The sequence below is a fragment of the Bifidobacterium sp. genome, from assembly GCF_022640935.1.
Taxonomy (GTDB): domain Bacteria; phylum Actinomycetota; class Actinomycetes; order Actinomycetales; family Bifidobacteriaceae; genus Bifidobacterium.
This window is the reverse complement of the sequence record NZ_JALCCV010000001.1, coordinates 57,672-115,342: the sequence shown is the minus strand read 5'-3', so window position 1 is coordinate 115,342 and position 57,671 is coordinate 57,672. Positions and strand designations below refer to the sequence as shown.

At 61.3% G+C, this 57,671-nt stretch carries 45 protein-coding genes and 1 other RNA gene (2 of these 46 cut by a window edge); 34 read left to right on the top strand and 12 right to left on the bottom strand.

The window, feature by feature from the left end:
* Together glnA and LKG04_RS00450 are read left to right on the top strand one after the other, a co-directional pair.
* On the top strand, positions 1 to 1,249 hold the 3' portion of the coding sequence (glnA, locus tag LKG04_RS00455; RefSeq protein WP_291760677.1) for a type I glutamate--ammonia ligase. It extends 89 nt beyond the left edge of the window; 1,249 of the gene's 1,338 nt are visible here — the last part of the coding sequence; its start codon lies beyond the left edge, outside the window; the stop codon is at positions 1,247 to 1,249.
* A 56-nt stretch (positions 1,250 to 1,305) separates the two neighbouring features.
* Entirely contained in the window at positions 1,306 to 2,556 is a 1,251-nt protein-coding gene (locus LKG04_RS00450) for an MFS transporter (protein ID WP_291760674.1), read from the top strand.
* Positions 2,557 to 2,572: 16 nt separating this feature from the next.
* Here the strand turns inward: LKG04_RS00450 and LKG04_RS00445 are convergent, their stop codons facing one another.
* From LKG04_RS00445 to LKG04_RS00435, 3 genes are read right to left on the bottom strand one after another with little or no spacing between them, the layout of a single operon-like run.
* Positions 2,573 to 3,526: a hemagglutinin gene (locus LKG04_RS00445; RefSeq protein WP_291760671.1), complete on the bottom strand. Its 954-nt coding sequence runs from the start codon at positions 3,524 to 3,526 to the stop codon at positions 2,573 to 2,575.
* Between the two features lie 5 nt (positions 3,527 to 3,531).
* Positions 3,532 to 7,623, bottom strand: coding sequence for an ATP-dependent RNA helicase HrpA (gene hrpA / locus LKG04_RS00440; RefSeq protein ID WP_291760669.1), 4,092 nt, complete (start codon positions 7,621 to 7,623; stop codon positions 3,532 to 3,534).
* The gene (locus LKG04_RS00435; RefSeq protein WP_291760666.1) at positions 7,620 to 8,297 is read right to left on the bottom strand and encodes a class I SAM-dependent methyltransferase; all 678 of its coding nucleotides are present in this window, start codon (positions 8,295 to 8,297) and stop codon (positions 7,620 to 7,622) included. Before LKG04_RS00435 ends, hrpA begins: the two co-directional genes overlap by 4 nt.
* Before the next feature lie 111 nt (positions 8,298 to 8,408).
* Between LKG04_RS00435 and hflX the strand changes: the two genes are divergently transcribed.
* From hflX to LKG04_RS00420, 3 genes are all read left to right on the top strand, one after another.
* Complete coding sequence (gene hflX, locus LKG04_RS00430) at positions 8,409 to 9,902, top strand: GTPase HflX (RefSeq protein WP_291760860.1); 1,494 nt, start codon at positions 8,409 to 8,411, stop codon at positions 9,900 to 9,902.
* A 174-nt stretch (positions 9,903 to 10,076) separates the two neighbouring features.
* Entirely contained in the window at positions 10,077 to 11,039 is a 963-nt protein-coding gene (locus LKG04_RS00425; protein ID WP_291760665.1) for an L-lactate dehydrogenase, read from the top strand.
* A gap of 15 nt (positions 11,040 to 11,054) precedes the next feature.
* Entirely contained in the window at positions 11,055 to 12,008 is a 954-nt protein-coding gene (locus tag LKG04_RS00420) for a cation diffusion facilitator family transporter (protein WP_291760663.1), read from the top strand.
* Between the two features lie 91 nt (positions 12,009 to 12,099).
* On the opposite strand, the gene lexA is transcribed toward LKG04_RS00420, so the two are convergent.
* Complete coding sequence (gene lexA, locus LKG04_RS00415) at positions 12,100 to 12,852, bottom strand: transcriptional repressor LexA (protein WP_291760661.1); 753 nt, start codon at positions 12,850 to 12,852, stop codon at positions 12,100 to 12,102.
* 264 nt (positions 12,853 to 13,116) lie between these two features.
* Between lexA and LKG04_RS00410 the strand changes: the two genes are divergently transcribed.
* Positions 13,117 to 13,506, top strand: coding sequence for a LysM peptidoglycan-binding domain-containing protein (locus tag LKG04_RS00410; RefSeq protein ID WP_291760658.1), 390 nt, complete (start codon positions 13,117 to 13,119; stop codon positions 13,504 to 13,506).
* 155 nt (positions 13,507 to 13,661) lie between these two features.
* Positions 13,662 to 14,117, top strand: a complete 456-nt coding sequence (nrdR, locus tag LKG04_RS00405) for a transcriptional regulator NrdR (RefSeq protein ID WP_291760655.1) — start codon at positions 13,662 to 13,664, stop codon at positions 14,115 to 14,117.
* Positions 14,118 to 14,135: 18 nt separating this feature from the next.
* Here the strand turns inward: nrdR and serA are convergent, their stop codons facing one another.
* Both serA and LKG04_RS00395 read right to left on the bottom strand, forming a co-directional pair.
* Entirely contained in the window at positions 14,136 to 15,335 is a 1,200-nt protein-coding gene (gene serA / locus LKG04_RS00400; RefSeq protein WP_291760652.1) for a phosphoglycerate dehydrogenase, read from the bottom strand.
* A gap of 10 nt (positions 15,336 to 15,345) precedes the next feature.
* Complete coding sequence (locus LKG04_RS00395) at positions 15,346 to 17,625, bottom strand: HelD family protein (RefSeq protein ID WP_291760649.1); 2,280 nt, start codon at positions 17,623 to 17,625, stop codon at positions 15,346 to 15,348.
* Positions 17,626 to 17,882: 257 nt separating this feature from the next.
* Between LKG04_RS00395 and mraZ the strand changes: the two genes are divergently transcribed.
* From mraZ to LKG04_RS00335, 12 genes are all read left to right on the top strand, one after another.
* Positions 17,883 to 18,410, top strand: coding sequence for a division/cell wall cluster transcriptional repressor MraZ (mraZ, locus tag LKG04_RS00390; protein ID WP_291760646.1), 528 nt, complete (start codon positions 17,883 to 17,885; stop codon positions 18,408 to 18,410).
* Positions 18,410 to 19,519, top strand: a complete 1,110-nt coding sequence (gene rsmH / locus LKG04_RS00385; RefSeq protein ID WP_291760643.1) for a 16S rRNA (cytosine(1402)-N(4))-methyltransferase RsmH — start codon at positions 18,410 to 18,412, stop codon at positions 19,517 to 19,519. Before mraZ ends, rsmH begins: the two co-directional genes overlap by 1 nt.
* Before the next feature lie 2 nt (positions 19,520 to 19,521).
* Positions 19,522 to 19,980 (top strand): hypothetical protein, encoded by a 459-nt coding sequence (locus LKG04_RS00380; RefSeq protein ID WP_291760641.1) that lies wholly within the window; start codon positions 19,522 to 19,524, stop codon positions 19,978 to 19,980.
* Entirely contained in the window at positions 19,973 to 21,766 is a 1,794-nt protein-coding gene (locus LKG04_RS00375; RefSeq protein WP_291760638.1) for a peptidoglycan D,D-transpeptidase FtsI family protein, read from the top strand. The genes LKG04_RS00380 and LKG04_RS00375 overlap by 8 nt, the downstream gene beginning before the upstream one ends.
* A 26-nt stretch (positions 21,767 to 21,792) precedes the next feature.
* Positions 21,793 to 22,686: a UDP-N-acetylmuramyl peptide synthase gene (locus LKG04_RS00370; RefSeq protein ID WP_291760635.1), complete on the top strand. Its 894-nt coding sequence runs from the start codon at positions 21,793 to 21,795 to the stop codon at positions 22,684 to 22,686.
* 108 nt (positions 22,687 to 22,794) lie between these two features.
* On the top strand, positions 22,795 to 24,396 hold the full coding sequence (locus LKG04_RS00365) for a UDP-N-acetylmuramoyl-tripeptide--D-alanyl-D-alanine ligase (protein WP_291760633.1): 1,602 nt from the start codon (positions 22,795 to 22,797) through the stop codon (positions 24,394 to 24,396).
* 52 nt (positions 24,397 to 24,448) lie between these two features.
* Positions 24,449 to 25,552: a phospho-N-acetylmuramoyl-pentapeptide-transferase gene (mraY, locus tag LKG04_RS00360; RefSeq protein WP_291760631.1), complete on the top strand. Its 1,104-nt coding sequence runs from the start codon at positions 24,449 to 24,451 to the stop codon at positions 25,550 to 25,552.
* A gap of 56 nt (positions 25,553 to 25,608) precedes the next feature.
* Positions 25,609 to 27,042 carry a UDP-N-acetylmuramoyl-L-alanine--D-glutamate ligase gene (gene murD, locus LKG04_RS00355; RefSeq protein ID WP_291760629.1) on the top strand — a complete coding sequence of 478 codons (1,434 nt, stop codon included), beginning with the start codon at positions 25,609 to 25,611 and terminating at the stop codon, positions 27,040 to 27,042.
* Positions 27,029 to 28,303 carry a peptidoglycan glycosyltransferase FtsW gene (locus tag LKG04_RS00350; RefSeq protein ID WP_291760626.1) on the top strand — a complete coding sequence of 425 codons (1,275 nt, stop codon included), beginning with the start codon at positions 27,029 to 27,031 and terminating at the stop codon, positions 28,301 to 28,303. Before murD ends, LKG04_RS00350 begins: the two co-directional genes overlap by 14 nt.
* Positions 28,304 to 28,306: 3 nt before the next feature.
* On the top strand, positions 28,307 to 29,494 hold the full coding sequence (locus LKG04_RS00345; RefSeq protein ID WP_291760623.1) for a UDP-N-acetylglucosamine--N-acetylmuramyl-(pentapeptide) pyrophosphoryl-undecaprenol N-acetylglucosamine transferase: 1,188 nt from the start codon (positions 28,307 to 28,309) through the stop codon (positions 29,492 to 29,494).
* Positions 29,495 to 29,735: 241 nt separating this feature from the next.
* The gene (gene murC / locus LKG04_RS00340) at positions 29,736 to 31,301 is read left to right on the top strand and encodes a UDP-N-acetylmuramate--L-alanine ligase (protein ID WP_291760620.1); all 1,566 of its coding nucleotides are present in this window, start codon (positions 29,736 to 29,738) and stop codon (positions 31,299 to 31,301) included.
* Complete coding sequence (locus tag LKG04_RS00335) at positions 31,301 to 32,368, top strand: cell division protein FtsQ/DivIB (RefSeq protein WP_434734885.1); 1,068 nt, start codon at positions 31,301 to 31,303, stop codon at positions 32,366 to 32,368. Before murC ends, LKG04_RS00335 begins: the two co-directional genes overlap by 1 nt.
* 396 nt (positions 32,369 to 32,764) lie before the next feature.
* On the opposite strand, the gene LKG04_RS00330 is transcribed toward LKG04_RS00335, so the two are convergent.
* Complete coding sequence (locus tag LKG04_RS00330; RefSeq protein WP_291760613.1) at positions 32,765 to 33,145, bottom strand: hypothetical protein; 381 nt, start codon at positions 33,143 to 33,145, stop codon at positions 32,765 to 32,767.
* Positions 33,146 to 33,477: 332 nt separating this feature from the next.
* On the opposite strand from LKG04_RS00330, the gene mutM reads away from it, so the two are divergent.
* The 5 genes from mutM to LKG04_RS00305 all read left to right on the top strand — a co-directional run bounded on the left by mutM (position 33,478) and on the right by LKG04_RS00305 (position 36,743).
* The gene (mutM, locus tag LKG04_RS00325; protein WP_291760610.1) at positions 33,478 to 34,581 is read left to right on the top strand and encodes a bifunctional DNA-formamidopyrimidine glycosylase/DNA-(apurinic or apyrimidinic site) lyase; all 1,104 of its coding nucleotides are present in this window, start codon (positions 33,478 to 33,480) and stop codon (positions 34,579 to 34,581) included.
* A gap of 570 nt (positions 34,582 to 35,151) precedes the next feature.
* Positions 35,152 to 35,328, top strand: a complete 177-nt coding sequence (locus tag LKG04_RS00320) for a DUF1541 domain-containing protein (RefSeq protein ID WP_291760608.1) — start codon at positions 35,152 to 35,154, stop codon at positions 35,326 to 35,328.
* A 273-nt stretch (positions 35,329 to 35,601) separates the two neighbouring features.
* Entirely contained in the window at positions 35,602 to 35,811 is a 210-nt protein-coding gene (locus tag LKG04_RS00315; RefSeq protein WP_291760605.1) for a hypothetical protein, read from the top strand.
* A gap of 74 nt (positions 35,812 to 35,885) precedes the next feature.
* On the top strand, positions 35,886 to 36,206 hold the full coding sequence (locus LKG04_RS00310) for a hypothetical protein (protein ID WP_434734845.1): 321 nt from the start codon (positions 35,886 to 35,888) through the stop codon (positions 36,204 to 36,206).
* Between the two features lie 171 nt (positions 36,207 to 36,377).
* Positions 36,378 to 36,743 carry a roadblock/LC7 domain-containing protein gene (locus tag LKG04_RS00305; protein ID WP_291760603.1) on the top strand — a complete coding sequence of 122 codons (366 nt, stop codon included), beginning with the start codon at positions 36,378 to 36,380 and terminating at the stop codon, positions 36,741 to 36,743.
* Between the two features lie 130 nt (positions 36,744 to 36,873).
* Here LKG04_RS00305 and LKG04_RS00300 read toward each other — a convergent pair whose 3' ends face one another.
* The 3 genes from LKG04_RS00300 to ssrA form a co-directional block, all read right to left on the bottom strand.
* Positions 36,874 to 37,905, bottom strand: coding sequence for a DnaJ C-terminal domain-containing protein (locus tag LKG04_RS00300; protein ID WP_291760856.1), 1,032 nt, complete (start codon positions 37,903 to 37,905; stop codon positions 36,874 to 36,876).
* A 237-nt stretch (positions 37,906 to 38,142) separates the two neighbouring features.
* Entirely contained in the window at positions 38,143 to 38,859 is a 717-nt protein-coding gene (locus LKG04_RS00295; RefSeq protein ID WP_291760600.1) for a cold shock and DUF1294 domain-containing protein, read from the bottom strand.
* Positions 38,860 to 39,118: 259 nt separating this feature from the next.
* Positions 39,119 to 39,513: a transfer-messenger RNA gene (ssrA, locus tag LKG04_RS00290) on the bottom strand.
* 94 nt (positions 39,514 to 39,607) lie between these two features.
* On the opposite strand from ssrA, the gene dtd reads away from it, so the two are divergent.
* Both dtd and LKG04_RS00280 read left to right on the top strand, forming a co-directional pair.
* Entirely contained in the window at positions 39,608 to 40,117 is a 510-nt protein-coding gene (gene dtd, locus LKG04_RS00285) for a D-aminoacyl-tRNA deacylase (RefSeq protein WP_291760598.1), read from the top strand.
* A gap of 89 nt (positions 40,118 to 40,206) precedes the next feature.
* Positions 40,207 to 40,752 (top strand): GNAT family N-acetyltransferase, encoded by a 546-nt coding sequence (locus LKG04_RS00280; RefSeq protein ID WP_291760596.1) that lies wholly within the window; start codon positions 40,207 to 40,209, stop codon positions 40,750 to 40,752.
* A gap of 238 nt (positions 40,753 to 40,990) precedes the next feature.
* Here LKG04_RS00280 and LKG04_RS00275 read toward each other — a convergent pair whose 3' ends face one another.
* Positions 40,991 to 41,932, bottom strand: a complete 942-nt coding sequence (locus tag LKG04_RS00275; protein WP_291763135.1) for an ROK family protein — start codon at positions 41,930 to 41,932, stop codon at positions 40,991 to 40,993.
* Between the two features lie 430 nt (positions 41,933 to 42,362).
* Here LKG04_RS00275 and LKG04_RS00270 point away from each other — a divergent pair, with 430 nt between their 5' ends.
* The 8 genes from LKG04_RS00270 to LKG04_RS00235 all read left to right on the top strand — a co-directional run bounded on the left by LKG04_RS00270 (position 42,363) and on the right by LKG04_RS00235 (position 57,154).
* Positions 42,363 to 45,572: an alpha-mannosidase gene (locus LKG04_RS00270; RefSeq protein WP_291760854.1), complete on the top strand. Its 3,210-nt coding sequence runs from the start codon at positions 42,363 to 42,365 to the stop codon at positions 45,570 to 45,572.
* 118 nt (positions 45,573 to 45,690) lie between these two features.
* A complete protein-coding gene (locus LKG04_RS00265) occupies positions 45,691 to 48,957 on the top strand; it encodes an alpha-mannosidase (RefSeq protein WP_291763132.1) in 3,267 nt (1,088 codons plus the stop codon).
* Between the two features lie 114 nt (positions 48,958 to 49,071).
* Positions 49,072 to 50,361 (top strand): ABC transporter substrate-binding protein, encoded by a 1,290-nt coding sequence (locus LKG04_RS00260; RefSeq protein ID WP_291759306.1) that lies wholly within the window; start codon positions 49,072 to 49,074, stop codon positions 50,359 to 50,361.
* A complete protein-coding gene (locus LKG04_RS00255) occupies positions 50,361 to 51,371 on the top strand; it encodes a carbohydrate ABC transporter permease (RefSeq protein WP_291759303.1) in 1,011 nt (336 codons plus the stop codon). The genes LKG04_RS00260 and LKG04_RS00255 overlap by 1 nt, the downstream gene beginning before the upstream one ends.
* Positions 51,371 to 52,216, top strand: coding sequence for a carbohydrate ABC transporter permease (locus tag LKG04_RS00250; protein ID WP_291759300.1), 846 nt, complete (start codon positions 51,371 to 51,373; stop codon positions 52,214 to 52,216). The genes LKG04_RS00255 and LKG04_RS00250 overlap by 1 nt, the downstream gene beginning before the upstream one ends.
* 8 nt (positions 52,217 to 52,224) lie before the next feature.
* Entirely contained in the window at positions 52,225 to 53,526 is a 1,302-nt protein-coding gene (locus LKG04_RS00245; protein ID WP_291759298.1) for a glycoside hydrolase 5 family protein, read from the top strand.
* Between the two features lie 32 nt (positions 53,527 to 53,558).
* Positions 53,559 to 55,901: a glycoside hydrolase family 3 protein gene (locus tag LKG04_RS00240; protein ID WP_291759295.1), complete on the top strand. Its 2,343-nt coding sequence runs from the start codon at positions 53,559 to 53,561 to the stop codon at positions 55,899 to 55,901.
* 107 nt (positions 55,902 to 56,008) lie between these two features.
* Entirely contained in the window at positions 56,009 to 57,154 is a 1,146-nt protein-coding gene (locus tag LKG04_RS00235; protein ID WP_291759292.1) for a LacI family DNA-binding transcriptional regulator, read from the top strand.
* A 201-nt stretch (positions 57,155 to 57,355) separates the two neighbouring features.
* On the opposite strand, the gene LKG04_RS00230 is transcribed toward LKG04_RS00235, so the two are convergent.
* Positions 57,356 to 57,671 carry the end of an AGE family epimerase/isomerase gene (locus LKG04_RS00230; protein ID WP_291759290.1) on the bottom strand. Its footprint extends 926 nt past the window's final position, so only the last 316 of its 1,242 coding nucleotides appear in the window; its start codon lies off the right edge, out of view; the stop codon is at positions 57,356 to 57,358.

Sequence of the window (57,671 nt, the reverse complement as noted above, 5' to 3'; positions counted from 1 at the left end):
GTTGAAGTCCGTGGCCATCGCGCCCGCCGAGTTGGAAGCGGCCTTCGAAGAAGGCTTGGGATTCGACGGTTCGGCGATCGAAGGCATGACGCGAGTGTCGGAGGACGACATGATCGTGAGCCCTGACCCATCGACCTTCCAGGTGTTGCCGTGGCGGGATGGTCCGCAAGGCACCGCGCGCATGTTCTGCGACATCCTCACCCCGGATGGCGAGCCGTCGCTGGGAGACCCGCGCCACGTGCTCAAAACGACGCTGGCCAAGGCCAAGGAGAAGGGCTTCACCTTCTACGTGCATCCGGAGATCGAGTTCTACCTCTTCGAACAGCAGGAGGACTGGTCGAAGGCGCCCACGCCGATCGACGAAGGCGGGTACTTCGACCATGTGCCGCGCAGCCCGGGGATGGACTTTCGACGAGCCGCCGTCAACATGCTCGAGCAGATGGGCATTTCGGTTGAATACTCGCATCATGAGAGCGGTCCCGGCCAGAACGAGATCGATTTGCGATACGCCGATGCCCTGACCACGGCTGACAACATCATGACCTTCCGCACGGTGATCAAGGAGATTGGCTTGGAGCGCGGCATCCATGCCAGCTTCATGCCCAAGCCGCTCACCGATCAGCCGGGCTCGGGCATGCACACGCATCTGAGTCTGTTCGAAGGTGACGCGAACGCCTTCTACGAGGCGGGCCAAGAATTCAACATGTCGCTGATCGCGCGGCAATTCGCCGCTGGCATCCTGTATCATGCCTCCGAGATCTGCGCGGTGACAGACCAGTACGTCAACTCCTACAAGCGCCTGTGGGGCGGCAACGAGGCTCCGAGCTACGTGTGCTGGGGCCACAACAACCGTTCCGCGCTGCTGCGCGTGCCGCAATACAAGCCGGGCAAAGGCAATTCCTCTCGCATGGAGTTCCGTGCGCTCGACCCGGTCGCCAACCCGTATCTGGCGTATTCCGTGCTGCTTGCGGCAGGGCTTGACGGCATCGAGCAGCAGATGCAGCTTGGCGAGCCGACCAGCGACGCCGTCTGGGAGCTCACCGATGCCGAACGCAAGGCGATGGGCATTCAGCCGCTGCCGGAATCGCTTGACGAAGCCCTGAGAATCATGGAGAAATCCGATTTCGTGGCGGGCGTCTTGGGCGAGCACGCCTTCGAATACTTCCTGCGCAACAAGCGCAGCGAATGGGAAGATTACCGCCGTCAGGTCACCGCCTACGAGCTCAAGAAGTTCCTGCCGAAGCTGTAGCCACGGCGTTGGCAAGCATGCAGCCGAGAGGGAGAAAGCGCAGTGGGACAGACGGTATGAGTGCTAGCGCTGGGTCGCTCGCGCCTGGAAGCGGCCGACGCGAACGCTTCTTCACGCTTCCGGTGCTGACGCTCGTGGCGCTGAGCTTCATCCTAGGCATGAGCGAATTCATCATCGTGGGCATCCTGCCCGACATCGCGCACGGCTTGTCGGTCAGCGAAGTGTCAGTGGGCAATCTCGTCTCGCTGTTCGCCTTTGTCTATGCTCCCGCCACGCCGCTGGGATCGGCCCTGAGCTGCCGTTTCCCGCGCTTCGCCACGCATCTGGCATTGGCGCTCGTGTTCTTGGCGGGCAATATCATGTGCGCGTTCGCCGTGTCTTTTGCCATGCTGGTTGCGTCACGCGTCGTCATCGCGCTGGTTTCAGGCACGCTTGTGGCGCTGTCGATGACCTACGCTCCCGATGTGACCAGCGAACGCTACCGCACAATGTTCATCTCCTGGGTGTTCTCCGGCTTTTCTATCGCCTCCGTTCTCGGCGTGCCCGTCGGCACGTGGGTGGCGAACACGTTCGGCTGGCGTTGGTCGTTTCATCTCATCGACCTGCTGACTGTGGCCGTCATCGTGCTGATGCTCGTGGCGCTGCCACGCAACAGCCACACGATGCGCATTGGTTTCCTCGCCCAATTCCGGCTGTTTTTTGATCGGCGCATCCAGCTGGGCGTGCTTGATGTCGTGTTCGGCGCGGCGGCGAGCTACGTGTTCTACACCTATCTCACGCCGATCATGCGTGATGAGATCCACATGCCGGAACATTTGCTGAGTTTCGGCCTTGTCGTGTTCGGCGTTGCGTGCCTATGGAGCAACCTCTATAGCGGCCGCCTTGCGAGCCGGGGACGTGGCATCGAGCCGCTGACGCATATCCGGCCGGTTTATGCGCTTCAGACCATGGTGCTGTGTTCGCTTGCTTTGACTGGCATCGCGCCTTGGTATGGGGCGGTCGCCTTGGTGGTGTTGGGTATGCTCATGTATTTGCAGAACGCCTCTTCTCAGGTGCTCTATATGGATGTGGCATCATCCGCGCATCCCGGTTCCCTCAATCTTGCATCCTCGCTCAACTCGATGTCGTTCAACACCGGCATCGCCCTCGGATCGGCCGCTGGAGGACTGGTCAATGATCGTGCCGGGCTGCTGTGGCTGGGCCCTGCCGGGGCCGTTTTCGCATTGTTGGCTGTCGGGACCGCCACGATGCTCAAACGGCAACTGGACGCTGGCAACGACCGTCGCGCCGCGGCAGAGCCGTTGTAGACTCTGGCCCAGTGGTTCAACGGCCGGGGTCGCCGAACCAGTTGCGGTAGATGAGGGAGAAATTCCGGTTGCCGTAGCTCGAACAAGAATCGCCCGTATTGGCGCGCAGCGCAGCCGAATTCGGCTGGTAGGGCGTGTAAACGTATAGTAGCGCGGTGGCCTCGTTCTCAATGTAGACCGTGCTGCCTCCGCAGGCCTTATCGGGATGGTAGGCCACATAGTTCAAGGTTCCGGCATGGTATCGATAGTTTTTGGCGTGCGCGCGATAATACTGGTAGCGCCGTGCCGCGCCATAGACTTGGTTGAAGAATCCCGCATATGCCGGGTCGCAGTCCGCGGAGTCCGGGCAGCTCAGGCCCATCGCCGCCTTGTACTGGAAATCGGTGGGAGCGGCCGCGGTCACGAGGTGCTGCTCTTTTTGCACCATGGTAAGCAGCACTTTCTGGCTGATATCGCATGCCCGAGCCGCTTTGTCGATGATTGCGGCGGCCGACTCGCCGTTGGCCCCTGTGTAGGCGTCGCACAGATTGTCGGCAGGCCGATCCACGGTGTCGAAGGTCTTGGATTTAAGGCAGCGGCCGCCCGAGCACGATGCCCCGTGGACGTTGAGAAAGGACTGGATCTCTGCTCGGCTCATCGCATTGCCGTTGAAGAACTGGCCGTCGGAGATGATATTGCCTGGATTGAAGCCGTATCGTCGGGCCACCGCATCCTGTTCACCTTGGACCGCGCTGATTTCATATTCCCATTGCATGAATCGTGCCAGCCCTAAACCCACAGCCAGCACGCACGCCACCGCCATAATGCCGCCGATTATGCGCGCGATCCTCGAGTGCCTGCGGCGGTGCAGCTTGCCCCCGAGCCTGCGGCGCCGCCGCCAACCGTGCCGTTGGCGGCGGCCCTGATGTGAATCGTGTGAGCGCCGCGCCGATCCGGCCGAACGCCGCCACCAGAGGGAATCGCGTGCCATGGCGCCTATCCCTCGAGCGCTTTCCCAATCCGTCGCAAGCTGACAGGCTTCGCGGTGCCGAGCTCCTGCGCCCAGAGGGAGACATAGAATTCCTCGAGCAGCCAGCGCGCAGCGGTGTAACGTTTGCCCATTGTCTCATGGCGTGGGCCGGCAGGCTCGGCCTTCGCCTTGCCGTGGAAGCGTTCGACGAGCTGACGGGCCTCGTCTGCCTCCCAAGCCCAGCGCACATCGCGGTTCTTGTCGGTTTTCGCCTTGTTCAGGCGCAGCAGGTCGGCATGGAGATAACGCTCGAAGGAGCCCAGCGCATCCGGGGGAGCGGCGCCAATGAAGCCTGTGCGTACCAGCGACGCGATATGCTCGCGCACCGATTGCAGCACGGAGAGCATCGGCAGGTCGGCCGGGCCGGATACCGCCTTGTCGACTTCGGCATATCGCTTCAGGATCGTGGTCACATCGCGTGCCACCGCATAGACCGTGTCCTCGTACACCTGCCCAACGCCGGCCACGGCCTGCGCCAGAGCATCGTCGTCGTCCAGCTGATCGATGTCGGGCAGCAGCCGCTTGACGGCAGCCAATTGCAGGTCCTCGCTCAGTGCCTTGGTCGAATCGTATGGCGCCGAGGCGAGCATCAGCGCCTCGGTCCCCAGCCAGCGTGAGGAAATGCGTTCGCTGGGAAGACGCAGCCTGTCCAATGCTCCCTGCCAGAGCATCGTCGCGCGTGATTGCGTGGTGGCGCCGGCCTTGTGCAGCAGATTCGCCTGTTCGACCAGCCTGCCCTGCGCACCGGCCGACTGGGCCTGGCCACGCACGACCAGCCGGGCCGAGGCCTCGGCCTGCGCCGCGAAATGCCGCTGCAGTTCGACCAGCGAGCGCCCCGAGCCCAGCACGGTTACCGGGTTCGCGGAACGGGGGAGATGCGCGCCATGACGGCCAGGCGAACTGGCATGATGTGGCTTCTCAATGACGAAATTCATGCGCAGGTATGCCGGCAGCTTCGACCACTGGTCCCCTTCGAACACCTGCGGATGGATCTGCGCGCCGACCACATGGATCGCCGCCTCGGTGAATACATGCGTGAAATCAGGCCAACTGGCTATGCCGGTCTGCGCCTTCGCTGGCGGAATATTCGGCTGGCCATCCGCGCCCGAGCCGGGCAGCTCGGGGTAATGGTCGTCGATATACGCGCGAATCGCCCGCGCCGTGTCAGGAGCCGGCACGAACTGCACGCGCAGTGCCTTGGGCAGCGATTTGATCATCGCCACGATCAGCTCGTCCAACAGGCCGGGAACATTCCAAGTGAACTGCTCGGGGCGCAGGCGCGACAATGCGGTGATAGGAACATGTATGCTCACTCCGTCGGCCGGGTCATGCGGATCGTATACATAGCTCAGCCTCAAGTCCAACGCCGTGCCGTCCGTGCCCAGCGCATGCCAACGGTCGGGATAGTCGGCCAAACTCACGCTGCCGCCGGTCTGCAGCCGTTCGACGGCCTCCGGGTCGAAGTCCAGCAGCTGCGGATGCCTGTCATGCTCGAGTCTCCACCATTTCGCCAGATCGGCAAGCGAGGTGACGTCGGTGGGGATCACCGCGCTATAGAAGTCGTAGAGGTCCTCGTCGCTCACGCTGGCGGCTGCCTGGCGCGTGCGGCTGGTGTCTTCGGCGGCGTCGTGCAGCACATCGAGATTGTGCGTCACGAAATCGTCGTAGGAGAACCGTTGCTGGATGTCGCCCTCGACCAGGCCTTGGCGGATCAGGAAATCCCGCGCCTCAACTGGATTGATGCGCCCCCACTGCACGGTGCGGTCCTGCACAATAGGCAGCCCGTAGAGCAGGATCTTGGCCTTGGCTACCGCGGCACCGCGCGAAGCCGACCAGTGCGGCTCCGCATATGTGGTCCGGGTCAGGCTTCCGGCCAGCGGCTCGGCCCAAGCTGGATCGATGGCGGCGGAATAGCGCGCCCATAGGCGCGAGGTCTCAACCAGCTCGGTGCTCATGACCCACGGCGGCGTTGTTTTGGCGACGGCGGAGGCGGGAAAGAGTGCGAACCGTGTGCCTCGTGCGCCCTGATAGTCGTTATGCGACCGCTTTGCAGCGCGTTTCATCGCGCGTGCCTTTGCCGCACCCTTGAGCCCTGTAAATTCCGATGCCTTGGGCTCGCGCACCACCTGCATCCCGATCATCGAGAGCAGCCCGGCGAGCATGGCGGTGTGGATGCCTTGCGCGTCCCATGAGCAGCATAGGCTGTGCGCGCCCTGCTGATTGAGCGGTAGCTGGCGGATGTCCAGCGTGGGCCGCGACGCGGGCTGCGGCTCGCCGAGCGTGAATTTCAGTTCATGGCACATATCGCCCAGCTGCGTGACGAGATCATGCCACTGCCGAAGCCGCAGGAAGCTCAAGTACTCGGTTTTGCACAGGCGCCGCAGCGCGCCATTGCTCGGGTTGCCGTCCGCCTGGAACACCCGGTCCCAGAGATTCAAGGCGGTCAGAAAATCGCTGGATGGGTCGGCGTAGCGATTGTGGATCCGGTCGGCCTCTTCGTGCGCCTCATCGGGGCGTTCGCGCGGGTCCTGCAGACTGAGAAACGCTACAATGACCAATACAGCCGCCAGCGTGTTCGGCGTGGTGGCGTGCGCGGCCTCGATGAGCATGCGCCCTAGACGGATGTCGATGGGGATGCGGGCCAGCTGACGACCGGTGCGCGTCAGCGTCATCTCGCCATGCCTGCGGGCGACGGCCCTGAGCTCGGTGAGCTCGGTGAAACCGTCGGACACCGCCTTGACGTCGGGCGGGTCGATGAAGCCGAAATGCGTCACATCGCCGGCGTTTTTCGCCACGCCGACCGAGAGCATATGCAGCACAACCGCGCCGAGCGAAGTGCGCAGTATCTCCGGCTCGGTGAAGCGAGGCCGGGTTTCGTAGTCGTCCTTGGCATACAGACGGATGGCGATGCCGTCGGCCACGCGCCCGCATCGGCCTGAGCGCTGGTCGGCGCTGGCCTGCGAAATCGGTTCGATCGGGAGTCGCTGCACCTTCGCGGATTTGGAATAGCGCGATATCCTGGCGGTCCCAGGATCGACGACGTAGCGGATGCCGGGCACGGTAAGCGAGGTTTCGGCAACATTCGTGGCGATGACGATGCGCTGGTGCGCGTGAGGTTCGAAAACCTTATGCTGCTCTTTCGACGACAGTCGCGCGAATAGTGGCATGATCTCGATAGCGTCGCCGCGGCGCATGTCATCGGATCGAGGGCCGAAATGACGGCGCAATGCGGTTTCGAACTCGCGGATATCGTGTTCGCCCGAGGCAAAGACCAAGATGTCACGCGCCCCGCGCTCATGGCTTGCATGGATGACCAGCTCGGCGCAGGCCCGGGCCACTGCCATGGCCATATCCGCGTCTGCTGCGTGTCCTGGACGGGACGTGCCACCGCCCATATCGTCGGAGGCTTGATGTTCGAATCCGGGGACGTGGCGCATCAGCGCAGGCGCAGAGCCCAACGGCTCGTAGACGATCTGCACAGGGTAGGTGCGTCCCGACACTTCGATGACCGGAACCGGCCGGTGCAACGCCTGCTCGAAATGATGCTGGAATTTGACCGAATCAATGGTCGCCGAGGTGATGACGAGTTTCAGATCGCGCCGCTGTGGCAGCAGGGAGGTCAGATAGCCGAGCAGAAAATCGATGTTCAGGCTGCGCTCATGCGCCTCGTCGATGATGATCGTGTCGTACTGGCTCAGGCGTGGATCGCGTTGGATCTGCGCGAGCAGGATGCCGTCGGTAACGATGCGCAGCCGGGTTTTGGGCGAACTGGCGTCCGTGAAGCGCACCTGATAGCCGATTTCGTCGCCCAGCCGCACCTCCATCTCCGAGGCGATGCGTTCGGCGACCGTGCGCGCGGCGATGCGGCGCGGCTGCGTATGCACGATCTGATGGCCATGCGTGCCGCGACCCATCTCCAGCAGGATCTTCGGGATCTGCGTGGTCTTGCCCGACCCGGTCTGGCCCGAGACGATCACGACCTGCGAAGCGGAAACGGCTGCGGCGATCTCGTCGTGCGCGGCGCTGACCGGCAGTTCTTGGGGATACTCGTATTTCATGCCTGGCGCACAACCTCGATCACGCGATAGCCTTTTGCGCTGGCGTATTTCGACACAGCATATCCTCCGCCCAGCGCTTGGGCGAGCCAAGGAATCAGCGAATCCGCGCCGAGGTTGCGCTGGACCACCAAATAAGCGGCGCCGTGGCCCGACAAGCGCGGCAACCAGCGCATGAGCAGCTCATGCAATGCCTCCTTGCCGACGCGGATCGGGGGATTGGACCAGATCGCGTCGAATAGCGTTTCGTCGGGGACTTCATCGGGTTCAACGGCATGGATATTGATCAGCTGTTGGCTGCCTGCATTGTCGCGTGTCAATTCCAGTGCGCGCCGATTGACGTCCACGGCCCAGACCGTCGCCGCGGGCGAGAGCAGGCCCAGCGTCAGCGCGATCGGCCCCCAGCCGCAGCCCAGATCGAGCAGGTCGCCGTGCGTGGGCGGCTTGGGCGCGCGGCGCAGCAGCACGGAGGTGCCCAGATCGAGTCGATTGCCGGAGAACACGCCGTGCGAGACCTCCGCAGCCACTTCGCGCCCGGCCAGCTGAACGCGGATGGTGCGCCGGACGTCGGGCGAATTCGGCGATGTGGAGAAATACTGTTCCTGACGTGCTTCCAGGCCTACGAATTGAGAGCCTTGCCCTAGTGAAACAGTGCCCTGCGGGTCCTTAACGCTCATAGCTTCCTTCGTCTCCCTGGTTCGCCCACGGCTCAGTCGCGCCGTCTGCCGCAGTATTGTCTTCCAGAATGATGATAATAGAAGACCATACTTCCAAAGTGAGAGGTGTCATTGACCCAACAGTCTGAAATCGACAGCAACAACGACGTGAGAACGGCCACCGGCGTGCTCGCCGGCCGCTCCGAGGTTCTGCTTGACAAATCCTATGATATTACAGATGCCGACCAAGGCGGCGAAGAGTGGGCTGAGCGCGAATCGCACAATGCGTTGAAGCATGTGGCCGGCTTGGGCGAACTCGAAGACGTCACCGAGGTCGAATATCGCAAAGTCCGGCTCGAACGCGTCGTGCTTGTCGGCATCTGGTCGAGCACGACCAGCACGCAGGCGCAAGCCGAAGAGTCGCTCAGAGAGCTCGCCGCGTTGGCGAAGACCGCTGGCGCGGAAGTGTGCGACGGCATGCTGCAGCACCGGCTCAAACCTGATCCGGCGACCTACATCGGCTCAGGCAAGGCCAAAGAGCTCGCAGGCATCGTGGCGCAGCACGAGGCCGACACGATCATCGTCGACGATGATCTGGCGCCCAGCCAGCGTCGCGCGCTGGAAGATACCGCCAAGGTCAAGGTGGTCGACAGGACGGCTGTGATTCTCGACATCTTCGCGCAGCACGCTACGAGTCGCGAAGGCAAGGCGCAGGTGGAGCTGGCACAGCTGCAATACATGCTGCCCAGGCTTCGTGGCTGGGGCGCTGCCCTGTCCCGGCAGGCGGGCGGCCAAGCGGCAGGAGCCGACGGAGGCATCGGCTCGCGCGGCCCGGGCGAAACGCAGATCGAGCTGGATCGGCGCGTGATCCGCACCAGAATCTCGCGGCTGCGCCGTCAGATCGTGAGGATGGCTCCGGCGCGCGAGATCAAGCGAGGTTCGCGGCAGCGCCATGGATTGCCGACGATCGCCGTGGTCGGCTACACGAATGCCGGCAAATCCTCGCTGACCAACCGGCTGACCGGATCGAGCGAACTGGTGGAAAATGCGCTGTTCGCCACGCTCGATACCGCGGTGCGTTCCACTCGGTCCAAGGATGGGCGCGTGTACGCCTATGTCGACACGGTCGGCTTCGTGCGGCGGCTGCCGACCCAACTGGTCGAGGCTTTCAAATCGACCTTGGAAGAGGTGGCGCAGTCCGATCTCATCGTCCATGTGGTCGACGCTTCGTACGGCGATCCGCTGGCGCAGATAGACGCGGTGAACGAGGTGCTGGCCGACATCGATGGCGCGCAGGACATCCCGCGCATCCTAGTATTCAACAAGTCCGACCACATCGACGAGGCGACGCGTCTGCGCCTTTCCTCGCTCTACCCGAAGGCGCATATCGTTTCGTCATTGAACGGCGCAGGCATTGCCGCGCTGCGCGAAGAGATCGAATCGTTGCTGCCTGTGCCCGATGTGCGCGTCGAGGCTGTGCTGCCCTATGCACAAGGCTCGCTGCTGTCTCGAATCCGGGAATATGGCAGGCTTGACGAGAGCCAATACCGAGATGACGGCGTCCGCATCGTGGCGCGGGTCGATAGCCGGCTGGCTTCGAAGATCATTGACGCCGCCATCGCATAGATCCTGTCAAAACGTTGATATCGTCTTATTTTTCGCAGATTGAAACTGCCGTTCGCGTAGCGTGCGCCCGCCGTCGCGGCGAGCTGAAACGTCATAGAGTGCAGATAAAGTGAAATGTTGTAGGACGCGGCGCGACGCCCATGGTCGTACCGGGGAAAGAGAGGTTTTAAGCACATGGCTCAATTTACCAACAAACCCACGAAGCTTGCCATTATCGGAGCAGGCGCCGTCGGATCAACCTTGGCGTTTGCCGCCGCGCAGCGCGGAGTCGCCCGCGAAATCGTGCTCGAGGATATTTCCAAGGATCGCGTCGAGGCCGAAGTGCTCGACATGCAGCACGGTTCGAGCTTTTACCCTTCCGTCACCATCGAGGGATCGGATGACGTCGAGATCTGCCGCGATGCCGACATGGTCGTGATCACTGCTGGCGCACGCCAGAAGCCAGGTCAGTCCAGGCTCGACCTCGCCGAAGCGACGATCGGCATCATGAAGTCGATTATCCCCAATGTCATCAAGGTGGCGCCCAACGCCATCTACATGCTCATCACCAACCCGGTAGACATCGTCACCCGGGTGTCGATGGAGCTTTCCGGCATGCCGGCCAACCAGATGTTCGGCTCGGGTACCAACCTCGATTCCGCCCGGCTGCGCTATCTCATCGCCGACCAGACCGGAGTGAACGTCAAGAACGTGCACGCCTACATCGCCGGCGAGCATGGTGATTCCGAGGTCCCGCTGTGGGCTTCGGCAACGATCGGCGGCGTGCCGATGTGCGATTGGAAGGCGTTGCCGGGCCATGAGCCGCTCGATGCTGGCAAGCGCGAGGAGATCCACCAGGAAGTCAAGAACGCGGCTTACCGAATCATCAACGGCAAAGGCTCTACGAATTACGCGATCGCCATGTCCGGCGTCGACATCGTCGAGGCGATCATGAATGACACGAACCGCATTCTGCCGGTGTCGTCCTATCTTGATGACTTCCATGGCATCTCCGGTGTATGCATGTCCGTGCCCACGCTGCTCAATCGCTCCGGTATCAACTCCCGAATCAACACACCGGTATCCGACAAGGAATTGGCGGCGCTCAAGCGTTCCGCCGATACGTTGCGCGAGACCTCCGCGCGGTTCGGCTTCTGATCCTGCGCAACTCATATGGCGCATTTCGCTGAGGCGCCGCACGACAGCCTTGCTGAGGCCCATGCGGCGCAAAGCCACAGTCATCAGCGCTCGCTGATGCTGACATTGTCACTGACGGGGACGATGTTTGCTGCCGAAGTAGCCGGTGCCATCATCACGGGTTCGCTCGTGCTGCTTGTCGACGCCGGGCATATGCTCACCGACATCGCGGTGCTCGCCGCATCCACGATCACCGCCGCGCTGATGCGGCGAAGGCCCAGCAATCGGCGGACGTGGGGATGGGCGCGGCTCGAGGTGGTCACCGCTGCCGCAGGGGCTCTCGCCCTGCTAACAGTGGGGTTCTACGCGCTGGTGGAATCAGGCATGCGGCTGTTCGGCAGTGTAAACGACGAGGTGCATGATGTCGGCCTGCTGCTTGCCTTCGGCATATGGGGACTTGCTGTCAATATCGGATCAATCGCGATTCTGTCCGCGCAATCCCACGACAATATGAATATGCGCGCCGCATTCCTCGAAGTCATGAACGACGCTATGGGCTCAGTGGCCGTCGTCGTCTCCGCGATCGTCATGATGGGCACAGGATGGAACGGTTTCGACGCCGTCGCCGGCGGCTTTATTGCAATCGTCATGATTCCGCGCGCTGTCGGGCTGCTGCGCAAGGCGGTTGCCGTGCTGCTCGAGGAGACTCCGAAGGGCTTGGATCTCGATCTGGTCCGCGAGCATATGGAGCATGTGCCGCACGTGGTAGCCGTGCATGATGTGCATGCAAGCACCGTTTCGACGGGCATGCCGATACTCATGGCCCACGTCGTGGTGGATCGCGGTCTGACGATGGAGCAGGCCGGGGTCATACTTGATCAGCTTCAGCTCTGTTTGCGCGAGCACTTCGAGGTGTCTGTTCCACATACGACCTTCCAGCTCGAACCAAAAGGATATTCTTCCGATTCGGCCCAAGAGCTGCATAGCTGAAGGCATGGGCGTATGGGCGGGTTTCATGGCCTGAGCCCGTGCTTGTCAAGGCAGGACCTGTCCAGGGCGACGCCGGCCCAACCTTGGTCTGTCAGAGCTTGCGCAATACGGTGACCACCTTGCCCATGATCGTGGCGTGTGTGCCGTCGATGGGGGAGTAAGCGGGATTATGGGGCATCAGCCACAGGTGCCCATTGTCGGTGCGGTATGTTTTCACGGTCGCCTCATCGTCGAGTAAAGCCGCCACGATATCGCCGTTGACCGCGGACTGCTGCTCGCGCACCACGACGAAATCGCCATCGCAGATCGCGGCATCGATCATCGAATCGCCATGAACTTCCAGCATGAAAAGGGTGCCGGTGCCGGTGAGCCGCTCGGGCAGCCTCATCACATCGTCGACATGCTGCTCGGCTGTGATCGGGGCGCCGGCGGCAATGCGCCCGACCAGCGGCACGTCGCGCGATTCGATAATCGATTCGCGCTCTTGTGGGGAGGGTCCAGTGAAGGGCAGGATCGTCGCAGCCGCACCGAGATCCTCCGACTCCTCTACCAGCTCTATGGCGCGGCCTTTGTTGGCGCTCATGCGGATGAAGCCCTTGTCGGCAAGGACCTGCAGTTGATGCTTGACCGAAGAAGGGCTTTTCAGTCCGGCGGATTCGCCTATCTCGCGGAATGAGGGGGCAAAGCCTCGGCTGGCGACATGCGAGCGTATGGCATCGAGGACCTTGCGCTGCCGTTCGGTCAGAGAAACGGTGTCGGCGGTCTCAGCGGTGCCTTCTTCAATTGTGCCGCCGGTCGCAGCCCGTTGACGTCCGCGCCGGGGATCGAAGGGGATCGTGCTCATGGAGTGGCTCCTTTTCGGGTCGTATATCCCCAGCATAACGTGGATATCATGTGAAATCAAACAGATGTTCGAAAACCGGCTTGCATGAGTCGAACATCTGTGCGAGAATCAAACATACGTTCGATAGAACAGATGTTCGAAACGAAGATCTGCAGGGAGTCGGGCGGGATGAAGCGGCATGAAACATACGCGGCAGGATACGGCAATCGAAACAGTCGTAACGATCGATCGCAATGGTAAGGACGATAAGGAGCACTGGGAACTATGACTACGGCAACAGCATATGCCCCCGTGGCACGCGGCGATGGCGATTGGGGAAAAGGTATTCGAAAGAACGCTGCGAGCGGAAGCGGCATCCGCCCGACTGCGAAGGCGAATGTGCTGCGCACAATAGCCGCAGCTGTCATGGCGCTGTCGATAGTGTGGATGGGCTGGGGCATTCTCGCCCCCCCGCAGCAGGCGCAATCTGCTACTGGCCCGGTGGAGGTCGTGAATTATACGGTCCGTCCTGGTGACACGCTCTGGTCCTATGCCAGAAACATCACTCCTGAAGGCGGCAATGTCGCGAACACGGTGCAGGAGCTCAAGAAACTGAATAACATGGACTCCTCCGCGTTGCAACCGGGTCAGAGCCTGCTCGTTCCCGCTCGATGAGGTGCGGCATGATGAAACGAAACATTGCGCCGCAAGATATTGGGTGAGCGTTGCGCGGTGAATCATCGCGCAACGAACGGCTCCGTGTTGTAGCGAGTTCATGAGAAACCCCGATGGCTGACCGTTATCGCAGAGTTCCGGCTATTCTTGTTGACATGCACTGCCCGTTTTGCCAGAATCCCGACACTAAGGTCGTCGACACTCGTCTCAATGAGGATGGCCACTCCATTCGTCGCCGGCGCGAATGTCCGAAATGCGGGCGTCGTTTCACCACGGTGGAGACCACGATGCTGCTCGTGCTCAAGCGTTCGGGCAATGTTGAGCCCTTCGAACGAGAGAAGGTCATAGCAGGCGTACGCAAAGCCTGCCAAGGCCGTCCTATCAAGGAAGACGACCTCAAGCTGCTGGGGCAGAAAGTCGAAGAAGACTTACGTTCACGCGGCCTCGCCCAGACTAAATCGGACGAAGTCGGCAGGGCGATACTTGGCCCTCTGCGTGAACTCGACGAAGTGGCCTACTTGCGATTCGCAAGCGTCTATCAGAATTTTGAAGGCCTCGACGACTTTGAAAGCGCCATAGCCGAGCTCAAACACGACAGGCATATCGGCTGACAGCCGGTCGACCGGCTGTCAGCCGATGACGCGCATCCGAATCGTGCCGGTGATCCGGCGCAGCTCCTCAAGCGATGCCGCGTCAGGCCGCGTCGACACGTCGGTTACGACGTAACCCAGTTCGTCTTGGGTGCCAAGCGATTGCGCGGTGACATTGATGCCGGCCTTGCGCAGCACTTGATTGACGTCTGCCAGCTTGCCGGGAAGATTAGCGTGCAGGTGGGTGATCCGTGCGCCTGAGACACAGGATTTCAGCGTTATTTGCGGCAAATTGACCGAAAGCATCGTCGAACCCTGGTCCCAATATTCCAAGAGGCGCTGGGTGACGAAATGACCGATGGCCTCTTGGGCCTCGAGGGTCGAGCCACCGATATGCGGGGTGAGAATCATATTGTCTTCATCGGCCAGCGCCGTGATGAAGGGATCGCCGCTCTTCTTCGGCTCCACCGGGAAGACATCGACGGCGGCGCCGGAAAGATGCCCTGAGTCCAAATGTTCCTTGAGCGCACCGAGGTCCGCTACGAAGCCACGGGAGATATTAATGAAGATCGCGCCCTGCTTCATCTGCGAAAACTGGTCCTCGCCGAAGAAGCCGGTATTGGACCTGCGCCCGTCGACATGGATGGTCACCGCGTCGGATATCTCGAGCAGCGACTGCAGGTTGGGCATGCGCTGCGCGTTGCCCATGGCGAGTTTTTCCTCCACGTCGTAGAAGACTACATGCATGCCCAGGGCCTCGGCCACGACGGACAGTTGAGAGCCGATATTGCCGTATCCGACGATGCCTAGGGTCTTGCCGCGCACTTCGTGCGAGCCGGTGGCCGACTTGTCCCACAACCCGTGGCGCATGTGATGCGTGTGCGCGGGAATGCGGCGCATGAGGCAGATGATGTCGCAGACCACCAATTCGACGACCGAGCGTGTGTTGGAATAGGGGGCGTTGAACACGGCGATGCCGTGCGACCCGGCATGTGCGAGATCGATTTGATTGGTGCCGATGCAGAAGCAGCCGACCGCGGTCAGTGTTGGCCGCGCGTCTATGACTTTGGCGCTGACGGTCGTTTTCGATCGGATGCCAAGCAGATCGACGCCATCAAGCGCCTCGATCAGCTCGTCCTCGCCCAACGCGCCAGGCAGCGTTTCGACCTGGAAGCCGTGCTCGCGCAGCGATTGCGCGGCGAAGGGATGGATATTCTCCAATAGCAGTGCTTTAGGCATGTGCCTCATATTAGAGCGGGAGCTGGTCTTCGTCCTCTCGCGTCCGCACAATGAACAGCTGCTGAGTCGGCCGGGTCATCGCCACATACAGATCCGAAGCGGCTATGATCCGTGCGGGCGCAGCCGCCTCGATCTCGCCGGGTTGCACGAGGACTACGGCATCGTATTCCAAGCCCTTCACCATTTCGGTGTCGCATATCGTGACCTGCTCATCCCAGGAATGCTGAGCGGCGAGCTTGGCGTATCGGTCGAGATCCAGCTGCTGGCGCAAAGACTCGTAGATCGCGGCGCGCAGCACGGCGATCCGATCGCTAGGCGCGATAATGGCGACGCGGCCTGTGCCATCGTCGCCGACGAAGTCTGAAACCAGTTTGAGCGTTTGATGCATCACGGTTTCGTTAAGCAGGCTGGGATCGGCGATGCTGACGCGTGCAACTGAGTCCGGCATGGCGCGCACCGCGTTCACTGTGGAGATGTACAAGCCTTCCCGATGGGCGAAGGCGCTGGCGATGGCCGAAACCTCTTGAGGATTGCGGTAGTTGATGGTCAGCTCGTCAAGGTCCCAGCGTCCGGCGCCGAATAATGGATCCATGGTGTCGCGCCAGCGCCGCGTGCCCCCCATGGCCGCCGTCTGCGCCACATCCCCCACAATCGTGAAGGAGCGCGAAGGGCAGCGGCGCAGGAGCATGCGCCAATCCATGGCGGTGAGCTCTTGTGCCTCGTCCACGACGATATGCCCATATGTCCATTCGCGATCCGATCCGGCGCGCTGGGCGACTGCTTCGCCGTCCGACGCATTCATTTCGTCGAGCAGCATGCGCGAGCTGACAATGCCGTTGCCGACGCCCGACTGTGCAAGCGAATCCGTGGCGAATTGCTCGTCCCGGCTCCGTTGGGCGTCCAATGCAGCCTTCCGGGCCATCGCCTTGGGATCGGGGCCAAGCAGCTCCAAAGCCTCGTCGAGCAGCGGAATATCGGAGCGGGTCAGTGGCGAGCCCTGCGGGCGAATCAACGAAGCCGCATCGTCGTCGCGCAGCCATGGCGCGAAGCGCCGCAGCTGTCTAGGCTTGCTGAAGAGCTGGTCGATGAGCCAACGGCCGGTCATCGGCAGCCAGGCGAGGTTGAGCGTGCGGCGCACATCGTCGTTCAGGCGCAGCTGCATCAGCACATCCGAGAGCTCCGCCTGCTCGGGCGTGTAGTCGAGCTGCTCGACGTAGCGACTCCGCATGGCGTTCAAAGCATTGCGTACGAAGGTCTCGCGCGCCTTGTTGTGCGGCTGGCGCGTGCGATGCGCATCGAGTTGCGCCTGCTCGATGTCGGCGCGGCGCATAGGAACGTCGATGCCATTGACCCGTGCGGTCGGCAGCTTCGCGGGCACGCGCTCGCGGGATGCCACCGCGTTTTCGATGACCGAGCGCATGCGGCGGTCGCCTTTGAGCATGGCGCCCCGCGGAGCGTCCAAGGCTTCGCCGCGCACTCCGGGGATCAGATCGGCGATCGTGCGGCTGACTACGCCTGTTTCGCCGAGCGAAGGAAGCACCTGATCGATGTAATGCAGAAAAGCCATGCTCGGGCCGACGACGAGGACGCCGGAGTTCCCCAGCATGCGCCGGTGCGTGTAGAGCAGATACGCCGCACGGTGCAAGGCAACCGCCGTCTTGCCGGTTCCCGGTCCGCCTTGGACTACGACAGGGCGGTCGAGAGGCGCCCGGATGATCCGATCCTGTTCGGACTGGATCGTGGCGACGATGTCGGTCATCTTGCCGGTGCGGCGCGAGCTGAGCGAGGCGAGCAGCGCGCCTTCGCCTGTGAGCGTGCCGGCCGAGGAAGCCTGATCGACCTGCGTGGAGTGCACGTCGAGCACCTCGTCCTCGATGCCCACCACATCGCGGAAATTCAAGGTGATGTGCCGGCGCATCACGATGTCGCCATGATTCGACGGCGTCGCCTCATAGAACGGCCGGGCTGCCTCGGCGCGCCAGTCCGTCAGAATCGGCTCGTGGCGCTCGCTCGACAGGCCGATGCGGCCGATATAGCGCCGTTCACCCTGCGCGTCGTCGAGCCGGCCGAAGACCAGGCGGTCCTCCACAGCGCGCAGCTGGGCGAGCCGGTCCTCATACATCGTGGCGAAGGAGTCGCGTTCGGTGCGTTGGGTGGGCGAGCCGTGCGAGCCGGCGGAGCGCACGGCGTCCAACCGTTCCCGCGCCTGGTCTCGCAAAGCGTCCAAACGGTGATATGCGCGGCTTACCGCCGCCTGTTCCTCATGCAGCTGTGAGGAGTAACTCGACATGCTTGACGTCCTTTTCTTCAAAACTTGAGGCAATCAAATTTACCGCATGCTCCCTACGACTCCGCCCTGTGTGAACTGCGCTGTGCGAGGTTGCGCCAGCTGCGGTCGTTTCGACGGTCGCGGCGTGCGGACTGTGGGAATTGTGGAGCCGCATATCGGTATTTTTGCCATTTTGTGGAGGAAAATGGGGAAAAGTGGGGTAGAGTGGTGAATCAACTGACATGTCGCATTGTCAAAGAGCGCGAAGGAGGTGGGGAATGCCTGATGATCCGATGCCGCAGAGCCAAACCTCTGCACCCGCTGACCCTGCGCGCAACAGTGCGCAAGAAGCTTCTGCGCAGGCACTGCCCTTCCTGCTCGGCACCTACACGCCAAAGATCGACGCCAAGGGGCGTATGGCTCTGCCCGCGAAACTGCGCGGCCAGCTCGGGCCGGGTATGGTCATGGCCCGCGGACAGGAGCGCTGCGTGTATCTGCTTCCGCAAAGCGAATTCCGCCGCATCGCGATGCAGATCCAGCGCACATCGATGGGCAACAAGGCCGCGCGGGATTATCTGCGCGTGTTTCTTTCGGGCGCAGTCGACCAGGATCCGGACAAGCAAGGACGGGTGCTGGTGCCTTCGATGCTGCGCGACTACGCGAGCTTGGGATCGGACATCGTGGTGATCGGCGTAGGCACACGCGCCGAGATCTGGAATCGGGAGGCTTGGGAGCGGTACCTGGGCGAGCAGGAGCAGGGATATTCCGATATCACCGATGACGTGCTGCCGGCGGTGGAATTCTGATGACTGATTTCTCTGCGATCCACAATCCGGTCCTCCTCGAGCAATGCGTGCAGCTCGTGGCTCCGGCCCTGAATGAACCCGGCAGCATCGTCGTCGACTGCACCCTTGGTTTGGCTGGGCATGCGTGTGCTTTCCTTGCCGCCGCGCCGGCCGCGCGCCTCATCGGCATCGACCGTGACGCAGAGGCGCTGGCCATGGCCACGCAGCGTATGTACGAAGCCGGATTTGCCGCACGGTTCACGCCGGTTCACGCCGCTTTCGACGAGCTTTCCAGTGTCCTCGCCCAACGCGATATCGCCATGGTGAATGCCGTGTTCATGGATCTGGGGCTTTCGAGCCTGCAGATCGACGAGAATGAACGCGGCTTCTCCTATTCGCACGACGCTCCGCTTGACATGCGCATGGACACCTCGCAGAGCTTGACCGCGCAACACGTGCTGGCCAGTTACGACGAACGCGACCTCGAGCGCATCTTCAGAGCATATGGGGAGGAACGATTCTCTCGGCAGATCGCCCGCGAAATCGTCAGGCGCCGTGAGCGCGAACCGCTGAGCAAATCAAGCCAGCTCAATGCCTTGGTCGACGCAGTAGTGCCGTTGTCTCACCGTCCCGCGGGCAATCCGGCCAAACGCGTGTTCCAGGCCTTACGCATCGAGGTCAACGGCGAATTGGACAAATTGGCCTCGACGCTGCCGCAGGCGGCGCTCCATTTGGCGCCCGGCGGGCGGATTGTGGTCGAGTCCTACCACTCCTTGGAAGACAAGGAGGTCAAGTCCTTCATGAATCTTGGGCTGCACGCGGATGTGCCTGCCGGTCTGCCGGTGATACCCCCGGACGCGCAACCGTTCTTCCGGCCGCTCACCCGCGGCGCCATCAAGGCGGACGACAAGCAGATCGAAGGCAACCCGAGATCCGCATCCGTGCGATTGCGCGGCGTGGAGTTGACCAGGCCCCTGCCTGATCGCTTCGCAAGCCGTTTCGAGCTCATGTCGCGGGGAAGACTGGACGAGGACGGCCCCGGATCACGGAGCAGATTCGCACAGAGCAGATTCGCACAGAGCAGATCCATGCGCAGCAATAGCGCGCGCACCGGCACAAGAAAGGGATGACCATGGCAACATCGGCACGAACCGTACGCTCGAATGCGGTGCCCGCAGGGCGTGGCCGCACGACACCCGCATCCCCGAGCCGCCCCGAGCTCACAGTCGTCAAGGGCTTGAGAGGCCAGCGCGGAGCCATGGGCGACGGCCTCGCGCGGGTCCTGATCTGGACGCGGGCGCGCAGCATGTCGCTGCTGCATGTGGTGGTCGCTGTGTCCTTTCTCGTGGCTTCGCTGCTGGGCTCCCTGGCGCTGCGCACCCAGATGGCGCAGAACTCCTTCGAGCAGACGCAGATTCAGAACCGCATCTCCACGCTGACCCAGGACGTCGAAGACGATCAGGCCGAGCTCGATGAGCTGCAGGCTTCCCTGCCCGACAAGGCTCAGCAGATGGGCATGGTGCCTCAGCAGGGATCGATCTCAATTGATCTGCGCGGATACCGACCAAACCAAGGAGCCGGACATGAGTAAAGGACGAATCTCGTCGGCGCCCAACGCGTTCGCATCGCGATGCCTGTCGATCAGCATCATCTTGGCCCTTATCTCGACACTGTGCATCGGCCAGCTCGCCTCTATCCAATTGCTGCACGGCAGATCCACGGCGCAGGCGGCGACCGCAAGCCGCACCCTGCCCGTGACCATTAGGGCGCAGCGTGGCAGGATCCTCGACGACAACGGCTCGGTGCTGGCCCAAAGCGTGGAACGTTATACCATCGTCGCCGATCCGCAGGTCGCGCAGACCTTCAAACCCACCACATGCACTGCGGATACCCAGGGCCATTGCCAGGAGATCGACGGCAAACCGGTCGGTACAACGGGTGCCGCCGCGGTGGCGCGGCTCGTGGCTCCAGCGCTCGGCATGGACGCGCTGGAGCTGGGCGCCAAGCTCAGTGCGTCCAGCCGCTACGCCGTGCTTAAAAGGGATGTGACGCCGGAAGTCAAGCGCACCATCGACAAGCTCGGCCTGGGCGGCATCGTCTACGGCGAACTGAGCAGTGAGCGGCTCTACGCCAACGGCACGATGATCGGCGCCCTCTTGGGCGGAGTGGACGCGGATGGCAAAGGCGTCGCCGGCATTGAGCAGATGGAGAACTCCACGCTGACCGGCGAGAACGGATACAAGGTCTTCCAACAGGGCAACGGAGGCGAGGAGATTCCCGGCACCGTCACCAAATCCAAGGATGCGGTCGACGGCGGCGACGTGACGCTGAGCATCAATGCAGACGTGGACTGGTATGTCAAGAAAGTCCTGGTCGAAGCCAAACAGCATTATCAGGCCGATTGGGCCCTCGCCGTTGTGCAGGAGGTGGGCAGCGGGAACATCTTGGCGATCGATGACAGCGACGAGATCACGGCCGGGACGGATGCGGCCAAGCTCAACGTTTCGAAGGCGGTGAGCCAGACCTTCGAGCCCGGGTCGGTCGGCAAGGTCGTTTCGGCCGCAGGCATGCTGCAGACAGGGGAGCGCAAACTGGGCGATAAGTTCACCGTACCTGATCAGATCAGCAAGAACGGCCAGGTTTTCCACGATTCCACGTCGCATGCTACTTCGCAGTGGACGCTGGCGGGCATCCTCGAGCAGTCGTCCAACGTCGGCATGGTGATGGCGGCCGACAAATACACCAATCAGCAGCGCTATGAATTCATGACCAAATTCGGTTTCGGCCAAAGCAGCGGCCTTGGCCTCTCCGGCGAGTCCAGAGGCACCCTCCTGGCCCCGCAGCAGTGGGACAGACGCACGCAGAATACAGTGCTGTTTGGCCAAGGGTATGCCGTCAACGCCTTGCAGCTGACCAATGCCATCGCCACGATCGCAAACAAGGGCGTGCGCCAGCAGCAATCGATCGTCAAATCGGTGACCGACGCGAACGGCCATGTCTCGACCCCGACGAAGTCGCAACCCACGCGGGTGGTCGATGAAGACGTGGCTGCGCAAATGATGGACGCCATGGAGTCATCAGCCGAGCACTATCAGAAATTCACCGGCATAGACGGCTACCGGATAGCAGGCAAGAGCGGCACCGCCGAAGTAGCGGGCCCAGGCGGGCACCTCTCTTCGATTATTGGCGACTGGTCGGGCATCATCCCGGCGGATAACCCGCGCTTCGTGATCACGGTAGTGATGAAGAACCCGCACGGCATCTATGGCGGTCTCACCTCCGGCCCGGTCTTCAAGCAAATCGGTGAATTCCTTATGCAGAAGTACGAGGTGCCGACGTCCACTCCGCGTAAAAGTGCTATTCCAGTGGATTGGTGAGATCTCGACAGGAGGGGCTTGGCCTTATGAGTGCAGTGAGCGAATCCGTCGGCAGACGGATGACCTTGGGGTATTTCGTGGAGCATTACGGATTCGATCTCGAGCCACGTTTCGCCACCGATGTGACGATCACCGCCTTGGCGGACGATGTGGACTCGGTACGTCCTGGCTGCCTCTATATCCCTTCGGAAAGCGTTGACCTCAAGCGCCTTGAACAGGCCCGATCGCGCGGGGCCTATGCTGCGCTCGTGCCCCACGCCATGCGTCAGAGCGCGGCGCAGGCGCAGTTCCCTATGCTGTTCGCCGAGCCGGATGCCGCACAGATCGGCGCGTTGGCCAGCGACATAGCCGGAAGTCCTTCGAATATGCTGGCCGTATTCGCTATCTGCGGTTCCGATGCGGACGAGGTGCAGGCCAGCGTGGTGCGGCTAGCCGATTTTCTCCATATGCTCGGCAATCCCGTCGGCGTCATCAGCGCGGCCGGTTCGACCTCGTTGGAACGCCAGCTTGAACTGGCCCACCCAATCGGCATCTTCGATGTGCAGCATACGCTTTCGGTATGCGGCGAGGACGGAGCGGCGGCGGTCATCATCGCGCTGGATGAGCAGACGCTGCGGCCGCATGCGCTCGAATCGGTCGGCATCGATGTGCTCGGCACCATCGATGCCGCGCCGCCTGCCGGAACGCCATCCTCGGCGGTTGTCGCCGAACAGGCTCAGGATTACGGCTTCGCCGCTGACAGGCAGCTGCGGCTGACTATGCGTACGGAGGAATCCGATGCGCTCTCCCGTCAGAGCGCGCTTGTACAGGATGACGCCAGCACGCGCCGGCTTTCGCTGGCGATCGCGATGGTGCTGGCCGCGGGCGTGCGTCGGGGCAATATCCGCAGCGCCTTGCGTGTCTCGCGGGAGTTGGGCTAGAGTCGCGCCTCGTGCGGCGCGCGGCCGCTTCGCGCACATGGACAGGCGGCACACGAAAACGTGAACGGAACATGGTCGCAGGCGAAGACCAAGGTAGGAGGATCAACGATGATAACGATGAGCGTGCAAGAGGCGGCGCAGGCCGTATCCGGCCGTATCGTGCCGGTGTCGGATGGAATGCGACAGGAGCTGCCTGCCGATCTTGCGGTGACTGGTGTGGCGACCGATTCGCGCCAAGTGCGGCCCGGTTCGGTATTCGTGGCCATCGCTGGCGAACGAGTCGACGGGCATGATTTTCTCGCCTCGGCGGCGAGCGCTGGAGCACTCGCCGCGATCGTCGATCATGAGGTTTCCGGTGCCACGCTTGTGCAGATCGTCGTGGATGACACGGTGAGGGCTCTGGGCGCGCTGGCCAAGCACAATCTTGAACTGCGGCGGGCATTGCCCGGCGATTTCTCCATCGTGGGCATCACCGGATCGGTCGGCAAGACGACGACAAAGGATTTGCTGCATGCCCTGCTGGGCGAACTGGGCCCGACAGTGGCGCCGGTCGGCTCGTTCAACAACAACATCGGCATGCCATTGACTGCGTTGCAGGTGGATCCTGCGACGAGATTCCTCATTGCGGAAATGGGTGCCAATCATGTCGGTGAAATCTCCCGGTTGACTGCGATCGCGCCGCCGGACGTCAGCGTGGTACTCAAGGTCGGCACCGCTCACTTGGGCGAATTCGGCTCCGTGGAACGCATCGCCCGGGCCAAAAGCGAAATCGTGCGCGGGCTCGTGCCCCATGGCGTGAGCGTGCTCAACGCCGACGATCCGCGGGTGGCGGCCATGGCCAGCCTCGCCCCCGGCGAGGTGCTTTGGTTCGCTCCACGGCTGGACGGGCAAAAGGGTCCGCAAAAGAACGTTGGCAACGCCGGTCCGCGCGCCGCCGGAACGCTCGTCGCCAGGAACATCGAAATCGATGGCCTTGACCATCCGCGCTTTACGATGCAGGCGGCCGCTGGCAACTCGGCAGGAGACCATGGTGGCGGCAGCGGCAACAACGCTGATGCCGCCGGGGCCGTCACCGTATGGCTGGGCTTGACCGGGCGGCACAATGTGGCCAACGCCTTGGCGGCTGCCGCCGTCGCCCGTCATTTCGGCATGTCCTTGGAGCAGATCGCCCGAGGCTTGGGCCGAGTGGAACGCATTAGCCCGCATCGCATGGCCATCTCGCAGGTCGAAGAGGAGCCGGGAGTCTGCTTCACCCTCATCGACGATTCTTTCAACGCCAACCCTGACTCGATGAAGGCCGGGCTTGACGGCCTCGCCGCATGGCAGCCGGGCGAGGGCGAGCCGGTGTACCGCATCGCTGTGCTTGGCGCGATGCTCGAGCTGGGCGATTCGGAAGGGTCAATGCACGAACAGATCGGAGCGTACGCCGTGCATACGGGCATTGACGCGCTGATCGCCGTGGGCAGCGATGCCGATGCGCATCTCGACGCGCTGGCGGCTGGCTTGGCACGAGGCGCATCACGGGAGAGCGAGCAGCGCGGCGGTTCAAACGTCTCGATAGACTTGGTGCATGGCATCGAACAGGCTCGCGGAGCGGTGCGCGACAAGGTGCATGCCCACTCCGGCGTGATCGTGCTGCTCAAAGGCTCGCACGCCTGCGAACTGGACGAGCTGGCGGAGCAGTGGACCGCGAGCTCAGGCAAGGCCTGACGGCAATGGCAACGGCAGAGAGAACAGAGGGAAGAGAAGTGGGGTTGCAACATTGATTTCGCTCATCTTGGGGATTCTAGTGTCGCTGATCGTGGTGATCATCGGCACGCCGCTGCTGATCCGGCTGGTGCACAAGCTCCACTACGGCCAGTACATTCGCCAGGACGGGCCGCAGTCCCACCTCATCAAGCGCGGGACGGCGACCATGGGAGGCCTGGCGATCATCGCCGCGATCGTGCTCGGCTGGGGCAGCTCGGCGCTTTACCGTTATCTGCATTCCGGCACCGCGCCCTCGTGGTCGGCGCTGCTCGTGATCTTCGCCATGGTCTCCATGGGCTCGCTGGGCTTCATTGACGACTTCGCCAAGGTGAGCAAGCGACAGAACCTCGGGCTGTCCGTAGGCGCGAAATTCACTGGGCAATTCATCTTCGCTACCATCTACGCGGTGTTGGCGCTGATCGTGCCTACGAAATCCGGCTTCGCCAGCGCGCAGGCGGGCATGAGCTTCATTGAACGGCCATTCTTTGATTTCGCATTTGCCGGCAGTGTGCTGGCGATCATCATCTTCGTCGTCTGGGTCAACTTCCTGATGACCGCGTGGACCAACGCGGTCAACCTCGCCGACGGGCTGGACGGCTTGGCCTCAGGCTCTTCGATGATCGCCTTCGCCGGCTACGCCTTCATCGCCTTCTGGGAGAACTACCATCTCAAGGGCTCCGGGCATGAAGGCTACGCCTATGCGGTCTCCGATCCGTTGGACCTGTCGATTATCGCGGCGTGCGCGGCGGTGGCCTGTTTTGGCTTCCTGTGGTTCAACTCGAACCCGGCCACGATCTTTATGGGCGACACCGGCTCGCTGGCATTGGGCGGATTGTTCGCCGCGCTCTCGATTGCCACGCATACGGAGTTCCTTGCGGTGATCATCGGTGGGCTGTTCGTCATCGAAACCTGCTCCGACATCATCCAGGTCGGATGTTTCAAACTCACCCACAAACGCGTATTCAAGATGGCGCCGATCCACCATCATTTCGAGCTGCTCGGATGGGGCGAATCGAAGGTCGTCGTGCGTTTCTGGATGATCGAATTCATGTTCGTGCTTCTCGGCCTGATGACGTTCTATGCCGACTGGGCCGGACGCTCCGGACTGCTGCTCTGAGCCGGCCGTCGAACAGCTGATCAGGCACAGACCACAATTGACAGGCAGGTGAAGGTATGGAAGATCTCAGCGAAAAGACCATAGTCATAGCAGGGCTCGGCGTCTCGGGGCGCAGTGCCCTGGAGGTGTTGCAAGGGCGCGCCGGGCGCATTGTCACGGTGGACGAGCGCAAGCCGGAAGCCGATAGGCACTCCTTCGACGATGTGGACTGGAGCCAGGTCGATATCATGGTCACCTCGCCCGGGTTCAACCCACGTACGCCGTTCCTCCTCGAAGCCCAGCGGCACGGCGTGGCGGTCTACAGCGAAGTGGAGCTGGCCTGGCGATTGCGCGCCGCGAACGAACGCACCGGGAAGCCGGCGCCGTGGGTAGGCATCACAGGCACGAACGGCAAGACGACCACGACCCAGATGACTTCGGCCGCGCTCAGCGCTTGTGGCTTGCGCGCCCCGGCCGTAGGCAACATCGGCAATGCGCTCTCGCACGCCGCCATCGACCCGTCCAACGACGTGCTGTGCGTGGAGCTCAGTTCGTTCCAGCTGCATTTCACGCAGTCGCTGGAACTGGATTGCGCCGTCATCACCAATATCGCTGACGACCATCTCGACTGGCATGGCGGCATGGCGAATTACGCCGCCGACAAGTCGAAGGTGTTCCGCGGCGTCACGCGCACGCTGGTCTTCAACGCCGACGACGAACGGGTTAGTCGCCTTGCCGCGCAGGCCGACATAGCCTCCGGGTGCCGCACAGTCGGTTTCACCTTGCACGAGCCGAAGGCCGGGCAGCTGGGCTTATGCGACGGCTGGATCGTCGACAGGAGCGGCGTCGCCGGCGACGAAGGGCAGGCGACACGCGTCGCGCCGGTAGTTGATTTCACCCATCTGTGCGAACCGGACGGCACGCCTTATCCGCATTTGCTCGCCGACGTCTTGGCGGCGCTCGCGCTGACGCTTGGCATGGGCGCCGACTTGGCGACGGCGCTGGACGCGTTGCGTCGGTTCTCGCCTGGCGGCCACCGCATCGAAACGGTCGCCGAGCAGCAGTCGGAGGGTGGCAGGTCGATCCGTTTCGTGGATGATTCGAAGGCGACCAACGCCCATGCGGCCAACGCATCCCTTGCCGGCTTCGCGCCAGGCAGCGTCGTATGGATCGCCGGCGGCCTGGCCAAAGGCGCTCGATTCGAGCAGCTGGTGGCCGATCGACGTGACCGGATCAAAGCAGCCGTCGTCATCGGCGCAGACCAGGAGCTGATGCTCGAAGCCTTGAAAACACAGGCTCCCGATATTCCGGTGAACGTGATTGATCCGAAGGATGCCGGCACCGTGATGCAACGGGCCGTGGATGCCGCCGCCGCTTTCGCCGAACCTGGCGACGTGGTGCTGATGGCTCCGGCTTGCGCCTCGATGGACCAGTTCGTGTCTTACGCCGATCGCGGCGACCAGTTCGCCGATCAGTCGCGTCGTTGGGTGCGGGACCATGGCGCGAAATAAGCGCTCCGTTCCGCATACCGCACGCACCACGGATGCGAAAGCTGCTGGCTTGGCCGCAGACGCGCGTTACGCTTCTTCGAATCCAGAAGAGCATCGCGCGCAACGCTTCGGCGGTGTGCGCGCGCTGTCCAATCCGTTATGGTGTTATAACGGTTTTCGCATCGCGGTCGTACTGCTGACCTGTTTCGGTGTGATCATGGTCTTCTCCAGCTCGGCGATCACCATGATCTCACGCGGCGCCTCGCCATGGAAGCAGGCGCTGTCACAGGGCGTGTACTGCGTGCTGGGCTTTGCGCTCGGCATCATGGCCATGGTCGTTCCTGTCAAAGCATACCGGCGTTTCGGTTTCGTGCTCGTTTGCCTGGCGATAGGGCTCCAGCTCTTGACGATGACGCCGTTGGGCGTGTCCGTAAATGGCAACTCGGGCTGGATCGGCATCAAAGGCGTCTTCACCATGCAGCCGGCCGAAGTGGTGAAGCTGGCACTGTGCATCTGGCTGCCTGCCGGCATGGAGCTCGCCAAACGACGATACGGCAAAGACGGCATTAAGGCGTACGGCCTGCCGATAGGCATGTTCGCATTATGCCTGATGGCCGTCATGGCAGGCAAAGACTTGGGCACGGCATTGATCCTGGTGTTCATCGGCGTGACGGCGCTGCTGATCGGCGGATTCCCTATGCGTTGGCTGCTCAGCATGGGAGTGCTGCTTGCCGCGTTCATCGCCGCGTTCGTCATCACCAGCCCTAACCGCATGCAACGCATTCTTTCCGCATACCAGCCTTGCTCGGCGGATCAGGCGATCGACGAATGCTACCAGGCCATCCATGCGAAATACGCAATGGGTTCGGGGGGCTTGCTCGGGGTAGGCATCGGCAATTCACGCGAGAAATGGAACTATCTGCCAGAGGCGCACAATGATTTCATCTTCGCCATCATCGGCGAAGAGACCGGATTCATCGGCGCTGTCATGGTCATCCTCATGTTCGTCGCGCTGGGATGGTGTTTGGTCAGCGTGGCCATGCAAAGCGAAAGCCGCTATGTTTCCATGGTGCTCGTGTGCATCGCCATATGGCTCGTGGGCCAAGGCCTGGTCAACATCATGGTCGTTATCGGATTGCTTCCGGTGATGGGCGTGCCGATGCCCTTCGTCTCGGCAGGAGGCTCCTCGCTCATCATGTGCCTGGTAGCTGCAGGCGTGGCCGTAAGCATGATGCGCGCCCACCCGCAAATCAGTGCTGGCACTTCTGCGCTAAACTCGTGAACTATGAGCAACACACAGCGTCATATCGTCTTGGCCGGAGGCGGCACTGCAGGGCACGTCAACCCGCTGCTCGCCGTGGCCGATGCCATCAGCGACATCGATCATGAGGCCGTCATCAGCGTGATCGGCACAGCCGTCGGCTTGGAACATGATCTCGTGCCGCAGGCCGGCTATGAGCTCGACGCGATCGCCAAGGTGCCCTTTCCTCGCAGACCCGATCTTGATGCCTTGCGGTTTCCCAGGCGCTGGATGGAGGAGCGCCGGCGCGTGCGCGAGATCCTGACGCGCCGGCAGACGCAGGTCGTCGCCGGATTCGGCGGCTACGCTTCGGCGCCGGTGTATGCCGGGGCACACCACATGGGCATTCCCATTGTGATTCATGAGCAGAACGCGCGCGCCGGCTTGGCCAATGAGCTTGGCTGTCGCTGGGCCGCGTTCATCGGCACGGCCTACGAAAACACCGGCTTGAAGCCGCGCGCCGGCGCCACGATGCAACGCGTCGGGTTGCCGCTGCGCCCGGCGATCGCCGCCCTATGCCAGCGCATCGCGGCGAATCCGGCGGCGGCTCGAGCCGATGCGGCACGGGAACTGGGCATCGATCCGGCTCGTGCGGTAGTCGTGGTCACTGGTGGGTCGCTGGGCGCTGCCAGCCTCAACCATGCCGTGGCGACATCGGCCGGTGGGCTGCTCGGCCACGCGCAGATCATTCACCTGACCGGGCGGAACAAATTCGAGGAGACGTGCCAGCTGGTCGCGGCTTCGGCAGGGGAGCAGACGATCAACGATCTCGATCCGGCGCACGCCGGGCTGGGCGACTATCATCTGGCGCCATACCTCGAACGCATCGACTTGGCTTTCGCCTGCGCCGATCTCGTGATCTGCCGCTCGGGCGCCGGCTCGGTTTCGGAGCTGGCTGCCATCGGCCTGCCGGCCGTCTATGTGCCGCTGCCGATCGGCAACGGTGAGCAGCGTTTCAATGCGCAGCCGGTGGTCGAAGCCGGCGGCGGGCTGATGGTGCCCGACCGCGAATTCACCGCTGAATGGGTAAAATCCCATGTGCCCGATCTGCTGTCTGACCACGTGCGACTGCGCATGATGGGCGAGGCGGCGTGGGGATATGGGATCCGGGATGCGGCTGAGGTCATGGCGCGTCAGATACTTGCCTTGGCGCGGCGAAAGCCTGCTCAGTGAAATCCAATTCAGCGAGAATTCCGTACGTTGGGATCCCGCGCAGACTGCCGTATACAGCCGTTTCAGGCACCCATGTCGGTTGTGTTCTGTGCCGGCTTGGCCCGCTGGGGCGACCTGCAGCCATAATAGGGGGGAGTCGAGCATTTCAACGAGATGTCAGTTCAGCAGGAAGCCATGTGGTACGACCGTGTCATTTCAACGAAACAGCGTCAGAGCAACAACGGCAGGCAAGGAGCGTGTGATGCCAGGGAATATCGGTAACGTCGATGCTATCAGGCTGGATCCGGCCGCCGCAGCCTTCGGGCCCGGGCAGGGGGTGGCCGACCTAGGACACACGCATTTCATCGGGATCGGCGGCGCCGGCATGAGCGTGCTCGCCGAAATGCTCCATGAGCAGGGCGTGACGGTAAGCGGTTCGGACCGCGAGGCCAATGCTAAAACCGAGCGGCTCGAATCATTGGGCATCCCAGTGGCCATCGGGCAGGCGGCCGCGAACGTCGATGGCGCGCATACCGTGGTGTATTCCAGCGCGATCAGGCCGGATAATGTCGAGATCATCGCATCCGCCAGGCAAGGCGCCCATATTGTGCATCGCAGCGATATCCTGGCCTTGCTCATGCATGGCAGGCGCGCGGTGGCCGTCGCCGGAGCGCATGGCAAAACCACGACCAGCTCGTTGCTGGCGCATATTCTCGTCACGGCCGGAGCCGGCGCTTTGGCTGACCCAAGCTATGCGATCGGCGGTTCGATTCAACGTCCCGACGGCAACGTTTCAGACGGCGGTCATGCAGGGTCTGGTGAAGTGCTGGTGGCCGAGGCTGACGAATCCGACGGCAGTTTCCTCAAATACCGGCCCGATATCGCGATCGTCACGCACGCCGAAGCCGACCATCTCGATCATTATCATGACGAGGAGCATTATCAGGCCGCATTCGTCGAGTATGCCGGCTGCGCGCGCGACCGCGTGATCATCAGCATCGATGACGACGGCGCACTGGGCATACTGCAGGAGCTGGATTCGACTGTGGCTGCGCGCGCCATCGCCTACGGCACGCGGAAGATCGCTGGGATGGAGCTCAACGGTGCGGCGTTCGTCGGCATCGAGTCGGAGCACGAGGCTGCAGGCAGCGGCGAGGAACGTTTCGTTCTGCATATTCCGGATGGAGTATTTGGCGGCATCGGCGACATGCACGTGCCGGTCGCATTGCATATTCCCGGGCTGCACAACGCACGCAATGCCACTGCGGCCATCCTTGCGGCGGTCCAGCTAGGCATGGATCCGCAGGTCGCGGCCGGCGCGGCTACCGGCTTCATCGGGGCGGCGCGGCGGTTCCAAGTGCGCGGGTGTGAGAAACAGGTGAGCGTCGTCGACGACTATGCCCATCACCCCACCGAGATCAAGGCATTGCTGGAAGCCGCGCGGCGGCGCTACCCCGAGTCCCATATACATGTGCTTTTCCAGCCGCATCTGTTCTCGCGCACCGCATTCTTCGCCCATGAATTCGCCGAGGCGCTGGCCTTGGCCGATGACGTGATCGTGACCGGCGTCTACCCGGCCCGCGAGCGTCAGGAGGATTTCCCCGGCATCGGCGCGTCAAGCATCGTCGATGCGGCCGCCGGACTGCCGCACGAGCCGCCGACCAAGTGGGTCCGCGCCGTCGAAGATATGCATACTGCGGCGCAGATGGCGGTGATGCGCTCGCACCACGGCGATGTGATCTTCACTGTCGGCGCCGGCGACATCACTGACATGGTGCCGGTGCTGCTGCACGCGCTGCAGGCGCATCGAGATTCCTGCGAGGACTGATGGCCAGGAGGATCGCGAGTTCAGATAGCGGGCGTGGGCGCAGGCATGGCCCCCTGAGAAGCTCGGGTGCAGGCGGCTCCTTGTCGCGACGTCGCGACGTGCGCAAGACTTCGGGCGGTGCGGGTCGATCCGCGCGGCCACGCGATTCGGAGCGCAGAAATGATCGGATGGACAGCGGCGCGGGCAAAACCGCAGCCCGCAGGGTCTCCAGCGCCAGCGATGAATTCGTGGATGCGCGCGAGCTGGAGACCGAAGATCTCGTGGCGAAGACCCTGCGGGAGACCGCTGGTCCGCTCGGCGTCGCGTCGCGTCCTAAAGTCGTCGATTTCAATGCGCGGCTCAGGGAACGGCGCCGCGCCAATGCGCGAGTGCTCGCCGTGCGCGTCGTCATCGTCGTTGCTGGGCTCGTCGTAGTCTTAGGATTGGTCTGGCTGATGTTGTTTTCGAGCGTATTCCGGCTGGACTCCGCGAAAATCGTCGTAACCGGCGCCAACGAATGGGTCAGCGAGCAGCGCGTGCACGATATCGCGGCCAAACAGGCCGGCAAATCCTTGTTCCTGGTCTCCGGCAATGATGTAACCGCGCAGCTCAAGGCCATACCTGGCGTGACTGATGCCACCGCCAGCAAGCAATACCCCCGGGGATTGGCAGTGACGGTGACGGCGCACAAACCTGCCGCCATGCTCAAAACCGCGAATGCGCTGGCCGCAGTCGACGGCCAAGGACGGGTGCTCAATTCGGTCAACGGAGCTTCGGCCAAAGGCATTCCGGTCATCCAAGTGGGCAATGTAAACCAAGGACTTCGCGACCGTGCGGTCAGAGAGGCCCTGAAGGTCCTCAGCGCCCTGCCCGACCAGATGCGCCAGAGCATCACTACAGTCAGCGCCCAGACCCAGGATTCGATCACCACCGAGTTGAATGGCGGCGATCGAATCATTATCTGGGGTGACGCCTCACAGCTGGATTTGAAGAAGGCTGTCGTCGACAAAATCATCAATGACCCCACCAAAATCGGCAACAAGCATCAAATCGACGTCTCCGCCCCGCTGCGCCCGATTATCAAATAAACACGAAGGCCGGGGACGCATTCCCGCCATCCGACGCGTTCGTCACGGTCAGCTACCGAATGAGCAGCAAGCAGTCCGGCAGCACGACGCCTGAGAAAAACGCATCGGATCCGCGTGCCGTAAATCACCCGCGAAACGCCTATGGACGCCACCATCCGGGTTGCGCCGGGCTCAACCAGGGCCTTCACAGCCGCATTGGATTATAACTGGGCCATGTGTGGCACAGTTCAGGTGCTGTAGGAGTCTATCGGCCTTAAATAGGCGGGATACGAGCAACCCGAGGAGTGCATATACAGCACAACCATGAAGAGCCTCGGGAAAATGATGCCATGGCAACAGAAATCTCAAACCGCTCTGGCGTTTTCGCAGAGCGGCCCTGCCGCTTATGGCCGGCATTCAGTCGTCCTGCGCGTCGTCCTCATCATCCGCGGAGGACTCCAGGTCGGCGTGATCGCACTCGCTGTAATGGTCATGTTCCCATTCCCGCGCCGCATCCTCATCATGTTCCTTCAATGCGGCTTTGACGCCTGATTTGACGATGGCCCTATAGAACAGGAACGCCAGGAAGAGCATGGCTGCGGCGAGACCGAATGTCGCCAGTGCGTCGCCAACGCTCTTCTTCTCCTTCTTCGACAGCGGGAGCGGGTTCCTTGCCTGCACCGTCTGCTGTGCGTTCTGCGCGGCGTCGCGCAGCGTGGATTTGAGATTGTCCGTCTGGTCGCTGATTTGGCTGCCGATGGTCTCAAGATCCAAATCGTTAAGCTTGTGCAAAGTCATGTTTCCTCCCGGTGATAACTCGAATAGCGTGCGTTGGACGTCGGCATCCCGATGGCCGCTGGGCCCCGATGCCGAGTCGTCTATCCATCATCCCATAACGCCACGCAGAGTGCCAGCATGTGGATGAATGACCGATAGTCATGTTGACATGCGTACCCCCGGGTTTCCGGGCTTTGCACCCCTGCTCGGGCGCGAAGTGCTGCGCTGGCAGCGTAGTTCGCAGGCCGGGAGGGGCGCATGGGCATGCCTGCCTTCGATTGGCTGAGAGTCCCGTCTTCGCTGAGCGATGATGTTTGTGGAACGCAGGATTGGCAGGGCGATAGGGTAGGGGCATGCCAGAGCTACCAGAGGTCGAAATCGTGCGCCGCGGACTGGCGTCGCATATTATGGGTGCTGTTTGCACAGGCGTTGATGTGATCGACGAACGCATACTGCGGCGGCATGGGGCTCCTGCGGCGCCTCATCCCTCGGGCGCTGACTTCGCGCGCAGCCTCATAGGAGAGCGGATTGGCGCCGTGGTTCGACGCGGGAAGTTCCTGTGGATGCCGCTTGCCGACGGCGTGCTGCCGATGCGACGCATCTCTCAGCCTCAGCAAGCCGTGGCGTTGGTGGCGCACTTGGGCATGAGCGGCCAGTTGCTTCTGCGGGATTGCGTCGCAGCGACGCGAGGGCCGGCGACTTGCGCGACGTCCGACAATTCGTTGCAGGGGCTGGTGTCTCCCATGCCCTCGGTCGATCCGCAACGAAACGCGGCGGTCTGCGCCCAATCCCGCGATTTGCGGCAAGGAAGCACGATAGCCGATGAATTCGGTGACGATAGGTCGTCACGGGTGGCGCTGGCCCTTGCTGGACCGCATGTGCGCGCCCGGCTGCAGCTCGTACGGGCAGACGGGCGGGCTATTGAGCTGTCGTTTGTCGATCAGCGCGTTTTCGGCCGGCTTTCGCTCGAAACGCTTGCTGACGATGGGCGCGGCCGGCTGGTGCCTGGCAGTGTCACCGTCATCGCGCCGGATCCGCTGGAACCGGCGTTCGACGAAGACATAGTCGTCGCCCGTATGCAAGAATCGCGATCGAGCATCAAGGCGCTGCTGCTCGACCAGCGGCTGATCTCCGGCGTGGGGAACATCTACGCCGACGAGTCGTTGTGGCGGGCGCGCATCTACTGGGCGCGGCCCGGCCGTGGCATTGCGACGCGCACATTGCATCGGCTGCTTGCGGCTGTGCGTGAGGTATTCGCCGAATCCCTCGACCAAGGTGGCACGTCGTTCGATTCCCTGTATGTCAACGTCAATGGCGAATCCGGCTACTTCTCGCGCGGTCTCAACGCGTACGGCCGCGCCGGCAGGCCGTGCCCGCGCTGCGGCACGCTGATCAGGCGTGAACGCTTCGGGTCGCGATCGTCGTACTACTGCCCGCGTTGCCAACGATCTCGGTGAGGGGAGCTGGGGGAGTGTGATCGACAGTCAGTGTCAAGCTTGCATGGCCCTTCGGCCACAGCGTTCCCCACAGGCAGCAGCATGGCTGTCCGGGCGCGATAGCACAGCACAGTGAAGCCAATATGCTATATGCTTCGGTATTGCTCGTAGCAGGAGTGCCTGCATAGGTTCACACGCTGCTGAGCGCCTAGCGGATGGGGGGGTATCGGTCAATACCTCCTAGGGGTATATATTGAACATAAATCATACATGCCGAAGGGATAGCAGACGAGGCAGCCACGTCCGGGCATCGAATGATCAAAGGGCTTACGAGCTATTGCTTGCCGCGAAACTACAGCAGTATTCGAACGCTGCCGCATTGCGGCACGACGCACCGAAAAAGGGCCGGGGCCGACGCGGCGAGCGCCTCGAGTGAGGCGCGGCATAGGAGACACAGGTAAGGAGCAATGCACAATGGGCGTGCATATGAACAGGGGGAATGCGCTTCGCATTCGTTGCAGCAGCGCTCGAGGGAGCGCTCTCGCTTGCTGGATCGATTGGGCAGAGCGGGCATGATGGCGGGATCATCCGATGGCTGGCGGCCCGGTGCCCGAAGGTATGGTGAAGGCCAGCGAGCCGAAGTATTCCGTAGGGAGCGACGTGATGCTCACCGTCTCCCACATGCACGGCATGAAAGGCGCGAAGGCTACCATTGCGTCCTTCGCCGACGAGACCGTATACGTCTCGATGACACCGCTGACGGCATGACCATGACCAACCACAAATGGGTTGTCGAAAGCGAAATCAAGCCTGCCAGCTAAGGGACCGTACGAGTGCGACGACCAGATGAACAAGGCGCAAGGAGATAGAAGGCATGAGCACGAGCAATGATCGCAGTGATCGGCACGATGAGACTGATGGCGGGCATGTGATGCATGAACGTCAGTTTGCCCGAGAACTGCATGGGCGGGGCGAAGAAAGCGATCGCACTGCTAGGCATCCCAGCACCAATGCCCACGGGCATGAAGCCGGGCCCCTAGCATGACCATCGCTCCAGCCGCGAAGAGCACGCCGGCCATACCGATCATGCCGGGCATGGAGGGCATGTCGGGGAATTCCGCATGGCTGTTCTGGTTCGCGCTCGGTTCCGCTGCGGTCACGGCGATTAAGCCTGCTGGCGAACGCGGAGCAGACGAGGTGCTTGCCCTTGCCGCGGCGGCTGAGGCAGGCAGCGGGCATCCGCTCGCCTGAGCCATCGTTGAAGCTGCGCAAACGAAGGAGATACGCCTAAGGCTTCGGTCTTCTCGTCTTCTCCGGCAGCGGACGTGAAAGCCACTGTCGACGGCGCCGCAATCGAAGTTGGGGAGGGCCGCACCTGCTGGCGCAGCACTCCGCCGAGGATCGAACCGTCACGGGCCAGTTACCGCAAAATGAAGCAGAATTTGTGGTGGGCCGCAGGCTATAACTTCGTTTCCGTGCCGCTCGCCGCCGGAATCTTGGCGCCAATCGGATTTGTGCCGCCGATGAGCATCGGCGCGGTCCTCACGTCTGCGTCTACAATCGTCGTCGCGCTCAACGCGCAGCTCCTGCGCCGACTCGACCTCGTCCCCGAAGCGAGCATCGAGCGCATCCTCGGACGTGCCTGACCGGCTGTCAGGACAACGGTGGGAGCGCAGCGGCCTTGGCTTCGGGCGGTCGGCCGGCAACCGGCAGGGTTGGCGCGAAATAAAGTGAATGTGGCCTGCTGGTGTTGATGGCTTCATGTTGTATGGTTGAGAGGGCAAATGTGTATTGCACATGGTGAAAGGTATATGGTCATGGGTCTGCAGGATGTTCTTACCGAGGTGATTGCGGATATTCGACGTTCAACCCCAGAATTGGCGGGGGTGATGGTCGCGTCTGAGGACGGTCTGCCCATCGTCCATGATTTTCCGGCAGATGAGGCCGAGCAGGTGGCTGCCATGGCTGCCACGGCATTCGGATTGGGCGGCCGCGTCTCGGAGCGCACCTCGATAGGCCCGCTGGCAGAATGCATCTTCCATGGCCAGCTCGGATATTTGGTGATCTGCCCGGTGGGGGACTCGGCGGTGTTGGCTCTTGAATGCCCTTCGCCGAGCAATCTGGGACTGATGAGAATCGAGGCCCGTCGCGCGGCGGCGAAGATCGCGGAAACGCTGCAATAGGCTGGTTCGCAGTTCACGGGCATGGCCACGAGCCGTCTCCAGTGACGGATGCCGTGCCGGCTCCGGAGACGTTCCGGCATCTCCTTGCGCCGAGACCTATGGATGGGCCGCCTATCGACGGGCAGGACGGCTATGGCTTCAAACTGTGACGTGGAGGTTTTGAGCGCGCCTCTTCACGAGGTCGCATCCAGTTCGCCGAGCTAAGCGCGACGACTCCGGAAGTGTCATGGGACCGAATGTCTCGGAACCATTCGATCATTTGCCGCTCTTTCGGGGTCAGGCCTTTCGGCGTGCTGACGTTCAGCACCACTCTCAGATCGCCGCGGACGCCGGTTTTGTAATGAGGAAAGCCGCGATCCGGGAATACGATGATGTCTCCGCTTTGAGCGCCTGATTTGATGACTACGTTGATGTCGCCATCAAAGGAGGCGAGGGGAATGGAATAGCCGAGTATGGCGTCCGACATGCTGACATTCAGCGCGCAGATCAAATCATCGCCCTCGCGCGTGAAGAACCTGTCAGGCTTGATTTTCACTGTAACATCAAGGTCTCCGGCTTCGCCGCCCCGAATACCGGCATTGCCGTCCGCCGGGAAATGAAGCTTTTTGCCGGCTGATATGCCTGCAGGGATCTGCAAAGACATGCTGCGCGTCGCCGGATGACGCCCCTCTCCCTCGCATGCTTTGCACCGAGTCAGGCCAAAGCCGCCGGACCCCCCGCACATCGGGCAGCGCGCGGTGCCGAATACGACCCCGGTGCCTAGGCACATCTCGCAGATGCTTGCGGAAAGCCGCTCTGATATATACCCTTTCCCTCTGCACGAATCGCAAACTTCCGTAGTTGCGATAGTGATGTCCCGCTCGGCGCCGACGAAGGTGTCCTGCAGGGAAAGCAGGAGCGTAATCTGAATATCCTCACCGCGTCTGGACACGCTGAATGTGCCATATTCGGGATGTGTGTCGGTGCGCTGCGACGATGAGGACGTCGATGACTTTCCATCGTCATCTGCCAATGCGATGACGGCATCATAGGCTTCGGTAATGTGCTTGAAACGCTCGCTGGCAGCTGGATCGGGATTGACGTCGGGATGAAGCGCCCTGGCCAGCTTCACGAACGCCCGCCGGATCTCAGTCTTCGATGCGGAAGAAGATACGCCTAGCATCTCATAGTAATCAACTGGCATGTTGCCCCATCCCCTTCCAAGTCCCTGTCGCTATCATAATCGATTTGGGCCGAATCATCGACAGGGCTCTTCCTTTGCAATGTGTCGCACATGTGGTCGCATATTCGCCATGCCGCAGGATGAGTTGTCCACTTCTGAATCGACCCAATCGATTGGAAACGAGAAAATTCCCCCATAGAATTTATGAATGTGCAATAGCGATATGGTTCGCGGCCCTCACGATAGGCTGAGTGCGGAGAAGAACTGGTCGAGCCCTGATCGGTATTCTGACCAAAACACGGCAGCAACCGGGGACAAGAAGAACAAGAAGACTGCGATATTCCCGACTACAGCGAACCAAAACTCGGTCTGGAATGATTGCTTCCTGCTCTTATGATGCAGCATCTGCTGTGCGAGCATAGCGCCAGGCCATCCGCAGAATAGCGAAAAAAACTGCAACGTCTGCTCGCGTATCCTCCACTCGCCCCTTGCAGCCGCAGTTTTATCAAGCCAATAGAGCCAGAACGTCCAAGCGCTGGCAGCGACATACAGCGCAATAATCCAGACCGGCAACACCCACTTGGTCGCTATCCCCAGCGCCGCGGCCACGAACAGGATGAAAGTGCCCACCTGCCAGACCAGCAGCCTAGTGTTGAGCCAACTGTGGTGCGCAGCCGCAGCGTCGTGGCCATTGTTGTGAACGGTCGGTTCCTCCAAGGCCGGGCGTCGATACGAATCGGCCAGCGAGTTCACCGCATGCACATTGAACGCACGAGAGTGCTGGTCATCTATGTGTTGCAAATGAAACTCGTAGAGCTGGCCCACGATAGGCTCTTGATGCGCCGGTGCATCAAGGAAAGCCGTGATATGCACGAAGATATCGCGACCGCCATTATCATCTCTGAAGAACCCGAAACCGCGGTCTACGTTCCAGTTCGCCAGTCTGCCTTTCATGGTACCGAGTATAAGGTGTGCAGGAGACGGGTGCATTGGCATGGCGCAGCGAGTCCCTGCCGGCATTCGAATTACGCGCAGCAATTCGATATCGCGTAGGACAATGGCTCCTCATCGGATTGCATACCATGCCGACGCCGGTCCAAGGGCCATTCACCATTACGCTTCGACCTCGAAATGCAAAAACTCGCCCCCGCCTTGCGGCGAGGGCGAGCCCGGAACTCAAGTTCATTCGTTGCCAGTTTGAACGACGAACATCTGGTGGAGATGCCGGGAATTGAACCCGGGTCCGATGACCGTACCCTCAGTCTTCTACGTGCGTAGTCTGCAGGCCGTATGGCAATTTTTCTGCTCCCATCATGTCGCAGACGACTGATGGCGGGCATAGCTGCAGAAAAAGTCCCTGAAACGCCCTGCGGCACAGCATTTCAAGCAAGTCCTCTTATAACGCCCAGCATCCTCCCGAAGACGTGAGGGAGTGGACGGAGCCGCTGGCCCGCTGGTTAATCCTGACTAGAAATCAGGCAGCGAGAGCGAACTCAGTGCGATTAGATTTAGCACTTGATTGTTTGCAGGGATCATCCACGAGTGGACCCTGCGTTCTCGGCACGCTTCCCTGCGACGAACAGGTCACCGTCGAAACCGATCATCCCCATATTGAATTGTCAAACCCGGTTTTACCCGGACAATTCAATATATACCCGCCGCCGGTGATATGCAACAGCAGGTATGACTATGCTGTGGGAGTATGAAAGTCATCCTGCAACGAGTCAGCCAGGCTAGCGTCGATATCGAAGACGTCGATGGCGACGGTATCCAAGCCGGCAATGACGATGCCGAAGACCGGCACGTACAGCTCTACCACGCCGCCATCGGCGCGGGATACGTGCTCCTGGTGGGTGTCGCCGACAGCGACGGCGGGCGTGAGGCGGCGTGGCTCGCGCATAAGATATCGCATCTGCGCGTGTTCGAAGACGAACAGGGCAAAATGAACCGGTCCATCCACGACGTGAACGGGCAGGTGCTCTCGATTTCGCAGTTCACGCTTTTCGCCGACGTCAGGCATGGCAACCGACCGAGCTTTACGACGGCAGGGAAACCTGGGCATGCCGAGCGGGTCTGGCTGGAGCTCAACGAGGCTTTGCGCGCTGAAGCGCTGATCGTGCAGGAGGGCCGGTTCGGCGCCCATATGCAGGTCAGCCTGGTCAACGACGGCCCGGTGACCATTGTCTTCGACACCAAGGAGATCGGGGTGTGAAACAATCCATACCAGGGTCCAGCGGCGTTGGCAATGGCATGAGCCGGATGCGGAAATGCCATGGAGCGAAGACAACGGAAAGGCATGGAATGACAGGCGTGGATGACGACGGCATTCGGTTGAAGCGGGGGCAAGTATCGCAAGTGGGTGCGATGGAGGAGGACGGCGGCGATGATGGTGCCGACGCTGGGAACGGCATTGGGCTGAGCTTTGCCGATACGGGGGAGTTGAACGCCGCGCAGATGGTCGAGATCATGCGCGAGCGCGTTCGTGTCTTCGTGGTGGAGCAGGAATGCGCGTATCAAGAGGCTGATGATAAGGATCTCGAGGCGCGGCATGTCATGCTGCGGCAAGGCGATCGGCTTGTGGCCTACGCGCGCATCGTCCCGCATGACGATGGCGTGCATATGAGCCTTGGCCGGGTGCTGGTGGCCAAAGAATTCCGTGGCCGCGGTCTCGCTCGCCGACTCGTGGGCGCTGGACTCGACGAGATCAGGCGCCTGCATCCCGGTCAGGGCATCAAAATCGCCGCGCAACGCCGGCTGAAAGGCTTCTACGGCTCCTTCGGGTTCGTCTCCGTTTCCGGCGTCTACTTGGAAGACGGCATTGCTCATATCGATATGCTGAACCGTTAAGCAGACAGCCCGGTGGGCTGTCTGTAGGCGAGGTGAGCGGCCGCGAAGGCCGCGAGGGAACGATGTTGTAGGCATCGTTACCGTTAAGCAGACAGCCCGGTGGGCTGTCTGTAGGCGAGGTGAGCGGCCGCGAAGGCCGCGAGGGAACGATGTTGTAGGCATCGTTACCGTTAGGCAGACAGTCTTACGTACTTCGCAGACGTGCGAATCGTATAGAGCAATACCAGTAGAGTGGCGGTTATCGTATGAAAGCCGCCTTGGCGGCGCCGATGGCGCCGATCGGCCGGCCGGCCGGCGCTGCGATAATGCGCCGGTCGATGGCGGCGCTGGTGAGGAAGGCACTGCCCGAGGCCAGCTCGCGCAGCATGGCGGTGATGCGGTCGAAGAAAGGCTGGCCGGCGCGGGTTAACCCTCCGCCGATGATGATCGTCGCCGGATCGACGCAGAGCGCGGTGATCTGCACGGCACGGCATACGCCGGCAACGACCATATCCAGCATCTCGTTCGCCTTGGCGTCGCCGGTCTGCGCCTTGGCCATGAGGTCGGGCATGGCTGCACCGTGCTTGACGGGCCAGAGCCGTTCGACTGCCGAGCCCGAAGCGACGGTTTCCAGGCAGCCGCGTTGGCCGCATGGGCAGGCGAAGCGATGGGGTTCTACGGCGATATGGCCGATTTCACCGCAGATGCCGGTGGCGCCATGGTCGATGCGTCCGCTACGGATGATTCCGGCCGCCAGGCCGGTTCCGAGATTGATGAAAGCATCCGCGACATTTGGCCGTGTCGACACGCCCAACACGGCCATGGCGCCAAGAGCTGCAGCGTTCACGTCGTTCTCGACATGGACGGGCGCATGCAGCAACGCTGCGGCTTCATCGGCCACGGCAAATTCACTGATGCCGAGGTTGACCGCGCTGTGGATGACGCCCGAATCGCTATCCACCTGCCCGGGGATGCCGATGCCGATGGATTGGGCTGTGGCCCCGGGGCGAGCGGCGATCAGCTGCTGGCAGAGCATGGTGATGTCATGCAGCACTGCCGCGTTGCCTCGGTGCGTCGGCGTGCGCTGCGAGGCCAGCACGTTCCCGTGCAAATCGACCATCACCGCCTCGATCTTGGTGCCGCCGACATCGACGCCGATGGCGATTGGTTCACAATAATGCTGCGTTGGTGTCGGAGGCACTGCTGCACCCTGTGCCGTTGCGACCTGTGCTGTCATACTGTGTGATGATACGCCTTACGGTAGTAGGAAACTCGCCGTAAGTTCTAAAACGATTTAGTAATGTAACCGGCTCGTAACGTTATTGCGACATACCGTGAAATAACGCGTATATGATGCAGAACATCGTGAAAACGATAGCGTAAGGGGTAATGAATCGTTGGAATATCAATATGCATACTTGCTGCAGGCATGATCGACACGCGGACGCCCTCACGGTTTGACATTCTCCAAGGAGTTGAGCATGATGTTACTAAAGCGCTTTAGTGTTGAGCAGTACCACGACGACATAACAGGCAATGAGGCATGGAGCGCGGATCCTGCAGCCGATGAATCCATGCAGAGAAGCAAGAGCTGAACGACAATCGAGGCCGGTCACAGAAGGAAGACGATGATGATTCTCAAACCGCAGCAGCAGCTGGAACGATGCCGACGGGTTATGCGCCAACGCGTGCAGCCGCACATCCACCCGTTGCTAGATCATTGTGCGGTTCGAGCCGTAGACAATCCCGGAGAGCCGATTCCTTCCGGGGAGTTCCTGGCTCAGATGCGCAATGGCAGCATCGCCTTCCATGATTTCGCCATTGGCAGCCCATGGGGCACGACATGGGGGACCACGTGGTTCGAAATCCGTGGCCGTATCAAGCAGCAACCTCCGAAAGGCGGCTGCCCACTGGAGCTGATGCTGGACTTGGGATGGTATGACCATTCGGTGGGCGGCCATATCGAAGGACTGGCCTACCGAGCGGACGGCACAACGATCAAAGCCGTGCATCCGCGCAATTATTGGGTTCCTATCATCTCTGCTGGCGGCAAAGCCAACGTGCCGATCAATGGTGACGGCGATTTCACGCTCTACCTCGAAGCCGCGTCGAATCCGCTGCTGCTCGGTGTACCGCCCTTCATCGAAACCGAACTGGGCGACCACGCCACGGGCAAGCCGGATGAGCCATATATATTCCGCGGCGCCGATCTATGCGCATTCGACGCGACCATGCAGGACCTATACCTTGACCTTGACGTCGTCAGCTCGCTGATGGAGCAGCTGCACGATGACACGCCACGCTACTGGCAGCTGGCCAAGGCGTTGCAACGCGCACTGAATGCATACGATGAACAGAACCCGGTTTCGGCGCTCGCGGCGCGCGGGGAACTGGCCGAGGTGCTGAGCCGGCACGCCGATGCCTCGGCTATGCACGTTTCTGCGGTTGGTCATGCGCATATTGATTCGGCGTGGCTGTGGCCGGTGCGCGAGACGCGGCGCAAGGTGGCGCGCACTGTTTCGAATGTGCTCGCGCTGATGGACGAGGACGAGGATTTCAAGTATGCGATGAGTTCGGCCCAGCAGTATGCGTGGCTGGAGGAGGATCATCCCGATCTGTTCGCCCGGATGAAAGAGCGCATCGCCGAGGGCCGATTCATCCCGGTCGGCGGCATGTGGGTCGAGTCGGACGGCATGATACCTACGGGCGAGTCGCTGATCCGGCAGATCAGTTTCGGCAAGCGCTATTTCCGTGAGCGTTTGGGTGTGGATCCCAAGGGCATTTGGCTTCCTGATAGTTTCGGTTACACGGGCGCGTGGCCGCAGATCGCGCGCCGAGCTGGTTTCGAATGGTTTTTGACGCAGAAGATCTCGTGGAACGACACGACGAAGTTCCCGCATCACAGCTTCCTGTGGGAAGGCATCGACGGCTCGCGCATCTTCACGCATTTCCCGCCGTCGGATACATACGCCGCATCAGTCACGGCGCAAGAGCTGACGTATGCGGAACGCAATTTCCGCGATAAGGATCTTGCCGACCACTCGCTCATGCTGTATGGCTATGGCGATGGCGGCGGCGGACCGACGCGCGAAATGATGGGACGCGTCCGGCGTTTCCATGATCTCGAAGGCGTTTCCAAAGTCGTCATCGAATCGCCTGACGAGTTCTTCGACGCGGCGCTTCGTCAGCTCGAAGAGCAGGCCGGCAGCGAGATCCCGGTGTGGCATGGCGAGCTGTACCTCGAATTGCACCGGGCGACGCTGACTTCGCAGCAGGAGATGAAACGCGGCTGCCGAGCAGAGGAATCAATGCTGCGAACCGTCGAATATCTGTGCGCCGCGGCGGCGCTGCTTGACCGCGACTACACCTACCCGAGTGAGGAACTTAACCGAATCTGGAAGACGCTGCTGCTCAACCAGTTCCATGATATTCTGCCCGGCTCCGGCATCGCTTGGGTGCATCGCGAGGCGCGCGAAGCATATCGGCGAGATTTGGCGCAGCTGCGGCAGATCGCCGCGCGGGCCTGCACCGTCTTGCGCGACGCGTCGCCGGATGCCCGGGTGCTGCCCCAAGGTCGCATCGCGCAATATCGCTTGGACGGCGGCTCCTGGCAATCCGAGCCGTTGCATCCCCATGATGCCACCGCTGCGGCCGCCACAATACGAAAGAACGAGACCGGCGGCGTCACGCTCAGCAATGGGATACTCGATGCGGTTATCGAACCGGACGGCACCGTCAGCTCCGTATATGACACCGCTCATGACAGGGATCTGCTACCTGCAGGTACCTGCATCGGCCGTTACGAGCTGCTCAAAGACGAACCTTCGGTCTGGGACGCGTGGGATATCGAGCGTGACGCGCTGCTGTGCGCAACTCCGTTGGCGAACGCCGAAATCGCCGATATCCAGGTCGTCGACGGCACGGCGATGGTGCATGTCTGTCAGCGTCACGCCGACGTCGGCATCGAAACTGTTATCTCGCTGTCTCCTAGTTCGTGGCGGTTGGATTTCAGCGCGCATATTGATTGGCATGCCAAGGAACGTTTTCTCAAGGTCGATATGCCCATGGCCGTCGTAGCTGACCGCGCGCAATACGAATGCCAATATGGGCTCGTCGAGCGTCCGATCGGCAAGAACACCGCCAGCGACGAGGCGAAATACGAAAGTTGCTCCAACCGCTTCGTGCGCATCGCGGATCACGAATACGCCATCGCCGTCGTCAACAGCTCCGTCTACGGCTGCGATGCCAGCCCGATTCACGGCGAACGGGCCGCAGGGGCGCAGCCGGGCACGATGCTGCGCCTGTCTCTGCTCGAATCTCCGGTCTTCCCCGATCCGCATACCGATCAGGGTGAGCACGATTTCGCATGGTCGCTGCTCGCCGACGCCACCATCGAGCGCACACTCGATGCCGCAAGCGTGCTGAATGCGCCCGAGCTGGGAAACCTGCCGATGCTTGAACCGTTGATCCGATTGGATGGCGTCAGCGGCGTGCCGGTGATCGATTGGATGAAACGTGCCGACGATGGTTCCGAGGATCTGATCGTGCGCATCTACGAAGCCGCCGGAGGCCATGCTCAGGCCCGGCTCCGCGTCAGTCCGGCGCTTGACGGCATGCTCGTGAGCGAAACCAACGAACTCGAAGAGCCGGAGCTCCCCGATGATCTGCCGATTGCGTTGCCTGATGCGGCGTCGCTTGCCGATGCAGCCAGTTCGGATTCGGTCACATCTGCAAATGGATGGGTGCCTGCGCAGGGCGCACGCATACGGCTCGAACCTTTCCAGCTGACGACATTGCGGTTCCGGCTGGGCGGGGGTCGGGCGGACCGTGCCAGCTTATGACCAGCCGTGCGTACTTCGACCACTGAGCTGCACGGTGCTGCAACACCGTAAACGTCAATGAATCAAATCGTCCACTAATCACATTCAACAACGAATCTATAACGAGGAGTCTTACCCGATGTTTCTAATGCCACAGCAACAACTCAGCCGATGCGACCGCGTGATGCAGCAGCGGCTCGAACCGCACATTCATACAGTGCTGTCATCCTGCGCCCTGCGCGCCTTCGACAACCCGGGGGAGCCCGAGCCTTCGGGACGGTTCCTGCAACGCGTGCGCGAAGGGAATGTCGATTTTCGCCCCTTTGTCATCCCTGGCATGTGGGGTACGACATGGGGCACCACATGGTTCGAAGTCAGCGGGCAAATCGACCTGCAGGCAGCACAACGGCATACAGTCGAGCTCGTGGTGGACTTGGGGTGGCTGGCTCATCGAGGCCCCGGATTTCAAGCCGAAGGCATGGCGTACCGCCTGGACGGCACGGCCATTAAATCCGCGAACCCGCGTAATTCGTGGATTCCGTTGATCAGTGAGCACGGCGAACGCGCCTGCGATATCGACGCAGACGGCCGATTCACCATATACATCGAAGCGGCTGCAAATCCCTTCGTCGAAGGCCCGACGCCATACTCGCCTACAGAATTGGGGGAGCGTGCGACTGGCAAGCCGGACGAACCGTATACCTGCAGCCGCGTGGATGTATGCGTGCTCAACCGCGAGGCCTACGAGTATTATATGGATCTCGATACGATCGGCTCGCTGATGCGTGAGCTGCGTGACGATGATCCGCGTTTCTGGCAGCTGGCCAAGGCGCTGCAGCGCTCGCTCAATGACTATGACGAACGTGACCAGGCGACGCTGACGCAAGCTCGGGCGCAATTGGCCGCGGTTTTGGCTGAACCAGCCGCCTCCTCCGTTATCAGGCATGTTGCGGTTGGTCATGCGCATATTGATTCGGCGTGGCTGTGGCCGGTGCGCGAGACGCGGCGCAAGGTGGCGCGCACTGTTTCGAATGTGCTCGCGCTGATGGACGAGGACGAGGATTTCAAGTATGCGATGAGTTCGGCCCAGCAGTATGCGTGGCTGGAGGAGGATCATCCCGATCTGTTCGCCCGGATGAAAGAGCGCATCGCCGAGGGCCGATTCATCCCGGTCGGCGGCATGTGGGTCGAGTCGGACGGCATGATACCTACGGGCGAGTCGCTGATCCGGCAGATCAGTTTCGGCAAGCGCTATTTCCGTGAGCGTTTGGGTGTGGATCCCAAGGGCATTTGGCTTCCTGATAGTTTCGGTTACACGGGCGCGTGGCCGCAGATCGCGCGCCGAGCTGGTTTCGAATGGTTTTTGACGCAGAAGATCTCGTGGAACGACACGACGAAGTTCCCGCATCACAGCTTCCTGTGGGAAGGCATCGACGGCTCGCGCATCCTGACGCATTTCCCGCCGTCCGACACGTACGGCGCGCAGATGAGCATGCACGAACTCGAATATTCGCAAGCCAACTTCCTCGACAAGGACCTTTCGCGCAACGCCATCATGCTGTATGGCTATGGCGATGGCGGCGGCGGACCGACGCGCGAGATGAATGCACGCATCAGACGCGCCAGCGATCTCGACGGGGCGCCGCGCGTCGAGTTCGGCACGCCCGACGAACTATTCGCCAGAGTACGCAAGGACATCGTCGATGACGCCCAGGGAGAGATCGCAACCTACCAGGGCGAGCTGTACCTCGAATTGCACCGGGCGACGCTGACTTCGCAGCAGGAGATGAAACGCGGCTGCCGAGCAGAGGAATCAATGCTGCGAACCGTCGAATATCTGTGCGCCGCAGCCAGCATCCATGATTCCGACTACGTGTATCCATGCAAGGAACTCGACGATATCTGGAAGACCTTGCTGCTCAACCAGTTCCATGATATCCTTCCCGGCTCGGCCATCGCCTGGGTCGCCAGGCAAGCCCGCGAAGAGTACGCGCGCGATCTGGAGCGGTTGCGCGGCATTGCCCGGCAGGCATGCGAAGCTATCAGCGCGGCCAATGCAAGCGTTCAGCCGGGCGGGGCTGCTCGGGGTGCTCGGCGCGTCGGAACTTTCCCGCAGGCGCACATCCTATCCAGCACGACAGATCCGAAAGATGCGTGGACGGTGCAGCCAATAGGACAGCTGGGCTCTGTGACGCAGCGTTCCGAAGTCCCATGTTCGATGGCCCAGCGTCCTGAAACACCCGGCAGGCAGAATAAGCCAACGCGCATCGAGCGGCTTGCCGGGTCCACAGTGCTCGACAACGGTTTGATTCGCGCAGTCGTCGAAGCAGACGGGACGGTTTCCTCGCTTACTGATCTTGCCAAGCGGCGCGAACTCGTACCAGCCGGTGCCAGGATCGGCCGTTACGAACTGCTGAAGGACGAACCCTACAACTGGGATGCATGGGATATTCAACGCGATGCCTTCCTTACAGCGTGTGGCATCCCCGGCGGCGAGACGCTCGGCGCGCAGACCGAGGCTGGCGGGTCGGCGTGGGTGCGCTCGGCCGTTTCGACCGAAAGCGTACGGATCGAAACCACGGTGACATTGCAGCCGGGGTCCACGAGCCTTGACTTCACGGCGGATGTCGACTGGCATGCCAAGGAACGCTTCCTCAAAGTCGATCTGCCGATTGGCATCCAAGCGCGCAATGCACAGTACGAATGCCAATACGGCATGATCGAACGCCCGATTCAGAAGAACAGCCCGAGCGAGGAAGCCCAGTATGAGAGCTGCACGCATCGTTTCGTGCGTATCGCCGATGCCTCGTATGCCGCGGCCATCGTGAACGGCTCCACCTATGGCTCAGACGTCAGCCCGATGCAAGGCTGGGGTGGCAGTGGGAAATCAACGCGCATTGAGGCCCGCGGCACGATGGTCCGTCTCTCCCTGCTGTCCGCGCCGTTGTATCCCGACCCACGCACCGATCAGGGCGAGCACCATTTCGCATGGTCGGTTCTGCTCGACGCCACTATGGACGCTGTGCTGGCCAGCGCCGCCAGCATCAACGCGCCGGTGCTTGCCGACGTGCCGGATATAGCGCCGCTGGCCAGCGTCGAAGCCAAATCCGGAAGCATGGTTTTGGATTGGGTCAAGATGGCCGATGACGGCTCTGGCGATATCATCCTGCGCATGTACGAACCGGCCGGCGGCGAGGCGCGCGGCGTGCTGCACGTCTGCGATGAGCTGCGCGGCGCCCGTATCGGCGAAACCGATCTGCTGGAAGTCGAGCTGTCTGGGGGCAATGGCCCTGGGACTGAATTGCCGCGTGCCCTCGATGCTGTGGACTTGCAGCCTCTGCAGGCCGAAGGTGCCCGAATCTCCCTTATGCCGTTCCAATTGGCCACCCTGCGGCTGCGACGGTGATGCCGAGGGTCTTTTGAAGAGACTGTGCGCGCATCCGCATCAAGCTTCCCGCCGATTGGTGGAAACATCCACTTGCCCCACCATAACCACCAATAAATAAGAAAGGAAACCCTCATGGTTTCAATGAAGAAAGCGCTGGCTATCGCCGGTGCCGCAGCAATGCTCATGTCGTTTGCGGCATGCGGCAGCAGCTCGTCGAGCGAAGGCGATGGCAAAGGAGAAATCTCTTTCCAGACATGGAACCTCAAGAACGACAAATACACGCCGTACTTCACCGACTTGATCGCCGCATATGAGAAGTCCCATCCGGGCACGACCATCAAGTGGGTCGATCAGCCATCCGACAATTACGAGCAGAAGCTTTCGGCCGATGCGGCGGCTGGCTCGCTGCCGGACATCATTGATGCCGGTCCCTCGCTGATGTACGGGTTGGCCAAGGCCGGGGCCTTGATGAATATCACTAAAGAAGACCCGAAAGCCGCCGACCTCTATTACCAGGGCGCATGGAATGCAGTGACGTTCAAAGGCAACGGAGTCGAAGAAGGCTCCTATGGCTACCCGTGGTACGTCAACGACGGGCCGATGTATTACAACACCGAAGTGATGAGCAAGTGCGGACTGGACCCGAGCAGGCTTCCGATCACTTGGGACGACTACTTCAGCCAAGCCGAGACGATGGTGAAAAGCGGATGTGGAGCCTCCATGTCCACGATGATGGGCGGTGCAGTCGATGATTACGCCGCTGCCGGGGTCAAGATCATGAACAGCGATCATACGAAGTACACCTTCAACACCGCCAAGGCCGTTGCTCATCTCCAGCGCTTCATCGACCTGTATAAGGCCGGCGGCATTCCGCAGGAGGCGCTGAGCGCGCAATGGAGCCAGCAGGGCGAGTTCTTCCAGAAAGGTTCCATTATAGCCATGGGTGGCAGCGCCTATTCCGCCGCCGACTTCAAGCAGAATTCGCCTGATCTGTACGAGCATCTCGCCGTTGGCCCCAAGATCACCGATGAAGGCAAATCCGACACTGTCTCGTATGAGATGCTGGCGGTGAACGCCCAAACGAAGAACAAGGCACTGGCGCTTGATTTCGTGAAGTATGTGACGAACGCCAAAAACCAGCTCAAATTTGCCAAGGAATCGAATACGTTCCCTTCCAGCAAGGGCGGGTTGGAAGATCCGTATTACACCAAGCTCGACACCAGCACGGTGCAGGGCCAGGCATTGGCAGTGACGCTCAAGGCCGTCAAAACCGGGTATTCGAGCCGTCCGGCTGAGTTCACCGACGCCAATGGGTCCTTGTATCTTCAGCAACAGGCCGCGCTCGCCCTGCAAGGCAAGCAGAGTGCGAAGGAGGCTTTGGACAAGGCCGTGCAATTCGCTGATCAGAAGCTGAAGCAGTGATGAGCGATATGGAAAACGCCATGGTCCGGTCTGAGGCTTCGGCCACGGCCGGACCGGCCCTACCTGATGTACTGCCTGCCGTTGCCCCCGATTCTGTGCCCGATCATGAACTCATTGAGCCGCGGAAGGCACACCGATCATTCAGCACGGTGATTGCGCCTTATCTCTTTGTGCTGCCGGCCTTCCTCATCGTGTTCGTTTTCGTGGTCGTTGCCGCGCTCAACACCTTCAGGCTCGCCTTCACCAACTCAACCCTGCTGCGGCCTGGCAAGTTCGTCGCATTCGATAATTTCGCCGCGATCATCCACGACGATTATTTTTGGACTGCGATGCTCAATTCCTCGCTCTACGTGGTGTGCGTTGTGCCGTTCATGGTCATTCTTCCACTGGTTCTGGCGAATCTGGTGCGCGGCAATTCGAGGATCATGGGATTCTTCCGCACATCGTTCTACACGCCTGTAGTGATGTCGGCGGTCGTAGTGGGCATGATCTGGACCAACTTGCTGGATTCCAAAGGCTTGGTTAATTCGCTTTTGCAGACCATGCACGTGATCGCCAAGCCGATACCATTCCTTACCGACCGCTGGCTCATCCTGTTCAGCGCGATGTTCGTGACGATCTGGCTGGGCTTGGGATACTACATGGTCATCTATCTGACGGCGTTGGCGAATATCGACAAATCGCTCTATGAAGCGGCTCAGTTGGATGGCGCAGGCCCCGCCAGACAATTCATCTACATCACCATGCCGGGCGTGCGTTCCACGATGATGCTCATCATGATGCTCTCCACCATTGCCGCATTCAGAGTATTCAATGAAATCTACGTGCTGACCAATGGCACGGCCGGTCCCGGCGGCGAAGACATCACCATGTCGATGCTCATCCAGCAGCAAGGCACTGGTATCCAAGCGCGGACCGGGTATGCAAGCGCCTTGTCGTTGATTGTGCTGGCGGTCGTAGGAACGCTGCTGGTCGTCCAGCAGCTCGTGCAGAAGCGAGGGGAGGACTGATGAAGACGAAACGGAATCATAGCAGGGTCACACCTGGCAAGGCGGCGCAATACGCCATACTGCTGCTGATGTTCCTGCTGCTGGTCGGGCCTTTCGTGTGGGAGCTTTCGCTTTCGCTCAAAGGCAAGGGCGACAATGTGTACGCCGTGCCGCCGTATATTGTGCCGAGGACGCCGACGCTGGACAATTTCCTATCCGTGTTCCGGCAGGTGCCGGTGTTCCATTACATGTTCAACACCATTCTGGTGGCCCTCATGGCGATTGCCGGCAATGTCATCTTTTCGACGATGGCTGGTTATGCTTTGGGGCGGCTCAAATGGCGTGGGCGCAGTGCGATGTTCACGATGTTCATGGGCACGATGGTCATCCCGGTCGAAGGCGTGGTCATCTCGCAGTTTCTGATCGTCAGAAGCGTGCATCTGCAGAATACGCTGTTGGCCGTGGCGCTGCCGGGCATGGTCGGAGCCATCAATATCCTGTTGATGACCAATGCTTTCCGGGCGATACCAAAGGAGCTCGAGGAGGCGGCGCAAGTCGATGGCGCCAATGTCTGGCAACAGTTCTTCTATATCTGCATGCCGCAGGTTCGGGGCACGATGACAGTGGTGGGCATCTTTGCCTTCGTCGGCGCATGGAATGATTTCTTGTGGCCTTTGATCGTTATCTCCGATGAACGGCAGTACACGCTGACTCTGGGCATGAACCGGCTCAAGGGGATGTTTGTCTCCGATCCCCGTCTGATCGCGGCCGGAGCGCTGATTTCCCTGATCCCGATTCTCATATTCTTCGCATGCTTCCAACGCTATTTCTTCCAGGGCTTGGAAGAGGGCGGACTCAAGGGGTGAGAAATCATATGAGATTCGGTGTCAATTACACGCCTTCCAACGGCTGGTTCCATTCGTGGCTTCACCCTGATTGGGACAGTGTGTCACAAGATCTGGATGCCATCGCCGGCCTTGGGATGGATCATATCCGCATCTTCCCGCTTTGGCCGATTTTGCAGCCTAATCGAACGTGGATCAACGAGGCGGCTCTTGACGATGTGCGTCATATGACTCAGCTTGCGGATGAACGTGGTCTCGATGTTTTCTCCGACGTGTTGCAGGGGCATCTCTCCAGTTTTGACTTCGTGCCGAGCTGGCTGGTGTCGTGGCACGAGACCAGCATGTTCACTGATCCGAACGCCATAGCTGCCGAGGCGAGGCTCGTATCCGCAGTGTATGCGGCGTTGGAGGACATTGGTCATTTTCAAGGCCTGACGCTGGGCAATGAATGCAACCAGTTCGCCGACCGTGTGCATCCGCGGCGCATGGATGCAAGTTCTGCGGACATCGATGGATGGCTCAATGCGCTATTGGCTCCGATTCGGGACAAAGCGAACAGGCAAGGCCGGGTGCTTCTGCATAGCGAGAACGATGCTGTCTGGTACGCGGATCATCATGCGTTCATGCCCTGTCACGCTGCTGGAATTGGCGATATCACCGCTATTCATTCGTGGGTTTTCAACGGCACGGCACAGCGTTACGGTGGCCTGTCGCAGGAAAGCACACGTCATGGCGAGTACCTTATCGAGCTGTCCAAGGCGTTTGCCGACTCTGCTGATCATCCGGTCTGGCTGCAGGAGATCGGTGCGCCAGGCAATGTGATTGCAGCCGCCGATATGCCACGCTTCTGCAGCGGCAGCATCGAGCATGCCGCCGACTGCACGAACTTGTACGGCATCACCTGGTGGTGTTCCCACGATGTGAATCATGCGTTGTCTGATTTCCCCCCGTTTGAGCACGATCTTGGACTATTCGATGAGAATGGTGCGCTCAAGCCAATCGGCAGGCAATATGCGAAATTGGCCGACGAGTATCGCCGGCGCCCGGAACCATCGCCGCGTTCGACGGCTGTGGTGGTGCAGGTCGGCGTCGACGGCAATCCCACGCTGAAAGCCGCTTGCTCACCGGGCGGTTCGGTCTTCGAACGCTGGATGGCATTGAGCGCGAAAGGGGAGCGCCCTGCCATCATTTCATCCATTACGGCAGGTAATCCGCAGGCGCTGGCTTTACGGGGCATCAGCAATTACGAGCAGGTTGAAATGGTTGCCGGCAACGCATATAGCGCGGTTTCGGACCCCTCGTTGGAGGCTGCCATGGCCAGCGCGAGCTAACGCCCGCCATAGCTTGGAAGGAAGAGCACCGTATGCCTGCCATTGAGACGCTCACCGATTCGTTGAGCCTGACCGAAAAAGTCGGCCAGCTTAATCAGCGGCTGCTGGGCTGGAAGTGCCTGCAGCGGCGCAACGGACGGCTGATCCCCACCGACTATCTCAAGCGCGAAATCGATCGGTGGGGCGGGTTGGGGCTGCTCTACGGTTTATTTCGCGCCGATCCATGGTCCGGGCAATCGTGGGCGAACGGAATTCGTCCCGAGGAACGACTTGAGGCGGCGGCGATCGTTCAACAGACCGTGGTTGCCCGTGGCGCGCATGGTATTGGTGTGCTTTTGAGTGAGGAGGCGCCGCATGGGCATCAGGCATTGGGCGGCGCGGTGCTACCGCCCAACCTCGCCTTGGGGGCGACATTCGATTCCGAATTAGTCATGGAAGCCGAGGCCGCTGTGGCTGCGGAACTCGCTGCGAGTGGCGTGCATGTCGCATTGGTCTCGGGCTTGGATATCGCTCGGGATCCGCGCTGGGGGCGCTGCGAGGAATGCTTTGGAGAAGATCCATCGCTGGCGGCCAGTATGTGCCAGGCGGTTATCATCGGCATGCAGGGGCGCGATCGTTCTAGGATCGGCGGTGGCGGGGTCGCTGTTGTGCTGAAGCATCTGGCCGCGCAGGGCGAGGCCGTTGGCGGCCGCAATGGGCAGTCGGCGATCATCGGAAGCCGTGATTTGCATGAGATCCATCTGCCTGCTGTGGAGGCGGGCGTGCGCGCGGGGGCGATGGGCTTCATGGCCGCGTATAACGATATCGATGGGGTGCCGTGCTGTGCCAATCCTTGGCTGTTGCGCGACTATCTGCGAGGTGAGCTCGGCTTTGACGGGCTGGTGATGGCCGACGGGTTGGCGGTCGACCGTCTGAGGGATATGTCGGGTTCCATTCCGGACTCTGGCAGAGTGGCGCTGCTTTCCGGCGTCGACGTGTCATTGTGGGACGATGGTTTCACCCATCTCGTCGAATATGCCGATGCTCCGGATGTTATGGCGTCCATTGAATCCGCTGTGCAGCGAGTGCTCAATCTCAAGCGTGATTTTGGTCTGCTCGCGACAGGCGGCGATACTGGATTCGATCACGCCGCGCATGATTCCGATCGCGTCCGGCTGTCCATTTCCGGCAGCGGACAGCGCGATGGCGGAGATCTCGGCGAGCTGTGCAAAGTGACAAGCCGGTATTCTCAACGACTATCACAGGAATCACTGGTGCTGCTCAAGGATTGCGGCGCGCCAGACTTGTCGGTCTGCGGCATCGTGAACCATTTGGCAGATGGGCCGGTGGTGGTGGCAGGCCCATTCGCCGATGACTTCGCCTGTTTCCTGGGTGATTACACTGCGCCGCAGCCAACCGGGCGGCGCGCCAGCGTGTACAGCGAATTGGCCGAGACATTCGCTGCCACCAATCGGGAAGTAGTGCTGCTTTCGGATTGCGCAGAACGCGAACGGCAGGTGCTCGCTGCGGCGTCATTGGTAGTCGCGGTGCTCGGCGGCACCAGCGAACGCGCCTATGACAGCGACTTCGCGGAAAACGGTGCCGCGCTCGCGGTAACTGAACATGGGGCGAGCGGCGGCGAAGGAGTCGATGCCGCAGATGTCTCGTTGCCATGGGATCAGGACGGGCTCATATATCGACTGCACTCCCAAACTTCTGCGCCGATTGTCTCAGTCATCGTTGCCGGGCGGGCGCATGTACTGACCAAAGTGCTGGAGTGTTCTGCGGCCGTGATCTGGGCAGGATATGCGGGGCCCTTTGGCCCGCAGGCCGTGATGAAAACCTTGAAGGGGAAGAACGTCCCCTCGGGGCGCATGCCTGTGACGCTGCCGAGCGCCGTCGGCGCGATCCCGGTTCGTTACAATGATCGGCAGCCGGCGGACGGTGCGTACAAGGATGCGCCCCGACCCGTATTGCGGTGTTTCGGATACGGTATTGGTGCTTTGCGCGGTGCCAAGGTGACAGGGCTCCACACGAAAACGACCGCCGACACGTTGGTTGTCTCAGCCATCGTGGCGACAGCTGCGATCCCTGCGCGAGGCGCATTGAATCTCTTCGTGCGGCGTATGGGGCTGCTGACGGTGCCAAGGCTGGCTGAGCTGGTCGGCACCGTATATCTCGATATGCCGGCGCGATCTCAACGGCATGTGGAGTGGCGGGCGCCGATCGACTGGTTGTTGCGAGACGCAGGTGCGAGCGTGCGACTCCATCTGTGGCTTGATGGTGAATTGTCATCCGCTACGATGGAACTCGCCCGTGGCCAACGTCGCACGCGCCAGGACCTGCAGAGAACGCGCCGTGGAGACCGAATGCAGCCGGATCCGTTTCGGCCATGATAATGAAAAGTATAAATCGTTTTAGTTGTTGTCAATGGTAGGGTTGGGAGCGTTCGTCATAACGGCTGGCCGCAAAGGCCCGCTTGGAATAAATAGGGGCGGTGAATATGGCAAACCTCGGGCGCGGACGAGGAAGTGACGGCTTGGTTCCATTGGGCGCTGGCCATCGCGTCAGTCTCAAAGACATCGCCGACGAGCTGGGAATATCGCAGACGGCGGTATCGTTCGCTGTGAATGACAAGCCTGGCGTTTCCGAGGAGACCAAGCGCAAGGTCAAGGCGACTGTGGCTCGGCTCGGTTGGAGCCCGGTGTATGCGGCGCAGGCGCTGAGCTCATCCAGGACGATGACCATCGGTTTCGCGCCTTCACGCTCCGGCAGCAATCTGCAGGCGGAATCCTTCATGCTGCATTTCATGGCGGGCCTGCACGATTCACTCAGCAGCAAGGGATACGGCCTGCTTTTCCGCCCGACATCGTCGTTGCACGAGGAGATGGCTACCTACCGGGACTGGGCCAAGCGCAAGCGCGTCGACGGCGTCGTGCTCGTCGATCTGCGCACCAACGATCCACGGCCTGCGCTGTTGCGCGACATCGGCATTCAGGCGGTGCTCGCCGGAGGACCCGACCCGGAGAATATCGTGCCGTCGTTGTCCATTGACGACTCTGGGACGATGGCGAAGGTGCTGCGGCATTTGGTCGGAGCGGGGCATCGACGTATCGCCTACTTCGCGGGCGACCGTGACTTGGACTACAGCAAGGCTCGTCTGGCTGCATTCAACGAGCTTTCAATGCGCTATCGTCTGGAATTCTCCTCGATCAACTACACACAGTTCGATTCGGCGGTCGCGGCACGCGAGACCTGCGCGATGATGATGGGCAGCGCGCCTCCTACTGCGTTCATTTATGAAAACGAGACGATGGCGGTCGCCAGCCTGCGCGCGTTGGAGGAGCTGGGATTCTCATCGCAGGCGCCACAGGGGCTGGAGGCGCGTCATGACCGTCCATTCCCCTCGAATCTCCCGGCGATCGTGAGCTTTGAAGACAGCTTCGTATGCACGGCGGTGTTCCCCTCGATCACCGCAGCGCACCGCGACCCGGGGGAGTACGGCAAGAAAGTGGCCAATCTGCTGCTCAAATCGCTCTCCGGCGAGCCAGTGGCCGGCAACCGCCGGATTCTCGCGCCAAAACTGGTAGTGAGAGAAAGCACCGCGGCCCGCAACGACCCAAAATATGGTGTCATCGCGGGGCGGTGATGCGCTGTGCTGAGCCGTTAGGCGCGGAAGAGCGGTTCGCGTAGGCGAGGCGAGCGTCCGCCAAGGTCGCGAAGCGCGGTCCTATGGCCGCTCACATTCCGCCGTACGACGTATTGATGTGCTGTGCGACGTATTCGGGAAACCAAGAATGTCGGATTTCTGCGGTTTTGCGATTTCCGAAAACGTCGCACAGCGACCCGCTCACTTCGCGGCGTTGCTGATCGCGGTGGTGATCGAGACGGCTGGGTCGAGGAAGGGGATGAGGGTGGATTGGAAGGCGTGGTAAAGATCCGATTTGCCCGGCCATACCGTGCCGATCACGTGGTTGTCGACGTCGAGCTGATGGAACCATGAGCCCCCGTTGTGATCGATGAGGTATTCGTCGGTGTATCGGGCGAATTCGGCGTAGCGCTCGCGGTACTCGGACTTGCCGCTCGCCTTGGCCAGCGTCGCGGAGGTGTTCATCGCCTCGGCCAGCGTCCAGTGCATGCGATCGGTGACCACGGGCTTGCCGTTC

What these genes read in the sequence shown, in the direction of transcription:
- LKG04_RS00450 (WP_291760674.1), top strand. Translation starts at nt 1,306, where the DNA reads ATGAGTGCTAGCGCTGGGTCGCTCGCGCCTGGAAGCGGCCGACGCGAA.
- LKG04_RS00445 (WP_291760671.1), bottom strand. Translation starts at nt 3,526, where the DNA reads ATGGCACGCGATTCCCTCTGGTGGCGGCGTTCGGCCGGATCGGCGCGG.
- hrpA (WP_291760669.1), bottom strand. Translation starts at nt 7,623, where the DNA reads ATGAAATACGAGTATCCCCAAGAACTGCCGGTCAGCGCCGCGCACGAC.
- LKG04_RS00435 (WP_291760666.1), bottom strand. Translation starts at nt 8,297, where the DNA reads ATGAGCGTTAAGGACCCGCAGGGCACTGTTTCACTAGGGCAAGGCTCT.
- LKG04_RS00425 (WP_291760665.1), top strand. Translation starts at nt 10,077, where the DNA reads ATGGCTCAATTTACCAACAAACCCACGAAGCTTGCCATTATCGGAGCA.
- LKG04_RS00420 (WP_291760663.1), top strand. Translation starts at nt 11,055, where the DNA reads ATGGCGCATTTCGCTGAGGCGCCGCACGACAGCCTTGCTGAGGCCCAT.
- lexA (WP_291760661.1), bottom strand. Translation starts at nt 12,852, where the DNA reads ATGAGCACGATCCCCTTCGATCCCCGGCGCGGACGTCAACGGGCTGCG.
- LKG04_RS00410 (WP_291760658.1), top strand. Translation starts at nt 13,117, where the DNA reads ATGACTACGGCAACAGCATATGCCCCCGTGGCACGCGGCGATGGCGAT.
- nrdR (WP_291760655.1), top strand. Translation starts at nt 13,662, where the DNA reads ATGCACTGCCCGTTTTGCCAGAATCCCGACACTAAGGTCGTCGACACT.
- serA (WP_291760652.1), bottom strand. Translation starts at nt 15,335, where the DNA reads ATGCCTAAAGCACTGCTATTGGAGAATATCCATCCCTTCGCCGCGCAA.
- LKG04_RS00395 (WP_291760649.1), bottom strand. Translation starts at nt 17,625, where the DNA reads ATGTCGAGTTACTCCTCACAGCTGCATGAGGAACAGGCGGCGGTAAGC.
- mraZ (WP_291760646.1), top strand. Translation starts at nt 17,883, where the DNA reads ATGCCTGATGATCCGATGCCGCAGAGCCAAACCTCTGCACCCGCTGAC.
- rsmH (WP_291760643.1), top strand. Translation starts at nt 18,410, where the DNA reads ATGACTGATTTCTCTGCGATCCACAATCCGGTCCTCCTCGAGCAATGC.
- LKG04_RS00380 (WP_291760641.1), top strand. Translation starts at nt 19,522, where the DNA reads ATGGCAACATCGGCACGAACCGTACGCTCGAATGCGGTGCCCGCAGGG.
- LKG04_RS00375 (WP_291760638.1), top strand. Translation starts at nt 19,973, where the DNA reads ATGAGTAAAGGACGAATCTCGTCGGCGCCCAACGCGTTCGCATCGCGA.
- LKG04_RS00370 (WP_291760635.1), top strand. Translation starts at nt 21,793, where the DNA reads ATGAGTGCAGTGAGCGAATCCGTCGGCAGACGGATGACCTTGGGGTAT.
- LKG04_RS00365 (WP_291760633.1), top strand. Translation starts at nt 22,795, where the DNA reads ATGATAACGATGAGCGTGCAAGAGGCGGCGCAGGCCGTATCCGGCCGT.
- murD (WP_291760629.1), top strand. Translation starts at nt 25,609, where the DNA reads ATGGAAGATCTCAGCGAAAAGACCATAGTCATAGCAGGGCTCGGCGTC.
- LKG04_RS00350 (WP_291760626.1), top strand. Translation starts at nt 27,029, where the DNA reads ATGGCGCGAAATAAGCGCTCCGTTCCGCATACCGCACGCACCACGGAT.
- LKG04_RS00345 (WP_291760623.1), top strand. Translation starts at nt 28,307, where the DNA reads ATGAGCAACACACAGCGTCATATCGTCTTGGCCGGAGGCGGCACTGCA.
- murC (WP_291760620.1), top strand. Translation starts at nt 29,736, where the DNA reads ATGCCAGGGAATATCGGTAACGTCGATGCTATCAGGCTGGATCCGGCC.
- LKG04_RS00335 (WP_434734885.1), top strand. Translation starts at nt 31,301, where the DNA reads ATGGCCAGGAGGATCGCGAGTTCAGATAGCGGGCGTGGGCGCAGGCAT.
- LKG04_RS00330 (WP_291760613.1), bottom strand. Translation starts at nt 33,145, where the DNA reads ATGACTTTGCACAAGCTTAACGATTTGGATCTTGAGACCATCGGCAGC.
- mutM (WP_291760610.1), top strand. Translation starts at nt 33,478, where the DNA reads ATGCCAGAGCTACCAGAGGTCGAAATCGTGCGCCGCGGACTGGCGTCG.
- LKG04_RS00320 (WP_291760608.1), top strand. Translation starts at nt 35,152, where the DNA reads ATGGCTGGCGGCCCGGTGCCCGAAGGTATGGTGAAGGCCAGCGAGCCG.
- LKG04_RS00315 (WP_291760605.1), top strand. Translation starts at nt 35,602, where the DNA reads ATGACCATCGCTCCAGCCGCGAAGAGCACGCCGGCCATACCGATCATG.
- LKG04_RS00305 (WP_291760603.1), top strand. Translation starts at nt 36,378, where the DNA reads ATGGGTCTGCAGGATGTTCTTACCGAGGTGATTGCGGATATTCGACGT.
- LKG04_RS00300 (WP_291760856.1), bottom strand. Translation starts at nt 37,905, where the DNA reads ATGCTAGGCGTATCTTCTTCCGCATCGAAGACTGAGATCCGGCGGGCG.
- LKG04_RS00295 (WP_291760600.1), bottom strand. Translation starts at nt 38,859, where the DNA reads ATGAAAGGCAGACTGGCGAACTGGAACGTAGACCGCGGTTTCGGGTTC.
- dtd (WP_291760598.1), top strand. Translation starts at nt 39,608, where the DNA reads ATGAAAGTCATCCTGCAACGAGTCAGCCAGGCTAGCGTCGATATCGAA.
- LKG04_RS00280 (WP_291760596.1), top strand. Translation starts at nt 40,207, where the DNA reads ATGACAGGCGTGGATGACGACGGCATTCGGTTGAAGCGGGGGCAAGTA.
- LKG04_RS00270 (WP_291760854.1), top strand. Translation starts at nt 42,363, where the DNA reads ATGATTCTCAAACCGCAGCAGCAGCTGGAACGATGCCGACGGGTTATG.
- LKG04_RS00265 (WP_291763132.1), top strand. Translation starts at nt 45,691, where the DNA reads ATGTTTCTAATGCCACAGCAACAACTCAGCCGATGCGACCGCGTGATG.
- LKG04_RS00260 (WP_291759306.1), top strand. Translation starts at nt 49,072, where the DNA reads ATGGTTTCAATGAAGAAAGCGCTGGCTATCGCCGGTGCCGCAGCAATG.
- LKG04_RS00255 (WP_291759303.1), top strand. Translation starts at nt 50,361, where the DNA reads ATGAGCGATATGGAAAACGCCATGGTCCGGTCTGAGGCTTCGGCCACG.
- LKG04_RS00250 (WP_291759300.1), top strand. Translation starts at nt 51,371, where the DNA reads ATGAAGACGAAACGGAATCATAGCAGGGTCACACCTGGCAAGGCGGCG.
- LKG04_RS00245 (WP_291759298.1), top strand. Translation starts at nt 52,225, where the DNA reads ATGAGATTCGGTGTCAATTACACGCCTTCCAACGGCTGGTTCCATTCG.
- LKG04_RS00240 (WP_291759295.1), top strand. Translation starts at nt 53,559, where the DNA reads ATGCCTGCCATTGAGACGCTCACCGATTCGTTGAGCCTGACCGAAAAA.
- LKG04_RS00235 (WP_291759292.1), top strand. Translation starts at nt 56,009, where the DNA reads ATGGCAAACCTCGGGCGCGGACGAGGAAGTGACGGCTTGGTTCCATTG.